Here is a 57278-nt window from a genome sequence, read left to right on the forward strand (position 1 = left end):
CGGGAAGACGTCGTTGTCGCCCCTCAAGGTATTATACAAGCAATGAAGAATCCGTTCAAAGACTGTCTCCTCAAACGCCTAATTCAATGATAAATCGTCCTAGGGATGCTTATTGAGTCGCCCGTTGAAGTTCCTCCGCGAGAATAATCGCATCGGCAATTTCTCTCATGGATTTTCGAAGATTCATGCTTTGTCGTTGCATAAGGCGAAATGCTTCAGGCTCTGACAATCCCCTAGACGCCATTAAAAACCCTTTAGCACGCTCTACCAATTTTCGCACTTCTAGAGCCTCTTGCATCTCAAACGACTTTTCCATAAGCCGAGTGTGCTCAATGGCGACGGCAGATTGATTCGCAATGGCTTGAAGCGTGGTAACCTCTTCATCTGAAAATGCATGATAACTGGAAGTGTATACATTAATTACCCCAATCGGATTCTCCTTCATGAGCATGGGAATGGACAATAAAGAATGCAATCCTTCCTGTTTCGCCAAATCCCGATAAAAATACCCATCTTCTGCCTTCACATCCGGGACATACACCGGATGGTGATCCTGCACCGCTCGTCCGCTCATGCTCTGCCCAACCTTCAACGGTGGCTTCCGCCGATACGCATCACTGAGGCTTTGAGTGGCTGCAATACGTAATTCCCCCGAATCCTGGTCGACAAGCATGATCGAGCAAATTTTTGAATTCATCAGCTGAGCCGTCATGGTAACAATTAATTGCAGTACATCCTCTATCAGTCGATTAGACGCCACCGTTTCCGATACTTGGGAAAGCGTTTCAAGTCGACGCGCTTTTTGTCGCATATCATCATACAATCTGGCATTGGCAATGGCGCCGCCGACCTGATTAGCAATGGTCAATAAGAGCGCGAGCGTCTCTTCAGCATACCGCTTTGACCGCTTATGCTGAACATTGATGACACCGACCATTTTCCCCTTACTCGTAATGGGAACTGACACAAACGCCTGATAGCGGTCTTCCGGCAGACGATGAAAAAACTTAAATCTGGCGTCATCACTTGCATTGCGAGGAATCACTACGGGAATTTTTTCTCGTGCTACCCACCCGGTAATCCCTTCTCCCAAACCGATGGATATCCGCCCGATAAGACGGGGATGAGGATTTTTCGATGCACGTAAAATAAGCTCGTCTGTTGTTTCAGAGATCAAATACAATAGACAGGCATCCCCCTTCGTCACTTCCACAACCACTTCCACGATTTGCTTTAATACCGTTTCCAGTTCCAAAGTACTACTGATGGATTCGCTGATTCGGTGAAGAATCTGCACTTCACGGGTCCGCTCCCGAACAAGGTGCTTGAGGTCTTCCATAGTCGAAGGACGGATCGGAGCCATGTTATTTTTTCTTGGATAGATGTGGACGGCTCACTGCCTGTGGAACAGGCTCCAATCGTTTCCCACGAGAGGACTGACTGGAAGTAAACCATTGGCGAATACGTTGTCGAACCAGGGGAACGATTTTGACCTTCCCGATTGTGGTGGGTACCACGCAATTGATTTGACCCTTTACAACCTTTTTGTCGTGTTGCATGGCTTCCCAGAGATCCATAAAAGTCATGGAAGGCATGGCAACGGGCAACCCAACATCCTGAATCAAGTCGCGTTGTCGCTCAACCAGCTCCTTCGTACACAACCCTAAAAAATGTGCCATGGCGGCTTCCTGCACCATGCCAATTCCCACCGCTTCTCCATGAATCCATGTTCTATAACGACCCCAGGTTTCCAGTGCATGGCCTACGGTGTGGCCATAATTCAAAATGCGTCTGCGTCCCGATTCCCGTTCATCTCCACCCACCACTTCGGCTTTAATTTCACAACACCGCCGAATGACGGTCGGGATGACATGCTCTGATTGTAAGCGTAGGTCATCAACGTGTTGTTCTAAATATTCAAAAAACTTTGGATCCGCAATCATGCCATACTTAATCACCTCCGCTAACCCTGCTATCCATTCACGTTTTGGAAGAGATTGCAATGTCTGCGGATCAATAACTACGACACGTGGCTGATAAAAGGCCCCAATCAAATTTTTCCCCATTGGATGGTTGACCCCTGTTTTCCCACCCACGCTTGAATCTACTTGAGCCACCAATGTCGTCGGCACTTGGACAAATGAAACGCCCCGCAGATAAACTGAGGCCGCAAACCCAGCCACATCTCCCACAACCCCTCCACCTAATGCTAACACCACTTCCTGCCGTTCTAGTCGTTGGGTTACCAGTTCATCCAGTATTTTTGACAACCAATACATGGATTTGGCCTTTTCTCCATCGGGTATCACCACAAGAAATGGAGAAAATCCACTCCGCTTTAAGGCACGGGAAACTACCCGCCCATAGAGTTCATTGACGACTGGATTGGTCACAATGGCAACTCGCCCTGACAATCCAACATCCTGAAGCACACGGCCTATTTGAGGCAGAATTTGAGGTTGAATAAGGACTTGATAACTCCGATCTCCCAATGAAACCGGAACATGTTTCGAGAATTCAGAGGTCTTCATCTAGCGGAGGTCACCACAAAGCAGGTTTATTCCAAGAAACGATAGAAACCTGCCACGAGAGGAGTTCAGGGCAAGAGGATTAAAACGTGCGGACATACTCTTGATAAGCCTCAAAGTTTCTTTTCATTTCATCCAACGTATCTCCACCAAATTTTTCAATCAGGGCATTGGCCATTTCATAGGCAATCACCGCTTCGCCCACGACGCCGGCAGCCGGAACAGTGCAAATATCTGAGCGCTCTACCGTGGCCTCAAACGGTTCCTTTGTTTCGATGTCCACGCTGTCTTTGGGAGTATAGAGAGTCGCGATGGGTTTCATAGCCACTCGGAGAACGATCGGTTGCCCATTCGTAATACCGCCTTCCAACCCACCGGCATTGTTCGATTTTCTGGTAAATTGTCCTGTGGCTTTGTCGAAATAAATATCGTCATGCACTTCAGATCCAAAACGGCGGGCCGACTCAAATCCCATCCCAATTTCTACGCCCTTCATCGCTTGAATACTCATCGCAGCAAATGCCAAGCGAGCACTGAGGCGCCGATCCCATTGAGCATAGGTTCCCAGACCGATCGGAACGTTCGTGACCACAACCTCAAAAATGCCGCCTAAGGAATCTCCTTTATGCTTGGCTGCCCGAATCTGTTCAACCATTTTTTTTGCCGTCTCAGGGTCATGGCATCGCACCTCAGATTGTTCTGCCTGTTCATACGCCATCAACGGATCATTCGGACTGGGAGCTGCAACCCCTCCAATGTCCATGGTGTAACTGACCACTCGCATGTCAAACTCGGCCAGCAATGATTTCGCCACGCCACCAATGGCAACCCTAATCGCTGTCTCCCTGGCACTGGCCTTTTCCAGCACATTGCGGATATCGCTATGCCCATATTTGATGGCTCCAACTAAATCTGCATGGCCCGGCCGTGGACGAGTCACCACTCGTTCAGTGGAGGGGGGACCAGGTTCGGACGCCATAATGTCTTTCCAGTTTTCCCAATCTTTATTCCAGATCAACAGTCCTAGCGGATTTCCCAACGTTTTCCCTTTTCGAACTCCACAAATAAATTCAATCCGGTCCTTTTCAATTCGCATTCGACCGCCACGCCCATATCCCCCCTGTCGGCGAATCAAATCCACATTAATCCCTTCGGCTGTGACCGGTAATCCAGATGGAACCCCTTCTACCACAGCCATTAGACCTTTTCCATGAGATTCCCCCGCATTTAAATATCGCAACATGGCATTCCTTTTTGGCTCATTAAATACTCATGCCGGTAGCATGTTCTCTCTTAAGAGGTTCCCACCCAACTGACCAGGACGATCTATCCAAGCCTTTAGCTGTAGCCTTGAGATACGGATAATGATCAATCACCAGCTCCCATTGCGGAACGAGTCCCCCGACGGACTTTTAGAGTACAGATTATGAAGGTTTTTTCAGGCTTTCTCAACCAGAATATTCATCATGATTATTTGATGGTGGGAAAGGAAAGAATGAAGGTTCTTGGCGAGGAAGCCTCCTTCAATGAGGGGGCTGAGGAGAGGTACTGAAGTAGCACCTCCTCCTCACTGATGGTCTTAATCGTCCATCCTGATCGAGCGAGTTCAGATCCCGTTTGGACCAACACTCGCTTCGATGGAGATACTTGAATGATCGCCTGGTGCCCATCTCGGCCATGAATCACACCGAGAAGTCTCCAATCCGGATTAGTCGGCAAGGGAACAATTTTCGAGTCCTTATCTGATGGCGCCGTAACTTTAGGAGTTGACAGACGCGGCTGAGGTATCCGCTTGAAAGGGTCTCGACGACTCCCGTCATTTCGTCGTGAATTGTCCTCAATAAGGCTGGAGGTAACTTGCCTGTTTAGGTAAGAAGTTGATGAGGAGGTGCCTTCCGCAACCGCCACTCCCATTACCCCCCCCCAATTAAGCACAATCCCAACACAGATCGAGTAGCACCCGAACCCTCTCAAGTAGGTAGACATTGTGGAGATCCTGCTTCGAATGTCTATGGCTCCAGAATTTCGCAATCCCGCCTGACATTGATCGGTTCGATTAAGTTTTAAGCATCTGCTGAACATGTTCAATACCTAAGGGAGTTAACCCGTGCATCACCAGATTCGTGCTGACGAGAGGTGAATGTTCGTTGTCTGGCCTTCCGGCCAGGGTAATGGAAGGAATACGTTCAACCCATGCAAGCTGTCGCAAGTCATCCAAAAATTGAACGGTCCCCTGGAAATTCCCTTCTACCCTGAGGACAATGGGTATCGAAAATTCAGAAAGCGGAAACTCGGTCAAAGGACGTTCAGGTTTCCAAACCCGAACGGTCACATTCCTTCGTTTCGCAATTTCGATGACATCCCTTCGAAAGTTCTTTGATTCTATATTTTCAGGAAATTGTTGAACTCGAGTGGCTAAATTATCACGCAAGCTGTTGACTTCCTTCTCTATGGAATTCAGGGATTCTGTTTTTTTCGTGAGTCCTCGACTCTCCTGAGCTAGGCGAGAAACTTCCTCTTGCAACTGCTTAATCGAGTTATTCATCGAATCCCACATCACGAAGTGAATACCCAATAGACAGACCAGCATCACTCCAACCAGGAAACCGAATCGACACCAAACGGGTAATGACTTCCACTGTGCCATCATGTAGTCGCCTGTTGATCCCATACAAAACGAATTAAAAAGGGAAAGACGTCTGATTCTCCTCCTGGGTGATCAAGAATTTCCACTACAGGTAAACGCACGATAATTCCATCATTCTCCAACCCCTCCATAAATTTACCGATGTCCTCTAGTGCCAATGATTGTCCCCGCAATTCCACCACCCGTGATTCAAGTTGTATCCGCTCCAACCAAATATCAAGTTTTTCGACATTTCGACTAACTCCATCCAGCAATTTCACCGGCCAAGCCTTTTCTCTCTCCTGATCACTGAGCTGCTCGATGGAGGTCGTAAGGAGGACTTTTTGTTCATTAAATCGCTGCAATTCATCGAGGCTTTCCTTTATCTGAGCAAGATCCTGCATTTTGATCGTTTTTTCTTGAAACAATGCATCAACTTGTTCTTGCAAAGATTGCGTCCACAACCAACTTACCACTCCAAATCCCACAAATACCGCTGCACCCACTAGCCAACAAAACAGGCTTGAATGCTCATGGGGATTAACTTGCCGCTGAAGTGAACGAGCCAAATTAATTTCAATCATGAGGGATTGCCCCACGCAACGCCGCGCCAACCGCAACACCAAATAACGGCAAAGCTTTCTGAAAGCGAGAATCCTGTTGTATCTCCTGCGGGACCTTGATTTTTTTAAACGGGTTAACCAAGGTTACAGAGACGTGCAATGAATCAGCGAGTCTCGATTGAAGTCCCTCCAGCATCGAATATCCTCCTGACAGGAACACGCCCTGCACCATTCCCATGTCAGTTCCTTCTGAAGCATACTTGATATTTTCGATAACCTGCTTAATCGTTTCGTTGAAAAATTGTTCGAGAAGTAGAGTTTCCGAGGCCCCTAACTTAAACCCGTCATCCGCCGATTCTAAAGCCGCTTGCACCCCGTCAAGCAGGTCTCCATACCACTCGACCTCGTAGGATACTTGATGCATATGCATAAGACGCCCTTCTTCCATCATCACCGAAAGAATGCCGGTTGGTCCGAGATGAATCATCATCCACCTTCCCTCATGTCCATAGTTGTAGGCAACCATATTCACAAGTGAAAAGGCATCCACATCGACAAAGCGGACGTGCATCCCTTGCCCTTCAAATTGTCGCACTCGCGCCTCGATGAATTCCTTCTTTGCTACAACGAGAACTGTCTGAATTTTTTCGTTGTCCAGGGCCTCAGAATCTTTGTGTCGATACACGTCCCACACGGCACCTTGAACATCAAGAGGGATATACCGGTCAAGCTCCAAAGCTAGGTGTTCTCGAAGATCCTTTTCCGACATGTAAGGAAATGTCAGTCTCTTCAACAAAACGTGGGGACTCGAAACCGTAATCCCCACCGCACGGGGAAAAGGGGATAACTGTCTTCGAAGAAATTGGACTAGACGTCGGTCATCCTCCAGATCAGTTGGAGAATTTTGATTAGGTGTAAAGGGAAGAGATTCAAGCACAATACCCTTTAGGATAGGGGATGCATGGCCCGGCTGTAGAGTCACCGCCTTCAACACTCGGGACCCTACATCCACGCCTGTAACATTCTGGCTTTTCCAGGAAAATCCTCTGACCTTTTCTTTAATGCCTCCCCAGGCTGTGTTCATCTTTTTCAGTCCAACAATAATGGGCAAGGGCTCTTGACCTCAATTGGGTTTTATCGGGATTTTCCCTGTAAATGCCATCCCCCAATATGATGTCATATTTTTACCTAGACTTGGTAATCGTTTTACCTGGAGGCACTCACAATATGTCAGCAGGACAACACGAGTTGCATTCCCCTTATATTAGGAATGGCTCGATGATTCAAGACTGCTTGATGAGGGGTCAGAATCTTTGTTTCAGAAAAAGACTACAAATAATAGATGTTAAATACAGAAAACTCTGAAATTGTAGAAATTGATTCTGGCGAAAAGTCTACTTAAGGAAGAAGAGAGACTACCCTGGTGTAGCCTCTTTTGAGATTTCTCGATGGTGAATCGTGACGTCATAGCCCAAGGTTTTCAAAGTATCTTTCATCCTTAAGACGATCGCCACCGAACGATGTCGCCCGCCCGTACACCCGAAAGCAACGGTGACATAACTTCGTTGTTCCCTTTCAAACATTGGCAACAAAAAAGTAAATAATTCCTTCAAGTGCTCGAGAAAGACCTTAGCCTCCCTCGTGTCCAAGACAAAGTGTTGAATATCGGCGTGTTCACCCGTTAATGGCTGAAGGTCAGGCACGAAATGAGGATTGCGAAGAAATCGAACATCAAATACCATGTCCACATCGAAGGGCACCCCGAATTTATAGCCAAAACTCATGAGACTAATTTTCAGGGCTTGCCCTTCACCCCGTTCTCGATAATGTTTAATGATCCAGGCTTTAAGGTCGTGGACGGAAAATTCTGACGTATCCAGGACGCGATGGGCTCTAGCCCGAAGACTTTGTAGCCGTTCACGCTCTAATTGAATGCCTTCAATAATTGGCCGATGAGGGAGTAAAGGATGCGGACGCCGTGATTCCGAAAAACGTCTGACTAATATATCATCCTGTGCCTCTAAAAAGAGCAATTCAACCTGACAGCCATCACTTTGCAAGGCTTCAAGATTGCTCAATAAATCTTCAAAAAAAGCCCGCTCACGAATATCAATCCCCAAGGCCACCTTCTTCACGTCTTTGTCTGGCTGGATACACAATTCAGTGAATTTTTGAAATAAGGCCGGCGGAAGATTATCCACACAGAAAAAACCTAAATCTTCCAAACACTTCAAGGCTTGGGTCTTGCCAGATCCCGATGTCCCCGTCACCATCATCAATTGAAGAGGCAACGGATCGCCTTTCGAAGAAGATTCAGGTATGTCCTTCGGCATCATGACGCTTTCACAATCATCGGGCATGGACCTACTCTTTGACCCTTCAGATTAGCAGGAAACAGAAACTCAATGAGAACAATGATCTGAAATATTCACAATTGGGTCTAAGGCCTGAAGTCCGCTGTATAAAATTATGTGGGAATTCGCTTTCGTTGGCTAGCAGAAGCAATATGTAATTCAGCTCGATATTTAGCTACAGTTCGACGAGCAATTAAGATATTTTTATGACGGAGCCTGGAGACGATTTCCTGATCTTTCAACGGATTGGCTGCATCTTCTTGTGCCACCATCTCCCGAATCATCTCACGAACAGTCACAGAGGACATATCCTCTCCACGGTTGTCAGCCCTTTGAATCCCTGCATTAAAAAAGAATTTCAGTTCAAGAATGCCCTGAGGGCAATGCAAATATTTATTGGTCGTCACCCGGCTTATTGTTGACTCATGCATACCCACATCTTCGGCCACCTGCTTCAAGACTAATGGCCGAAGATACTGAACCCCTTTTTCCAAAAACGCTTCTTGAAATTTCACAAGGCTCTTGACGACTTTCACAATTGTTTTGTTACGCTGATCAATGCTCCGAATAATCCATTGTGCGCCTTTCAATTTCTCCTCAAGATAGTTTTTCGTGTTCCCAGCATCTTCTCCTGAATGGGAAAGGAGTCTCCGATAATATGGACTAATCCTCAATCGAGGGAGACCATCATCATTTAACAGCACGACCCACTCCCCTTCATACTTGACGACGTAGACATCCGGAATAATAATCGAGTTGCTATCCGAAAAATAGGGGCGACCTGGCTTCGGTTCTAGACTCTCAATCACCCGAACAGCCTCATAAACTTCATCCAGAGTCACGTTCAAGGTTTTGGCCACAGACTGATATCGCTTTTTCTGAAGATCGACTAAATGATCTTTCAAAATAGCAGCCACCACATTCATCGGTACCGCAGTATGCAGATGAGAGGTAAATTCAGTCTCATCATGTTGTAGATGATCCAGTTGGATCAATAAACATTCTGCTAAATCCCGTGCCGCAACTCCTGGAGGATCAAATTGCTGAATCTGACGGAGCACCTCTTCAACATGTTCAACTGAGCATTTGGCGTCCTCAGCTAATTCGGGAAGAGGCACCCGCATATACCCGTCTTCATCCAAATTGCCAATGATCATTCTGCCAATGTCCCGGTCATCCCCTGCGAGAGAAGAGAGCCGGAGTTGCCAATCTAGATGCTCTTCAAGAGAAGTCGGTTTGGTGAGCGTTTGCTCATAAGAAGGAAATTCTTCATCTCCCGAGTAAGCTTCATCCCGCTGAGCCGGCCGCCAGTCATTCCCTAAAATATTGTCCCATTCTTCTGAGGACAATGGCTCACCTTCCTTGACGGTTGGTTGAATTTCTGCGCTCTCACCTGACGCCTCACTTTCGGCATCAGACTCTTTCGCAGGCTCTGAGTGCTCCTCCCCCACCGAAGCTTCTTCATCCAGGGATTCCAATGCCAAATCTTCCAAGAGAGGATTTTCTACTAAGTGTTGAGCCAACACCTGCTGAAGCTCTAACCGAGAGAGTTGCAACAGCTTAATCGCTTGTTGCAGTTGTGGGGTCATCACCAACTTTTGAGATAACCGGAGATCTAACCGAAGATCCATTGCAGAAACCCACTTCCTCTTTATTGGAACATTTTGAAGCGCTCGCCCAGGTAGACAGCCCTGGCTTTTGGACTATTTACAATGACATCAGGTGGACCACTTTCTAAAATGGTTCCTTCGCTTATTATATAGGCTCGGTCGGTAATGGAAAGCGTGTCTTGGACATTGTGGTCTGTAATCAGGATGCCAATATTTTTCTTTTTTAAATTGGTCAAAATATCTTGAATATCTCCCACCGCAATCGGATCAATACCGGCAAAAGGCTCATCTAGAAGTAAAAATTTTGGGTTCGTAGCTAACGCTCTCGTAATCTCCAAGCGTCGACGTTCTCCACCTGAGAGGGTAAAGGAACCATGCGTACGAAGCCGGGTCAGATCCAATTCCTCTAACAATTCATCTAATCTGGTTTTTCGGGTAGAGGTGGAAAGATCTAATGTCTCCAAGACAGCTAATACATTGTCCTCAACAGAAAGCCGCCGAAAAATTGAAGCTTCTTGTGGCAAATAACCAATTCCTCGCCTCGCCCGCTTATACATGGGCAGGGCAGTGATTTCATGGTTGTTGAGAAATATTTCACCATGATCTGGTTGACAGAGCCCTACGACCATATCGAAAATCGTAGTCTTACCAGCACCATTAGGTCCAAGAAGCCCAACAACTTCTCCTCCCAACAATTCCAAGCTGACGCCTCTAACGACTTGACGACCCTTGAAACTCTTTTTTAAATCTTTGGCGAAAATTTTGTGAAGTGACTTCGCCAGCGCTTCAGGCATTGGAGTTCCTTGATTAATCGTGCTTTTACTGATCATAGCGAATTCTGGTGCTCAATTTGATGATCAACCATCAGTCATCCTATCTGTTCGATTCCACCATGAATTGGTTGATTCATCCTTTTCAGTCATAATTTAAAAGACAATTTCTGTGAACTCTATGAAATATTCTGAACGACCCAATCAATCTAATTGGACACTCCTGCAATTTTCAATTTTGCTCTGATTCTTCAATAATCACTTGGGTTCCACCTTCCACCACGCTCCGGTTTTCTTTTAAAAACATTGTCATCTTTGGACCACTAATCCTAGTCCCGGCCTGCCAGGCCACTGGAGATCCAGTCAAAATAACCTTTTCCTCTGCTTTGTAATACAAAGCATGTTGACTAGTAGCCCGACTTTCCCCTTTTTCAATTCTAACCTTACCCTTCGCTTCAATATAACTAATTTCTTTCCCCGATTCTGATTTAGCTCCTGAAGGTGTGGACGAAGAGAGATCTGAGGCTGACTTTTCCTTAAAATACACGATCATCACATCAGAATGTACTACCAGTTCACCTTGAACCATTTTGACCGATCCCTTAAAAATAGCTTGGTTTTTTTCGCTACTGGCCGTCATCGTATGGGAAGTAATGACCGTAGAAGTTTTCGGCCCTTCTCCTCTTCCTACGATGGGACCAAGAACCAAAATTAGCCAGAATATCAACCACCCAAGTGAGATCGGCGACGAAAATCTTATGGCGACACCACCTCAGCACGCACATTCTTGAGCAAATGAAATTCATTCTTATCCACGTCTCCCTCTAATCCTGTTCCAGTAATGATTAACCCATCTCCCTTAATTGTCACTTGGTCGTTGGTGTAAATCTGTCGTTCTTGTTCGTTCCAGGTCAGTTTATCTGAAAATACTTGAAAACCAGACTCAAAGGTGATTACGGTTTTCTCGTTTTTGCTCAATAGCTCAAAGTCATTATTGGAAGTATTCATGACACCCTCTTCAGAGGTGATCCTCAATTGTTCCTTCTGAAATTCACTATCGAAAAGCCGCACCTGAACCGTCTCCAACTTAGCCACATGCTCTTTGTCAAACACCTTTGCCTGGTCCGCATTTACGACCCATTTTGTGGATCCAGATCGAGTTTGACGGTAAGTAAACCCATGAATCCATGCATCCGCGCCTTGCTGTTCCTCTAAAGGTACGGATGTGGTTTCTTGGCTTCGCGTTTGCATATGATTCACCACACGATATCCGATAAATACGGCCATACCTAAAACAAGCAGAGTTAAAATGGCCCTCGTACCATAAAATTGCATTAATACGTGCTCGGTCGAAAGACCACCCTTAGGGTAAAAAACCCATAAAAAAGAATAGCACAGGGTCCAGGCCAAGTAAATAAAAGACCTTAACCCTGTGAAGAATCGAATGCGGAGAGAAGAAACTATGTTGGAGAAACGGAAGCAGTGAGAGATTTAATTTTAAAAGACGAAGTTTTATTCCTAACTGGACGGAGAAGGAACTACCTCTTTTTCAGATTCATTCCCTTTTTCGACCAATTCAATAGCCACCAGTTTTGCAGCATCACCTGGTCGTTGGCGAGTTTTAATAATCCTCGTATACCCACCGTTCCGCTCAGGAAAACGCTTGGCAACATCATCAAAAAGTTTTTGAACAGTTTGCTTGGTCCGTAACACACGCAAGGCCCCCCTTCGGGCTTGAAGAGTTCCCTGCTTTCCCAGCGTAATTAATTTATCGGTGATACCACGTAGCTCTTTCGCTTTGGCCTCCGTGGTTTCAATTCGCTCATGCTCCATGAGTGATGTCACCAAGTTTCTGAATAATGCCAACCGATGCTTACTATTTCGTCCTAATTGTCTTCCGCGTTTTCGATGACGCACAATACACGTCCTTTGAAAAAAGTTAGATATGGGATTCTGTTACTTCGCTCACTTTGGTTCCTAAGGCCAACCCCATTTCCGCTAGGACCTCTTTAATTTCATTTAAGGATTTTTTACCAAAGTTTTTGGTCTTCAACATTTCATTTTCGCTTTTTTGAACTAAATCACCTATCGATTTAATGTTAGCATTTTTTAGGCAATTTGCCGCGCGAACCGAAAGTTCCAATTCATTCACACTTCGAAACAGATGTTGATTAATCAACATCTTGCTCTCATCTCCGCCCTCTTCTTGAGCTGGCTCACCCCTCTCCTCAGATGGGAGGCAAATATCCAAATGGTCCCGAAGAATTCCTGCTGCTGAAGTAACAGCTTCCTGTGGAGATATGCTTCCGTCAGTCCACACTTCCAAAATCAGTTTATCGTAATCCGTAATCCGACCAACCCGAGCACTTTCCACACTGAAATTAACGCGTTTAATGGGGGAAAAGACTGAGTCTACCGGAATGACTCCTATTGGCAATCCCTCTTCTTTATTTCGTTCTGCGGGGACATATCCACGCCCTGGCTTCACAATAAGTTCAATATCTAACATCCCATCTTTATCTAAAGTAGCAATATGAAAATCTGGATTCAGGATTACCACATCCGGGTCTACAGACAAATCTGCGGCTAACACTTCGCCAGGCCCCTTCTTTTTCAAACGGATAGCCTTCGCCTTATCGGAATGTAAACGCAACCGCAATGCTTTAATGTTTAAAATAAGAATTGTTACATCCTCGGTCACACCTGGTATGGTCGAAAACTCATGATATACCCCCTCAATTTTTACGGAGGTGACAGCCGCCCCAGGAAGCGAAGAAAGTAAAACCCGTCTGAGGGAATTCCCCATGGTGGTTCCAAAGCCTCGTTCAAATGGCTCAGCTGTAAACTTGCCATAAGTAGGTGAAGCACTGTCCTTTTCCAATTCCAGCTTCGTTGGTATTTGGAAATCCTTCATGCTATTTATCATAAGGATCGCGTCTCCCTTTCTTGGTCCCAAGGCCATGTAAGTGATCAATTCGCAACATCCGCTCTATCTCCGGCAGTACAATTACCGTGAGTACAGCTCCACTACAATTTGTTCATTGACCAATACATCAATGTCCTGCTTAGTGGGAATGGCTTGGACGGTACCCTTCAATATATTTCGCTCCATCTCTAACCAATTCGGCACTCCCCGGCCACTAGTAATTTCTAGAGCGGCTTGGACCGGTACAAGCTGACGACTCTTTTCCTTAATTTCGATAATATCCCCAATGTTCACAGTTACCGAAGCAATTGTGACTTTTCGGCCATTCAACATCACATGGCCGTGATTGACCAACTGTCTCGCTTGGCCACGTGATGAAGCAAAACCTAGGCGATAGACAACGTTATCAAGTCTGCGTTCGAGCAGGCTCAACAAATGTTCGCCCGTAATTCCTTTCCGGCGAACGGCTCGGTGGTAGGTATTGAGGAATTGTCGTTCCTGCATACCATACACACGTCGAAGCTTTTGTTTTTCCCTAAGCTGAGTGCCGTATTCCGTCGCACGCCCTCGGCGCGATTGCCCATGCTGTCCAGGTGGATAACTTCGGCGCTCAATTGCGCATTTTTCAGTCATACACCTGGTCCCTTTTAAAAATAGCTTTACCCCTTCACGCCGACATAACCGACATACAGGACCAGTATATTTGGCCATGGACTTTCTCCCCCTATCTCCAGTTCACGAAAAACCGATAATTTAAAAAGAACCCCCTAAGAAATTAGACCCGTCTTCGTTTTGGAGGCCGACACCCATTATGGGGTATCGGTGTCACATCACGAATAAGATTGACCCGCAAGCCAGCGGACTGAAGTGCCCTCACTGCCGCTTCTCGTCCAGATCCAGGGCCGTTCACATAGACATCCACTTGTCGAAGGCCAAACTCCATGGCCTTTTTTGCTGCCACTTCACCGGCACGCGTAGCGGCGAAAGGGGTACTCTTTCTGGATCCCTTAAATCCCTGGCTACCTGCACTAGCCCAGGTTACAGCCCCACCGGTCATATCCGTGATCGTCACGATAGTATTATTGAAAGAGGCCATGATATGCACGATCCCAACCTGTAAAACTTTTCTTTCCTTCTTTTTTCCCTTTTTAACACTCATGAAAGATCCCTTTCGGCAGCTTATTTCCTAACTTTTCCGCCAATCGCTCCACGTCGTCCTTTTCTCGTTCGTGAATTAGTTTTCGTCCTTTGGCCTCGTACGGGTAAACCCTTCCGATGTCGTAACCCTCGATAAGTGCCAATATCCATCAAACGCTTAATACTCATCGTGACCTCTTTTCTTAGGTCACCCTCTACGTCATAATCCTTATCAATTGTCTCACGTAAACGGACGACCTCATCTTCCTGCAAGTCCTTTACCCTTGTTTCAGGAGCCACTCCTGTCTTTCGTAATATATCTCGCGAACTGGCCGGCCCAATCCCAAAAATATAGGTTAATCCAACGTCAATCCGTTTTCCTACCGGCAACTCTACGCCTGCAATTCGAGCCATTGCTTACTTTCCTCTCTTCTTTGGGGATTAACTTAATCAATCCCTACCGAACATCAACGCCTCTTAGCCTTGTCGCTGCTTGTGTTTGGGGTTTGTGCAGAGCACCCTTACAACCCCTTTGCGGCGAATGACCTTACATTTAACACAAATAGGTTTTACTGATGATTTGACTTTCACGATAACAACCTCTATTTAAACCGATAGGTAATCCGTCCACGAGTCAGGTCATATGGAGATAGTTCCACTGTCACCTTATCTCCTGGCAAAATTCTTATAAAATGCATTCGCATCTTTCCCGAAATATGAGCTAATATTTTATGCCCATTTTCCAACTGAACCCGAAACATCGCGTTCGGCAAAGTTTCAGTAACCGACCCTTGAACTTCAATAATATCTTCTTTCCCCATGAGGAAATTTACTTAACCTCCACCTAGGACCATCCTGTTAAAATGCGAGGTGGACCACTTGTTTCAATTGTAATGGTATGCTCAAAGTGAGCAGAGAGTGATCTATCGCAAGTCACTGCCGTCCATCCGTCTTTAAGAACTTTGACTGCAACCCCCCCTACGTTTACCATTGGTTCTATAGCAAGAGCCATCCCAGGCTTTAAACGTGGCCCCTGTCCCGGTCTCCCATAATTTGGAACTTGCGGTTCTTCGTGCAACTGACGCCCAATACCATGGCCCACAAAATCACGGACAACCGAATACCCATGCCTTTCTACATGCGTTTGAATTGCAAATGATATGTCCGAAAGGCGATTACCCACAACAGCCTGTTCAATTCCTTTACGTAAAGCTTCTCGAGTGACCGCAATCAATGATTGAGTATTCTCAGGCACCGCCCCAACTGAAACCGTTACAGCTCCATCTCCGTAAAACCCTTCCACAATGGCGCCCACATCCAATCCAATAATGTCTCCGTCCTTCAATTCACGCTTTGAGGGTATTCCATGCACCACTTCTTCATTAATTGATGCACAGAGGCTATTGGGATAGTTCCTATACCCTTTAAATGCCGGAATTCCGCCCAAATCTAGAATACATTCCTCTGTAAGTCTATCTAATTCCAGTGTCGTTATACCGGGCTTTACTTCATGAACCAGCAATTGATGACATTGAGTAACAATTTTACCGGCACGAGCAATAAGTTCAATTTCCTCAGCCGTTTTTATGATGATCATTCTATCCGGGTTGCGTTAGGAGAGCTACCAATCGCTCCCGAACTTCAGACACTGCCCCTGATCCATCCAATTCGGAAAGAATTCCCCTTTCCTTATAATATTGGATTAAGGGCTCTGTTTGTTTTTGATATACCACCAATCGGGATTGAATGGTTTCCGGCTTATCATCATTTCGCTGAATAAGGGGTATTTCACATACATTGCACACCCCCTCTTTTTTTGGTGGGATGGACTTAAGATGGTATACGGCCTTACATTTTGGGCAACTTCGTCTCCCGCTTATTCGTTCAATTATATCCGCCTGGGGAAGGGAAAAATATACCACCCGATCAATGGCCTCCCCATTCTCTTCCAAAAACGAAGACAACTTATTGGCTTGGGCTACCGTTCGAGGAAATCCATCTAACAGAAAACCATTTCGACATTCAGGAGAATTTAATTTTTCTTCAACTAACCCAATCACGACATCATCAGGAACTAATTCACCACGCTCCATAAAAAGTTTTGCTTCATTTCCAAGCTTGGTACGCCTTTCAACGCTCTCTCTCAGCAAATCTCCTGTTGAAAGTTTTTGAATACTGAACTTTTTGGCCATAAAATCTGCCTGGGTCCCTTTTCCAACTCCAGGAGGGCCCAGAAAAATAACCCGCATTCTGTTACCCACTTCTCCCTTTTAAGGAACCTTTTCCAAGAAAACCTTCATAATTCCGCATCAGCATATGATTTTCTATTTGTTGTGCCGTATCTAACCCCACCCCAATGACAATCAGAAGTGATGTACCTCCAAAATAAAAAGGCATATTAAGTCGGTAAATTAATAATTCTGGAATAACGCATACGATTGCTAGATAAATAGCTCCAGCAAATGTAATTCTGGTCAATACCTTATAAATAAAGTCTGCAGTCTTTTGCCCAGGTCGTATCCCTGGGATAAATCCACCATATTTCTTCATGTTGTCAGCCATATCAACAGGATTTAGCACCACAGCTGTATAGAAGAAACAGAAAAAGATAATCATTCCCACATATAGCATTGTATAAAGTAAGGATCCTGGAGCTAACTGGGACCCGATGCTTTGAACCCACGGTACTTGTATAAAACTGGCTATCGTGGCTGGAAACGCAATAATTGAAGAGGCAAAAATGGGCGGAATAACACCAGCCGTATTAATTTTCAAAGGAATATGAGTATTTTGCCCCCCATATACCCGTCGCCCAACTATTCGCTTGGCATATTGCACCGCAATTTTTCTTCGTCCACTTTCTAAAAAAACAATAGCCCCCATAACTGCCAGCATAACGACACCAAGGACTAATAGTAAAAGGAGACTGATTTGACCAACCTGATATAGATCAAAGGTTTGAACCACTGCACTAGGAAGACTTGCAACTATGCCGGAAAAAATTATAAGAGAAATACCATTTCCAACACCCCGTTCAGTTATTTGCTCTCCTAACCACATCAGGAAGGCCGTACCAGCCACCAACGTAATCACTGTCATCAACCGGAAAGGCCAACCAGGGTCAAGAACAAATGCCCCATCATTCATTCCCTCCAAGCCGAGAGCAATACCAAATCCTTGAATCAAGGCAATTAGGATCGTTCCATACCTGGTGTATTGAATGATCGTCTTTCTTCCTCGCTCACCTTCTTTTGCTAATTTTGAAAGATGCGGAACAACGACTGTGAGAAGCTGTAATATAATCGAGGCACTAATATAGGGCATAATGCCCAAGGCGAAAATCGTGAGCCTCGATAAAGCACCTCCCGAAAAAATATCAAGAAAGCCCATGAGGGCCCCACCTCTTTCGGTGAGAAACTTGAAAAGCTCTTCATTATTGATTCCGGGTGTGGGGACATGGGCCCCAATCCGATAAACTGCAAGCATAGACAAGGTAAATATTACCCGGCTACGCAACTCCGGAATTTTGAAGATATTTTGAAGGCTCGTGATAAGCCGTTCAAGCACGGCCGATCACCTTTACTTGCCCACCGGCATTCTCAATTTTTTGTCTGGCAGTATCACTAAACTTATGTGCTTCAACAACAATCGGGCGATCAATTTCCCCAGTACCAAGTATTTTGACATGTGGGTTTCGCCCTTTAGTTAACCCAATTTCCCTAAAAACTGATGGGTTAAAATTCATGGTTTTTTCATGAGAAACTAGATCCTTAAGATTTACCACCGAATATTGTATCCGGAAAATATTTGTAAACCCACGTTTGGGCAATCTGCGGGCAAGTGGCATTTGCCCACCTTCAAACCCAGCCTGATTAGCTCGACCGGAACGGGCCAATAACCCTTTATGCCCTTTCCCGGCCGTCTTCCCTAACCCGGACCCAGGGCCACGGCCAAGGCGCTTTTTCTTGGTTTTTGAACCAGGAGACGGATGTAAATCGTGTAGTTTCATGAAACAGCAACCTCAATAAGATGCCTGACCTTATAAATTAATCCACGTACCTGTTCTGTATCCGGACGACTGACAGTCTGTCCGATTTTCCTAAGTCCGAGCCCCAATAAAACCACACGCATCTTATCTGGATGGCCTATTGTGCTCCGCTTCAATGTGATTGAGAGATTGGTTGGTGTCACCATGATTTCCAGGTTTCCTCACTGGTTATTTGAATATCAATTAATCTTCCATCCCGACGGCCGTTCGACGCATCTCTCTTACTTCATAGGGATCACGCAGTTGGCTCAAACCTTCAATAGTTGCCCTCACGGCGTTAAACGGATTCCCCCGACCTAGGGTTTTCGCAACGATATTCTGAGCACCAGCCACCTCCAGTAACGAACGTACTGCTCCTCCGGCGATGATACCCGTACCTTGTTTTGCCGGTTTCAAGACAATGTGCTCTCCCCCAAAATACCCATGCACCTCATGGGGGATAGTATTAGATTTAAGGGGAATCCTGATAAGGTTTTTTTTTGCATGAGCCACGGCCTTAGCAATGGCAGATGGAACTTCGGTCGCTTTACCTTTTCCTACACCCACCCAACCGTCGCCATCGCCAACGACAACCAAGGCGGAAAAGGAAAACCGTTTCCCCCCTTTCACCACTTTGGCTACACGGTTAATTACCACCGGCTTATCTTTTAAATTGAGCTCTTCAACATTAACCCTCACGAAAGTGAATCCTTCCCTTTAGCAAAATTTGTGGCTGGGCAAGATTAGAATTTTAACCCACCTGAACGAGCAGCATCCGCCAATGCCTTAACCCGACCATGATACAATCTGCCACCTCGATCAAATACCACTAGTTCAATTGGTATGGCCTTTGCCCGTTCAGCAATTGCCTGTCCCACCATCTTAGCTGCTTCAATATTCCCACCAGATTTTATTTTATCCTTTAAGCCAGGGTCACAGGATGAGGCCGAAACCAAGGTACGACCATCCGCATCATCAATAATTTGGGCATAAATATGAGAATTACTCCTAAACACACTTAATCGTGGACGAGAAGATAAACCTACAATGCGTAACCGCACCCGCCGACTCCGCTTATGCAACCTTTTTTGTTTTTCCAGTATATTCACAAGTTCAACCTACTTTTTGCCGGCTTTGCCAGCTTTTTTACGAAGGATTTCACCAACATACTTTATACCTTTTTGCTTGTACACATCCGGAACCTTCATACTTCTAATTTGGGCTGCCACCAGGCTGACAATTCTTTTATCAATTCCCTTAAGAGAAATTGATGTTTGCTTGTCAACAGACGCCTCGACTCCTTTTGGCAATTTTATTGACACCGGATGAGCATACCCGACAGAGAAGCTTAATTCACTCCCTTGAATTTGCGCTCGGTATCCAACCCCCATCACCTCAAGGTTTTCCTGAAAACCCTCTTTGACTCCCTTTAACTGATTAGCGAGTTCCGCCCGTGTTAGTCCATGTAGTGCCTTAAGTTTTGCTGAATCGTCTTTCCTGGACAACGAAACTTCTTCCTTTTCTACACTGGCTTCTATTCCCGGGTTCAGACCCCATTGGAGTTGCCCCAACGGCCCCTTCACTAAAACGTTCCTATCAATGACCCGCACTTCGACGCCTTTGGGAATTGATATCGGCTTTCGTCCAATCCTCGACATGGTTAACCTATTAATTAAAAATTCAAGTAAAAAAGGTATCCAAAATCACCACACATGGCATAAAACTTCACCGCCAACCTGGGAACTCCTGCATTGCTCATCAGTTAATAATCCACGATCAGTGGTCAGAATAGCCATTCCCAATCCCCGCATCACTCGTGGAAGATCTTCCTTCCCGGCATATACTCTACACCCCGGTTTACTGATCCGTTTTATCCCAGTTATGAATGATTTTTTTTGGCGACCAGGAGCATATCGAAGCGAAACTTCAATAACTGGGTGCCCATTGGCACCCGTAGCCGCTTTGTAGTCACGAATGAATCCCTCTTCCTTAAAAATTCGCAGAATATCATTTTTAACCCGAGAAGATGGGATTTTAACCAAATCGTGGCCACGGCGTCCCGCATTTTGAATTCGCACGAATAAATCTGCGAGAGGATCAGTCATCGACATGCTAAAAACCTCGTATTGAATTATTTGCCAATTACTACCTAAAACTGTTTAACAAGTACGCTACCAACTGGATTTGGTTACGCCAGGGATATCACCCCGCAAACTCAGGAAACGAAAACATATTCGACACATAAGGAAGCGACGCAAAAATCCTCTCACACGCCCACAAAGGGGACAACGGTTATAGTGGCGACATGTGAATTTTGGCTTTCGCTTAGCCTTATTTTTTAGTGCTAACCTTGACACGTTCGCTCCTTTCCCTCCTTAGGGTTTCCGAAAAGGCATTCCCAAGTGGGCCAATAAAGATTTGGCTTCATCATTCCGTTGAGCGGTAGTAACAAACGTAATATCCATCCCATGAATTGATGCAACATCATCATATTTTATTTCAGGAAACGCCAGCTGTTCTTTTAAGCCGAGTGTATAGTTTCCTCGTCCGTCGAAAGCTTTCGGGGAGATCCCACGGAAATCACGAATTCTGGGTAAAGCCACCGATACCAACCGGTCCAAAAACTCATGCATCCTTGCGCCCCTTAAAGTAACCTTCGCTCCTATGGGAATTCCTTCACGCAATTTGAATCCCGCAATGGCTTTTTTTGATCGAGTCAAGACAGGCTTTTGCCCGGTTATTTGTTCAAGTTCGGCCGCGGCACTTTCCAATAATTTTACATTTTGAACGGCTTCCCCCATACCAATATTTAGGACGATCCTTTCCACTCGAGGCACCTGCATTGGGTTTTTATACCCAAATTCCTTCATCATGGCAGGGATAACCTTTTCATGGTACATCGCCTTAATCCGTGGACTATAATCCTTCGGTTTAACCGCGGTGGAACCTACCGCCTTCTCTTTTGCTTTGACTGATTGCTTGGTTACAGATTTTGATTTCATCAGCTTTTATCCAAAACTTCAGTTGTAGCTTTTTGATAAACACGGACTTTCCGTCCATCATCGAAAGTTTTCATTTTAATTCTTGAAGGTTTTTTAACAGATTCACAATACGCCATTACATTGGAAATCGCCATAAAGCCTTCCCGCTCAAGGATTCCACCCTGTTTATTTTTAGCGTTTGGTTTTGTATGTCGCTTTATTATATTTAGCTTTTCAACTGTGATCCTGCCATCTTTTGTTTGCACCTGGAGAACTTTCCCCGTCTTACCACGCTCCTTGCCAGCGATGACCATCACCATATCGCCTTTTTTTATCCGAAATTTTTCAGCCATATTAACCTACCCTAAATGACTTCTGGAGCCAGAGATATAATTTTCATATACTTTTTCTTTCTTAATTCTCTTGCAACGGGCCCAAAGATACGGGTCCCAACAGGATCACCCTGAGCATTAACTAAAACACAAGCATTCCGGTCAAATTTAATATGAGAACCATCTTCCCTTCGACGGCCTTTCTTAGTTCGCACAATAACGGCCTTCATAACGTCACCTTTTTTAACCGATGCCTTTGGGATGGCCTCTTTAACGGCCACCACAATGATGTCACCTAAAGATCCATACCGCCGCTTTGTTCCGCCCAGCACATGAAAACACATCACATTTTTTGCGCCTGAATTATCCGCCACGTCAAGATAAGTATAATTTTGTATCATTAGGGATCTCTATTTCTTATGAACCGGAGAAATATTTAAACCACATATCCAGAATTCTAGGAAGCCACTCGTTTATTTAAAACCTCAGAAACTCGCCAATGCTTGGTCTTACTTAAAGGTCGCGCATAAACAATATGAACCTGATCTCCTACCTGGCATTGATTCACTTCATCGTGAGCCTTTAACTTTGTTTTTCTTCTCAACACTTTTCCATACAGAGAATGACGCTCTATGCGAATAACTTCAACCACAACGGTTTTTTGCATTTTATTACTAACTACTTTTCCCGTAAGTGATCGGGGCAGAGCCCGGTTCTGTGTCATAATTAAATAACTTTCCTTCAAAGTCTTGGTTGACTAATTAGCCTTTTGGCGAAGAACAGTTTTAACCCTGGCGATATCTTTTCTTGTCTCACGTATTCGCATTGGATTTTCCATGCGTCCTAATGCCAATTGACTCCTAAAATGAAACAATTCCTGCTTCAATTTATTTATTTTTTCAAACAATTCACTTTTTTCTAAATTTTTTATTTCGTCCATTTCCATATCCAATACCTACAAAACCGGAATTTCTCCACGAACAACGAATTTTGTGGCCACCGGTAATTTATGCCCTGCCAAACGCAATGCCTCTTCTGCAACGGTTTGCGTAACATCATCCATTTCAAACAAAATCCTTCCGGACTTTACCGGGGCAACCCAATATTCAGGGTTCCCCTTTCCTTTTCCCATTCGAACTTCCGCAGGCTTTTTGGTAATAGGCTTATCAGGGAAAATTCTGGTCCAAATTCTACCACCCCTTTTGACATGTCTGGTCATCGCAATACGAGCAGCTTCGATTTGCCTGGCCGTAATTCTTCCCGGCTCCATGGCTTTAAGGCCAAATACTCCATAGGCGATTTCCCCACCACGGTAGGCCTTTCCACGCATCCGGCCTTTTTGAACCTTTCTGAATTTAACCCTTTTCGGAGCTAACATCTTTCAAATACTCCAATCACTTAAATCATTACTATCTTTTATAAAAACCCTAGTGAAGGCTCCGACTTTTCCAAAGAAGGAATTTGAGCATCACCTTTAAATATCCAAGCCTTAACCCCAATTTGGCCCATGGCGGTTTTGGCCTCGGCAAATCCATATTCAACATCCGCCCTCAGAGTATGAAGGGGAACACGACCCTCTCGATACCACTCAGTTCTGGCAATTTCATGTCCTCCCAGCCGACCAGCGCAATACACCTTAATCCCCAAAGCTCCAAGTCTCAGAGCGGAAGCAACGCTTCGCTTCAACGCACGACGAAATGAGACCCGCTTTTCCAATTGGGTGGCAATATTCTCTGCAACCAGCTGAGCATCCAGCTCTGGCTTCTTAATTTCTTTCACCGTTACAAAAACTTCATTGCCATACTCTTTTTCCAGCGTGGCTTTTAATTTATCAACCTCAGCGCCCTTTCTCCCTATGATAATTCCGGGACGAGCAGTATGAATGATCAATTTAAGTTGGTTACCAGACCGCTCTATTTCCACGCTGGATATGCCAGCATGATACAAGCGTTTTTTAACCACGTCCCTGATGGACAAATCTTGGTGAAGCAACTTCGCAAAGTCTTTTTTTGCATACCATCGCGAATGCCATGTTCTGGTATAACCCAATCTGAAACCATACGGGTGCGTCTTTTGACCCATCTATTCTTTCTCCCCCTTAACTCCCAAGTTTTGAAAATTAGGCAACACTAACCAGCCGGACTCACAACGATTGTTATATGACTCGTTCTTTTATGAATAGGGTTAGCCCTTCCCATTGATCGAGGGCGAAAGCGCTTATATATTGCACCACCATCCACATACGCTCTGGCGACTCTAAGATTTTCAGGGTCACCCAAATCCTTCTGACCGGCATTGGATACTGCCGAAAAGAGTAGCTGTTCAACCACCCTGGCCGCTGACCTTGGGGTATATTTCAATATGGCTAATGCTTCAGCCGCATTCCTTCCCCTAACCATATCAACAATCAACCTGGCCTTACGTGGGGCCAATCTTACATGTCGAAGAATTGCTTTAGCTTCCGCCATATTTTTCTACCTTGCTCAATTACCTATGACTTATGAAAACCCAAAATTAATTACTTTAATGCAACTGCCTTTTCACTCCTAGCATGACCATGTCCTTTAAAAAACCTAGTTGGAGCGAATTCACCTAATTTATGACCCACCATATTGTCCGTAATGAAAACCGGGATAAATTTCTTCCCGTTATGGACCGCAAAAGTCAAACCGATCATATCTGGAATGATTGTCGACCGTCTCGACCAGGTTTTTATAACCTTGGACTCTCTTCCCTCCCTGGCCTTTTCAACTTTTTTTGCAATATGGTCATCGACAAATGGACCTTTATGGACTGACCTTGGCATCGATTCCCCCTTAAATTAACGGGACTTTTTCTTTCGACCTGCAATTATAAAACGCGAGCTTTGATTTCGCGGCTTTCTTGTTTTAAACCCCTTTGTGGGTTGACCCCATGGTGAAACAGGATGCGGATTCCCTTGACCGGACTTTCCCTCACCACCGCCATGGGGATGGTCAACCGGATTCATCACGACTCCGCGTTGATGGGGCTTACGCCCTAACCATCGAGACCGACCAGCCTTCCCAATGGTGACGTTATTATGATCTGCGTTCCCGACCTGACCGATCGTGGCCATACACGTTCCAAGTATTTTTCTCATTTCACCAGACGTTAAACGAATCTGGACATAACCCTCATCCCGGCCCATCACCTGAGCTGAAGCCCCTGCACTCCGAACTAATTGAGCCCCCTTACCCGGCTTTAACTCTACATTGTGCACCACTATACCAAGAGGCATTTCCATAAGGGGCAAAGCATTTCCCACTCTCACGTCTACCCCAGTACCAGCTTGAACTGAATCCCCGACCTTCAAACCCAAAGGAGCCAAGATATAGCGTTTTTCCCCATCCGCATAATGCAAAAGTGCAATACGAGCCGATCGATTAGGGTCATATTCAATTCCGAAGACCTTGCCTACAATGTTTAATTTATCCCGCTTAAAATCAATCTTCCTATAGAGGCGCTTATGCCCACCACCCTTAAATCGGGAAGTAATTCTTCCAGAGTTATTCCTCCCACCAGACTTAGATTTAAAACTGGTAAGGGCTTTTTCCGGCCTTTTACGCGATAACCCCTCACCGGTGACAGCCGACATTCCTCTTCGGCCAGGTGAGGTTGGATTATATTCTTTTATTGGCATAAACTAACTCTCTTTATTCTTGATTTCAGGGATTGACAACAAATAGACCCACTAGGCACTTTCATATAATTCTATTTTTTCGCCCTCTTTTAAGGTAATGAATGCCTTCCTCCAATCCGATCTCTTTCCAGTAAAACGACCTTGTCGCTTTTTTTTACCTCTAACATTCATCACGTTCACCGAGGCCACCTTAACGCTAAACACCTTCTCCACGGCTCTACGAATATCAATCCGAGTCGCCTGACGATGCACGGAGAACGCAATACCATTCTTGGTCTCGCGTATTGCGGTAATTTTTTCTGTTAACAAAGGACGAATTAAAACATCATGTGGATTCACGTTACACCCAAATTTCCTGAATTCGTTCTAGCTCTGCCTTGGTTACAACCAACTTTTCACACCAAAGCACGTCATATACATTAAGTTCCTTACCATGAAGAATTTTAAGATTCTTAACATTTTTTCCAATACGAATAATATCAGCCAATCCCTCCTGAATGACTAAAAGGACTTTCCCACTCGCCCCGACCTTGGACAAGAACTTAACCAATTCACGAGTTTTCAATTCAGGAAGTACCAAGTCGTCCAATACCACCAGTCCATCTCCAGCCTTGGCTGCCAAAGCTCCTCTTAAGGCGGCCCTATACATTTTCTTTGGCAAGGTGGAGGAATACGATCTAGGCTTTGGCCCGAAAACCGTACCGCCGCCCCTCCAAATCGGGGAACGACTTGATCCGGATCTTGCCCGACCCGTATGCTTTTGCTTCCATGGCTTCTTTCCGCCGCCCCTTACCTCCCCACGACCAAGCGTAGACGCTGTACCCTGCCGGGCACTTGACCGCTGCATAACAACCGCGCGGTGAACCAACGAGGGATTAACCGACGAACTAAAAACCCCATCCGTCAAATCAACTTTATCTACAGGCCGAGAGTCTGGGCCAATTACCGGAAAAGCATCAATAGATTGCATCAGCTGACCTTCCTTACAATGACCACCCCTCCAACCGGACCAGGGACAGAACCTGTAACTAAGAGTAAGTTTTCCTCGGCCTTTATTCCAAAAACCGTTAACCCTCTTACAGTGATTTGTTTGTTTCCCATGTGACCGGGGAGTTTTTTATTCTTTAACACCCTTGAAGGAAAAGAGCTCGACCCTATGGAACCAGGGGCTCGATGAAACATCGAACCATGGGATGCTGGGCCACCGGCATAATTATGCCGCTTCATAACCCCCTGAAATCCTTTTCCCTTAGAAACTCCCTGAACATGAATCGATTCACCTTCAGAAAATAAATTTACGTCAACCTGGGAACCCACCTGCACTTCACCGTCGGATCCAAACTCCCTCAAATGACCCCAAACTTTATTTCCTGCCTTTTTTAAATGCCCTAACTGAGGCTTAGTCTGTTTTCGTTCCGGCACTTCACCGAACCCAATCTGCACGGCATCATAACCATCAGAACCCTTTTTCTTGACCTGCACAATTCCACAGGGGCCAGCTTCAATAACCGTCACAGGAATAAGGCGTCTTTCCTTATCAAAAACCTGGATCATACCTAATTTTTTACCTATCAACCCTTTAACCATAATTCAATAATTACCTAAATTAAGTTGACTGTAACTAAGGGAAGCCTTGACCACAAACCTATAGTTTAATTTCTACATCCACACCGGCCGCCAGATTAAGTTTCATCAAAGCGTCCATAGTCTCGGGAGTTGGCTCCATAATATCCAGCAATCGCTTATGAGTACGAATCTCAAACTGCTCCCGTGACTTTTTATCAACGTGAGTCGATCTCTGGACCGTCCACTTCTCAATTCTCGTAGGCAGAGGCACAGGACCAGCAATGCGTGCGCCACTCCGACGAACGGTATCCACAATCTCACGAAGAGATTGATCTAATACCCTATAATCAAACCCTTTTAGTCGAATTCGTATTCTGCGGTCTCGATCCACAAAAACCTACCCTTTCCACTTCACCAGTATTTCTTACGCGACGATTTCCGTGACCACCCCGGCTCCGACCGTTCGGCCCCCTTCTCGCACTGCAAATCGCACCCCTTGCTCCATCGCAATCGGGGAGATCAGTTCACCCTCAAACGACACATTATCCCCCGGCATCACCATCTCGACTCCCGGGTTTAATTGCACCACGCCCGTGACATCTGTCGTCCGGAAGTAAAACTGCGGACGATAGCCATTAAAAAACGGCGTATGCCGTCCGCCCTCTTCCTTCGTCAAAATATACACTTCCGCCTTGAATTTCGTATGCGGCGTAATGCTCTTCGGCTTGGCCAACACCATGCCCCGCTCCACATCCTCTTTCTTCGTGCCCCGCAACAGCGCCCCAATATTGTCACCCGCCTGTCCCTCATCCAACACCTTCCGGAACATTTCCACGCCCGTGACAATCGTCGTCTGCGTCGGCTTCAGCCCCACAATCTCAATTTCATCCCCCACCTTGACCACGCCGCGCTCTACCCGGCCCGTCACTACCGTCCCCCGCCCGCTGATGGTAAAGACATCTTCAATCGGCATCAGAAACGGCTTCTCAATGGCTCGCTGCGGAGTCGGGATGTAACTATCGACCGCCTCCAATAAGCGCATAATCGACGGCACCCCCACCTCACTCTGATCCCCTTCAATAGCCTTGATCGCTGACCCGATGACCACCGGCACATCATCGCCCGGAAAGCCATACTTCGTGAGCAACTCCCGCACTTCCAATTCCACCAACTCCAGCAATTCCTTGTCTTCCACTTTATCCGCTTTATTCAAAAAGACCACGATAAACGGGACCCCCACCTGCCGCGCTAACAAAATATGTTCCCGCGTTTGCGGCATCGGCCCATCGGCGGCACTGACCACCAAAATCGCGCCATCCATTTGCGCCGCCCCGGTAATCATGTTCTTCACATAATCCGCATGCCCCGGGCAGTCGACGTGCGCATAATGGCGATTGTCTGTTTCATATTCCACATGGGAGATCGCAATGGTGAGAATTTTGGTCGGATCCCGTCGCCCCTGACTCTCACTCGCCTTGGCGACTTCATCATAGGGAACAAACTTCGCCTTCCCCGTATCGCCCATCACTTTCGTCAAGGCCGACGTCAGGGTCGTCTTCCCATGGTCAACGTGCCCAATCGTCCCCACATTGACATGCGGCTTCTTCCGCTCAAATTTCGCCTTCGCCATGCCCTACCTCCTCTTAAATTCCTTGCCTTACCGAATTGAAAAATATACCAGAGGAAAACTATTCCCCTTGATTCTTTTTTATAATTTGCTGAGCCATGAGCTTTGGTACCACCTCATAGGACTCAAATTCCATACTATAAGTGGCACGCCCCTGGGTCTTGGATCTTAAATCCGTGGAATATCCAAACATTTCACTCAATGGGACCGCAGCATCAACAATTTGAGAAGTTCCCCTCGCACGCATTCCGTGGATTTTCCCGCGCCGACTATTTAAATCACCTATCACATCACCCATAAAATCCTGAGGAACAAGGACTTCAACCTTCATTACGGGCTCCAACAAAACCAAATCCGCTTTTTGACAGGCACTTACTAATGCCATTGACCCAGCAATCTTAAAGGCCATCTCACTCGAATCCACTTCATGAAAAGAACCATCAAACAAAGTGACACGCAGATCACGCAATGGGTACCCAGCAAGGATCCCACTCTCCATTCGCTCTCGGACTCCCTTTTCCACTGGAGCAATATATTCCCTGGGAACCGTTCCCCCAACAATTTTATTTACGAACTCTAAACCGACGCCAGACTCTGCCGGCTCCACCCTCAGCCACACATGGCCGTACTGACCACGACCACCTGTCTGTTTCACGTACTTCCCCTCAGCTTCCGCTTTTCCCTTGATGGTTTCACGATAAGCTACCTGAGGCTTCCCAACATTTGCCTGAACTTTAAATTCACGAAGAAGACGATCAACAATGATCTCAAGATGCAATTCCCCCATACCAGAAATGATCGTTTGCCCCGTCTCATCATCTGATTTCACCTGAAAGGAAGGATCCTCCTGAGCAAGCTTTTCCAAGGAATACCCCAACTTATCCATGTCTTGCTTGGTCTTTGGCTCAACAGCCAAGGAAATAACGGGCTCAGGGAATTTTATTACTTCCAACAAGATTTGATGTTTCTCATCACATAGAGTGTCACCCGTTCGAGTATCTTTGAGACCTACGGCTGCCGCAATATCACCAGCAGAGACCTCATCAATCTCTTCTCGTTTATTGGCATGCATTTTCAATAAACGCCCTATTCGCTCTTTTTTCCCCTTTGCGACGTTATATACGTAGGATCCGGCTGATAATTTCCCTGAATACACCCTAAAATACGTCAATTGACCTGAAAAAGGATCAGACATTATCTTGAAAGCCAAAGCAGCAAACGGCTCGCTATCTTCAGGCTTTCTGGTTATCTCCCCTTCGGAATGAGGATCAACACCAACAACGGGAGGAAGGTCTACCGGAGAAGGGAGATAATCAACCACACCATCAAGCAACGGCTGAACACCTTTATTCTTAAATGCCGATCCACAAAAGACTGGATTAATCTTTAATCCTATAGTCCCTGCCCGTATTGCCCGCTTTACCTCGTCTACAGCTAGAACCTCCCCGGCCAAATAGCGCTCCATCACCACTTCGTCGAACTCAACAACTGAATCCAACAATTTCTCGCGATATTCTTTCGCCAACTCTAAATAGTCATCAGGAATTTCCTGGACAGAATAAGCCGCACCAAGAGTCTCATCATCAAAAACCAGGGCTTTCATAAGCAGAAGGTCAATTACCCCTCGCAACCCATCCTCTTTTCCTAATGGCAATTGCACGGGAATCGGCTTGGCACCAAGCCGGTCAATTAAAGACTGAACGCTTGCAAAAAAATCAGCGCCCACTCGATCCATTTTATTCATAAATACGATTCGAGGAACTTGATACTTATCTGCCTGTCGCCATACCGTCTCCGACTGGGGCTCAACTCCCTGAACCGAATCGAATACAGCTATAGCTCCATCAAGCACTCGAAGCGACCGCTCTACCTCAATAGTGAAATCAACATGACCAGGAGTATCGATTATGTTAATCCGATTGTCCTTCCAGAAACAGGTTGTGGCGGCGGAAGTAATCGTGATCCCTCGCTCCCGCTCCTGCTCCATCCAATCCATCGTGGCCGCGCCTTCATGGACCTCACCAATTTTATGCGAAACCCCCGTATAATAGAGGACACGTTCGGTGGTCGTAGTCTTGCCGGCATCAATATGGGCCATAATGCCGATATTCCGAGTCCGACTTAAAATGAAATCTGTTGACACAAATTCCTCACACAACAATGCCGGCAAGGGAAAGGCTCATTATCGATAAACAGAGAAAAAACATCTCCATTTAGGGAATGACAAGCTCCCCACGCAGCACCAATATTCAACCCCTACCACCGGTAATGAGCGAAAGCTCTATTGGCTTCAGCCATCCGGTGCGTCTCATCCCTCTTCTTTACCGCCGAACCGTTATTATTAGCAGCATCCATTAATTCCGCCGCCAATTTCTCCCTCATACTCTTACCACTTCGAGCCAACGCACTTTGCTTAATCCACCTCAAGGCCAAAGCCACCTGGCGCACAGGACGAATTTCTACAGGCACCTGGTAAGACGCTCCTCCGACCCTTCTTGACTTTACTTCTACCATTGGTTTGACGTTTCCCAAGGCAGCATGGAAGACCTTAAGCGGCTCATCCCCCGTCTTATCCCTGACAATGTCAAATGCCCCGTAACAAACCCTCTCAGCCGTACTCTTTTTTCCGTCCTGCAGAAGAATATTCAAAAACCTGCCAACAATTTGATCCTTATACCTGGCATCCTGAACAACCTTTTGACGAAGAACGAGTGGCCTACGTGGCATTTTTTCCCCTAAAGAATTAACGAATTTTAAATTAAATAAGCGAAGGTAAAAGCGCGGGACCTACTACTTGGGGCGCTTTGCACCATACTTTGATCGCCCCTGCTTCCGGTTAGCTACCCCAACGGCATCCAATGCCCCACGAATCATATGATATCTGACACCAGGAAGGTCCTTCACCCTACCACCACGCACCAGAACAATTGAATGCTCCTGCAGGTTATGACCCATACCTGGTATGTAAGCAGTTACCTCAAGACCCGTCGTCAATCGAACCCTTGCTACTTTTCTTAATGCCGAGTTTGGCTTCTTAGGAGTCGTAGTATATACCCGAAGACAGACCCCCCTTCGCTGAGGACACTGATTTAAAGCCGAACTCTTGCTTTTTGCTTTAATGGCTTTACGGCCGACACGTATTAATTGGTTGACTGTAGGCATATTATTTCCAATTTCAATTTCTTTTTAATGAATTTAAAAATTCGAAAATTAATTGTGGCGAACCGGGTGATCTTATAGATTCATTTCCGTTATGTCAAGATGCCATTTCATCTTAAACGTCGCATATAATATTATTTTTCACTTGACGAATGAACTTTATTTAAACTTGACTGATCCTCGGAAGACAGAACTACATCGTCCTCTGTCCGCTTCGGCACAAAAGTTTCGCGATACTCCCCCCAACCTGTTCCAGCCGGAATCAACCTTCCGACAATTACATTCTCTTTTAAGCCACGTAAATCATCCGTACGTCCATTAATAGCCGCTTCCGTAAGAACTCTGGTTGTTTCCTGGAAGGAGGCCCCGGAAATAAAGCTGTCAGTACTCAGCGAGGCCTTTGTGATTCCCAATAAGACAGGCTTACCTAGCGCTGGCTGCCCGCCCTCGGAAATGACCCTTTCATTTTCATCATCAAACACAGATTTATTGACCTGAGTGCCAGGCAAGAACGCACTATCGCCAGCATCTTCAATTCTCACCTTTTTAAGCATTTGGCGGGTGATGACCTCGATGTGTTTATCGTTAATCACAACTCCCTGAAGGCGGTAAACCTCTTGCACCTCATCAACCAAATACTTTTGCAACTCCCTTGGCCCCAAGACGCTTAAAATATCATGTGGATTAGCGGACCCATCCATTAATGGTTCACCAGCTCTTACCCAATCACCTTCATGAACATTTACATGACGGCCACGAGGGATAAAATATTCCTTCACATCACCAATCTTGTTATCCACGACGACCTTTCGTAAGCCTTTCACAAAACCACCAAAAGACACCTCTCCATCAATTTCGGTGACAACCGCATGCTCCTTAGGCTTTCTCGCCTCAAACAATTCAGCTACCCGAGGCAAGCCTCCCGTAATATCTTTTGTCTTAGTCGTTTCTCTGGGTATTTTTGCCAGCACATCTCCAGGATAGACAGTTGATCCTTTTTCCACAAAAATATGAGCTCCTACTGGCAGGAGGTATCGTGCGGGAGATCCAGAGGAAAGCTTTGCGGTTTTTCCTGACTCGTCCTTAACGGACAGCCGCGGACGCAAATTGGTTCCTGCCTGCTCGATGACGACCCGGCGCGATAAACCAGTGACTTCATCCACCTCTTCTTTCATGGTGACTCCTTCGGCAATATCACCGAAAGCCACCTTCCCCCCTACTTCAGTCAAGATGGTAAGTGAATACGGATCCCATTCCACAAACTTCTGTCCTACTTCGACTTTTCCGCCATCTGAGACTTTTATCTTTCCTCCATACACCACCGGATATTTTTCCCGTTCACGGCCAGTCTCATCAATTACGGCAACTTTGCCATTGCGCACCATGACAACCCAATCCCCTTGTCGAGTCTTTACGGCCATACTGGGATTGTAAAAATCTGCATTTTTCTTTGCGTCAAAACTTAAAAATTTAATCGTACCATCATGCTTGGATGCCAGAACCGTTTGTTCCACAACCTTACTGGCCGTGCCTCCAATATGGAATGTCCGCATGGTCAACTGGGTCCCTGGCTCACCGATAGACTGCGCCGCAATGACTCCAACAGGCTCTCCCTTTTCTACAAGGCGGCCGCGTGCTAAATCTCTGCCGTAGCATTTGGCACAAACCCCCCATCGAGATTGGCATGTGAGAACAGAACGAATTTTCACGTGGTCGATTCCCGCCTCAACGATGGTCTTACAAAGCTCTTCCTCTAATTCTTCATGAGCTTTAACAATGACTTCCTGCGTGACAGGATCGAGCACATCCTCTGCGGTTAACCGCCCAAGAATGCGTTCATCCAGGGGTTGAATCACTTCTCCACCCTCTACTAACGCCGAAACAATAATTCCGTCCGTTGTGAAGCAATCAGGTTCACTGATAATCACATCCTGAGCCGCATCTACAAGACGCCTAGTGAGGTACCCTGAATTTGCCGTCTTGAGTGCTGTATCAGCCAACCCCTTCCGGGCTCCATGAGTTGAAATAAAATACTGTAAAACCGTGAGCCCCTCTCGGAAATTAGCGGTAATAGGAGTTTCAATAATTTCTCCTGAAGGCTTGGCCATAAGACCGCGCATTCCTCCCAATTGCCGAATCTGCTGCGAACTTCCCCTCGCACCTGAATCCGCCATCATAAATATAGGATTGAGACCTTCTGCTGCACCGCGCCCGCCTCCCTCTTTAATTTCCTTCATCATTTCAATGGCAACTTCTTCGCCCACATGGGCCCAAATATCGATAACCTTGTTGTATCGCTCCCCGTTAGTAATCAAGCCTTCACTGTATTGCTCCTGAACCTGGGAAACATCTCCTTTGGCGCGCTCGATTAATTCCTTTTTGCGAGACGGAATATGCATGTTATCGATACAAATGGAAACGCCGGCTTTGGTGGCATAGGAGAACCCCAAATCTTTCAATTGATCAAGCATGACGACTACTTCATGCAGACCGGCTTGACGATACACACGATCAATCAGTTTCGTCAGCTCCTTTTTCGTCATAAGCTGATTTACATGTGAAAAAGGCATGCTTCCTGGCAAAACTTCCGAAAGAATTACTCGTCCAACCGTCGTATCAATCATATCTCCATCAATTCGTACTTTTATCCTCGCCTGCTCTTCCACTTCCTGCGAATCATAGGCAATCCGAACTTCATCTGTAGACGAAAAGATCTTCCCTTCCCCGCGGGCCCCGTCACGATCCTTGGTCAACCAATAACATCCTAAGACCATATCCTGAGAGGGAATAGATAGGGGTCGGCCATTGGCTGGTGAAAGAACATTATTGGCCGCCATCATTAATACCCGAGCCTCAATTTGGGCTTCCACTGAAAGCGGAACATGCACAGCCATTTGATCCCCATCAAAGTCGGCATTAAAAGCCGCACAGACTAAAGGATGGAGACGAATAGCCTTTCCTTCTACCAAAATAGGATCAAAAGCCTGAATGCCAAGACGATGAAGAGTTGGAGCACGATTCAACATAACCGGATGCTCTCGAATCACTTCATCAAGGACATCCCAGACTTCAGGACGCTCCTTCTCAACCAAACGCTTAGCGCTTTTGATTGTCGTTGCCGCTCCACGCTCTTCCAGTTTATGAAAGATGAACGGTTTAAATAATTCCAAAGCCATTTTCTTGGGGAGTCCACATTGGTTAAGCCGTAATTCTGGCCCGACCACAATCACCGACCGCCCGGAGTAATCAACCCGTTTTCCGAGGAGATTCTGCCTAAATCGCCCTTGCTTTCCTTTGAGCATATCGCTCAAGGACTTGAGAGGACGTTTATTGGCGCCACGGATGACCCGGCCCCGACGCCCATTATCAAACAACGCGTCGACCGCTTCCTGCAGCATTCGCATTTCATTGCGGATAATGACACCGGGAGCCTTCAATTCCACTAATCGCTTGAGACGGTTATTGCGATTAATCACTCGACGATAAAGATCATTAAGATCCGAAGTAGCGAACCGTCCTCCATCCAAAGGCACCAGTGGGCGAAGCTCAGGGGGCAACACCGGAATGGCATCCATAATCATCCACTCTGGATTATTTCCTGATTTATGAAATGCCTCAATGACCTTCAATCGTTTCGTAAGTTTTTTCCCCACCGCCGCGGACGTCGTACTCTTAATCTTGACATGCCGTTCATCCCACAAAGCATTAATATCCACTTTGCGCAATAATTCCCGAATAGCTTCGGCACCAATACCCACTTTAAAAGAATTGGCCCCATACTCCTCGACGCACTCACGATATCTTTCCTCAGTCAAGAGCTCTCTTTCTTTCAAATTCGTATTGCCGGTATCCAGGACCACATACGCCTCAAAATACAGGATCTTCTCCAACTGCTTTAAACTCATATCCAAAAGAATGCCAATCCGGCTGGGCACACCCTTGAGAAACCAGATGTGAGCAACAGGAGCAGCCAGTTCGATATGGCCCATTCTCTCGCGTCGAACTTTTGACTGGATGACTTCCACGCCACACTTATCACACACAATTCCACGGTGCTTCATCCGCTTGTATTTACCGCAATTACATTCCCAATCTTTGGTTGGCCCGAATATTTTTGCGCAAAACAGCCCATCCCGTTCAGGCTTAAAGGACCGATAGTTGATCGTCTCTGGCTTTTTTACCTCGCCATAAGACCACGAGCGAATCTTCTCAGGCGAAGCGATACGAATTCGCATGGCATCAAATGAAACGGCATCACGAGGTTTTTCAAAAAGCGAATAGATACTATCCAAGTTCGTTCCTCCGATTATGTTGAATGATGAGACTGGACAACCACGCTAATTCTCTAATCAGCAGATTTGATCAACTCCACATCCAACCCTAAACTTTGCAATTCCTTCACCAAGACATTAAAGGACTCCGGAAGACCAGGTTCCAGAAAGTTCTCACCTTTTACGATTGCTTCATACATTCGAGACCGTCCGGGCACATCATCTGATTTCACGGTCAGAAATTCCTGCAAGGTGGAAGCCGCCCCATAGGCCTGCAGAGCCCAGACCTCCATCTCTCCTAGACGTTGACCGCCAAATTGAGCCTTTCCTCCAAGGGGTTGCTGCGTTACCAAAGAATATGGTCCGATTGAGCGAGCGTGAATTTTATCGTCTACCAAATGGTGAAGTTTCAGCATATACATGTATCCCACCGTGACCGGACTCTTAAACGGTTCGCCTGTCCGCCCATCATAGACCACCGATTGTCCTGACTCAGGGAGATTCGCCTTCTTCAATAATTCTTTGATTTCCTTTTCCGATGCTCCATCGAATACAGGGGTTTCTACCTGAATTCCTAATGCTTTTGCCGCCCACCCCAAATGCGTCTCAAGAATTTGCCCTACATTCATTCGGGAGGGAACTCCCAACGGGTTCAGGACAATCTGAACGGGCGTCCCATCTGGAAGATACGGCATATCTTCTTCAGCCATGATTCGAGAAACGACACCCTTGTTTCCATGACGACCAGCCATTTTGTCGCCCACCGCAATTTTTCTTTTAATTGCCAAATACACCTTGACCAGCTTAATTACACCGGGAGGTAATTCATCTCCACGTCGAAGACGACCAACCTTCTCATCGTATTGTGTCTGCAAGATTTCAATTTGGTCTTTCGCTTCCCGCTCAATTTCATCCAGTTTTTTTTGTTCTTCAGCGTCAGCCAGAATCACCCGACGCGCATCATCATCAGATAACTTGCGAAGAACTTCCGCGGTAATACGACCCTTTTTCTTTAGAATCACTTCCCCACTATCAGGGTCCATTAAATCCCGTCCGACAAATTGCCCAAGCAATAGCTTCCGAATCTTACGATTCCGTTCTTCTTCGATAATCCGCAATTCTTCCTGGTAGTCCCGCTCGACTTTGACGCGATCATCCGTCTCGATTGTCCGAGACCGCTCATCTTTATCTACGCCTTTTCTGGAGAAAATCTTGACGTCCACGACAATACCTTCAATGCCTGGAGGAACCTGAAGCGAGGTATCCTTCACATCTCCAGCCTTTTCTCCAAAGATCGCACGCAATAATTTTTCCTCTGGTGTCAGCTGGGTCTCTCCCTTAGGCGTAACTTTTCCCACAAGAATATCGCCTGGCTTGACTTCCGCACCGATTCGTACGATGCCACTTTCATCCAAATTTCGAAGAGCCTCTTCACCAAGGTTAGGAATATCGCGAGTGATTTCTTCTTTTCCTAACTTTGTATCACGCGCTTCCACTTCGAACTCTTCGATATGGATAGAAGTAAACACGTCTTCTTTAACCATTTTCTCACTTAAAAGAATGGCATCTTCATAGTTGTATCCACCCCATGGCATAAAGGCGACGAGCACATTTTTTCCCAACGCCAATTCTCCGCGATCCATAGCCGGACCATCCGCTAGCACTTGCCCCTGCTTAACCGGTTGCCCAATTCGAACAATAGGAGTTTGGGTAATACACGTATTTTGATTCGTTCGCTGAAATTTGATCAAATCATACGTATCCAGGATTCGAGAACCTTTTTTCTTATCATCTTTTTCCTTAAGTCCGGTTCTGACTACGATTCTCCTCGCATCTACCGATTCAACAATCCCATCTCGTTGAGCGATAGCCAAATATCCAGAATCTCTCGCTACAACAGCTTCCATTCCCGTCCCGACCAAAGGTGACTCACTTTTAATTGTTGGCACTGCTTGGCGTTGCATATTCGAACCCATAAGGGCCCGGTTTGCGTCATCATGCTCCAGAAATGGAATTAACGCAGTTGCCACGCTAACCACCTGTTTAGGAGAAACATCCAGATAGTCCACTTTATCGGGAGTAGTCGTCACAAATTCCCCTGCTTCTCTGGCGGTTATCGTTTCCGAGGTGAGCATCCCCTCCTTATTCATTGCTGAATTAGCCTGAGCGATAACAACCTGATCTCCATCCAATGGCGAAAGGAATTCAACGTCGTCTGTGACACGCCCTTTTCTTACTTTCCGAAAAGGAGCCTCTATAAACCCAAACTCATTGATCCGAGCATAAGTAGCCAACGACGTAATCAACCCAATATTGGGTCCTTCCGGCGTTTCAATAGGACATATACGACTATAATGAGAGGGATGAACGTCCCGGACCTCAAAACCTGCACGCTCCCTGGTCAAACCACCTGGCCCTAAGGCAGACAGCCTACGTTTATGGGTGATCTCTGCCAACGGGTTAGTTTGATCCATAAACTGCGAGAGTTGACTTCCAGCGAAAAACTCCTTGATGGCACCAACGATAGGCTTGGCATTGATCAGGTCATGAGGCAACACGGTTTCCATATCGAGCAGATTCATCCGCTCCTTAATGCTTCGCTCCATTCTAGCCAGACCGATACGGATTTGATTTTCCAATAACTCACCAACTGATCGGACACGACGATTGCCTAAATGGTCGATATCATCAACCGCACCTTTTCCGGCCTTAAGATCCACCAAGCATCTTACCACCTCGACAATATCTTGAGCGGATAACGTCCGCTGCTCTAATGACAAATCAAGGTTGAATCGCTTGTTCATCTTCAGCCGACCAACAGGGGAAAGGTCATACCGCTTGGGATTCAGAAAGAGATTTTCGAACAACAATTTTGCTGATTCAATGGATGGCATTTCCCCAGGCCGGAGGCGTTTGTAAATTTCCACCCAGGCCTCTTCCTTTGAATTAGTCCGCTCGGCTTCCAATGTGTCAAGAATCACAGGACTGGTCGTAGGGCTATCCAGGTAAATAATTTTAAATCCTTCGACTCCGCTCTCCAGAATTCGCTCCATCACCGGTGCCGTGAGTCGTTGATTTTTTTCAAGGATTACTTCCTGAGTTCCAGGATCTACAAGTTCGGTTAACACAGCTCGACCAATCAAATCTTCCTGCTTGATAGGAATTTCTTTAATTCCAGCTGCACGAATACGCCCCATGAGCGTTTTATTGAGCTTGGTACCTTCTTTTACCAACGGCTCATTAGATCCCTTCTCAAAGAGGTCTGCCGGAGATCGCAACCCTGCATGAATGTCAGGATCAAGCTTGCGAAGCAATCCCCCATTCACGACACGCACTTCCTCAACAGGATAATACATTTTGAGAAGGTCATCAGTGCTAAAACCAAAACCTTTTAATAAAATTGTGGCAGGCATTTTCCTGCGGCGATCAATTCGTACATACAAAATATCTTTGGCATCATATTCAAAGTCGAGCCATGACCCTCGATAAGGGATGATCCGACCTGAAAATAAGACTTTCCCGCTTGAATGAGTCCGGCCCTTGTCATGACCAAATGAAGGCCCAGGAGATCGATGCAACTGACTGACAGCCACCCGCTCAGTCCCATTCACCATAAAGGTGCCACGCTCGGTCATCAATGGCAGTTCACCGACATAGACTTCTTGCTCCCTGACATCAAGGACCCTGTTTTTTACACTTTTATCTTGTTGATCGAAAACGACCAATCGCACACGAAGCTTTAAAGGTGCAGCAAAGGTCATTCCCTGCTCTATACATTCCCTCGTGTCATACTTGGGCGTTCCCAGGGAATAGCTGGAAAATTCTAAAATGGCCGAATTATTATAATCCATAATGGGAAACACACTTTTAAACGCTGCATGCAATCCCTTGTCCTCACGACGATCCGGCAATGTCTCCGCCTGCAAAAATTCCTCATAAGAACGGCGTTGCACTTCAACTAAATCCGGAATTTCAATATGTGAGCGAATTTTTGAAAAGCTATGTCGCTGAACACTGCCTTCAAAGGCTGGTTGTCCCATTCCTGTCTCCTTAAGGATTAACGGCCACCTCAGCTTCCTGCTGGCCCTCGAACCTTCCTAAGTCACAACTCCGAGTCCTCAAAATGAGGCAAGTACTACTTCACTTCTACGGTCGCACCAACATCTTGAAGTTTTTTCTTAATAGTTTCCGATTCTTCTTTGGACACGCCCTCCTTTACCGCCTTCGGGGCCGCCTCAACGAGATCCTTTGCTTCTTTCAAACCCAACCCAGTAATCTCTCGCACCACCTTGATGACCTGAATCTTTTTATCCGCTGGGGCACTTCCCAATACTACCGTAAACTCGGTCTGTTCTTCAGCGGCAGGAGCCGCAGCGCCCGCTGCAGCAGCCATAACCCCAACAGGCGCCGCTGCCGTCACACCGAACCGATCCTCCAGACCCTTCACAAGATCAGACAATTCCAGGACACTCATGCCCTCTATAACTTTAATGAAATCTTCCTTTGACATTTTTGCCTCTGTTGCACTCATCTCCCCTTCTCCTTTCTGCGTTTTGTTTTCTTGAATTGCGGCTAATACCGCAACAATACTTCTTACAATTTGACCTAAAACCCCGACAAACCCTCGAATTGGCCCTTGGAAAGCCGACAACAACATTGACAGCAATTCTGCCTTTGACGGCAAATCCGCCACAGAAGTGAGGCGAGCTGGATCTAACTCGACCCCGTCCAAAATTGCCCCTTTGAGCTGCAATTTCTCTTCGCATTTTTCACTTTTAATAAAATCACGAATAACTTTCGCAGGCAACACCGGATCATCGTATCCAATAACCAATGCCGATTGACCCCTAAAAAATGGTTGCAAAGGAACAAGGGCCGTTCCTCCGATAGCTCTCACGGCAAGAGTGTTCTTGACCACATGAAAGTTTGACTTCGCCTGCCGAAGTTTTTTTCGCAAATCATTAATTTGATTCACGGGCATACCCGCGCATTCCGTGACAATGGCTATCCGCGCTCGAGCGAATTGTTCATGCATGACTGCCACAGCTTCATTTTTATCGGTTTTTTTCATACCTCGAACTCACCTGCTGAGATTAAAGTTTCAACTGACCTGCTTTGCAATCGCGGCTCCGTCCAGATGGATACCTGGTCCCATCGTGCTGGACAATGTCGCACTTTTCACATACTTTCCTTTACTGGAAGAGGGCTTAGCCTTCATGATGGAATCAAAAACCGACTGGGCGTTTTCTCTAATTTGTTGTCCCTGAAAAGACACCTTTCCAACAGGAACATGAATGTTCCCTGCCTTATCAACCTTATACTCAACTCTCCCCCTTCTGATTTCCTGAATGGCTTTCCCGACCTCAAAGGTCACCGTTCCAGTTTTAGGATTTGGCATTAATCCTCGTGGCCCCAATACCTTCCCCATTCTTCCGACAGCACCCATCATGTCCGGGGTCGCAATCATGGAGTCAAAGTCCAGCCATCCATCTTGGATTTTCTGCAAAAGGTCATCGCTCCCCACAAAATCGGCCCCAGCTTCTCTGGCCTCCTGCTCCTTCTCTCCTTTTGCAATCACTAAAATCCTGACCTTTTTCCCCGTTCCGTGAGGAAGGACCGTAGTCCCGCGAACCATCTGATCCGCACGCTTGGGATCTACCCCAAGGCAAAGTGACAGCTCTACCGTCTCATCGAATTTGGCAAAAGCAGCCTGCTTTACCAGGTCACTGGCCTCCTCCAATGAATATAGGGCCTTTGTTACCTTCGCTAAAGCCGATTCAAATTTCTTTCCCACGGCGCATACCCTCTGTTAAAAGCCTCACAATATAATTTACCCTTCAACCGTAATGCCCATACTTCTCGCGGTTCCTGCAATCACATTCATCGCAGCTGGGATATCACTGGCATTCAAATCTTCTACCTTCAACTTAGCTATGTCCTCTAGCTGTGCCATGGTGATTGTTCCAACTTTATTTTTATGGGGAATCCCTGAACCCTTTATGATACCTGCAGCCTTCTTCAGTAAATCTGATGCCGGAGGAGTCTTGGTCACGAAGCTGAAGCTTCTATCCTTATAAACAGAAATGACCACTGGGATAATGCTACCCTCTTGCTTCTGAGTTCTAGCATTAAACTGTTTACAAAACTCCATAATGTTCACTCCATGTTGCCCCAGGGAAGGCCCAACAGGAGGAGCAGGATTGGCTTTTCCAGCCGGAATCTGCAATTTAATTTGACTAGTTACTTCTTTGGCCATGCCTTCACCTACCTTACATCGACTTGCGTATTGCTTAAATTAAAAAGGAATACTCCACTTGTCTTTAAACACGCTCAACCTGAGAAAACGCCAATTCCACAGGGGTTGAACGACCAAAAATACTGACTAGCGCCTTGACCCGACCATGATCCTGATCCACTTCATCCACCAATCCATTGAAGCCCAAAAATGGGCCATCCACAATTCGGACATTGTCCCCTTTTGAAAAATTGGCCAACTCTCTTGGAGCCGTTACGCCGGATTCCAACTGCTTCAATAGCGTGGCCACCTCCTCAGGATCAAGCGGGATTGGCCTGGTTCCGCCTCCAATAAAACCAGTCACCTTGGGGGTCTCCTTGATCATAGCAACGACTTCATCCCCAAGCGGGCCATTCGCTTCAAGCAGAACATACCCGGGAAAGAATTTTCGTTTAGAGGCCCGGCGTTTTCCTTCTTTAAATTCCACTACATCCTCAGTAGGAACAAGGACTTGCGCCACAGAATCCGCCATTCCTAATTGATTCGCCCGCTCGACAATTCCGGCCCGAACCCGCCCCTCATATCCCGCATAGGTGTGAATGACATACCAATGACTCGACATGAATTCCCTTCTACTAATAGATGCTAAATAATCCTGCTAATTAACCAAACAAGAATTGAATCCACCACAGAGAGGTACAAGGACATGATTACGCAAAACAAGAGAACCACCGTGGTCGACCCGATCGTCTCAGACTTTGTAGGATAAGAAATTTTTTTAAGTTCCCCACGCACGTCAGACAAAAATTCGGTAATGGAAAACCATAGCTTTTTAAACACGGCTTACCCCCTCAGCCTTTTTCGAAATCACGTCACTACGCTAAAAAACGTCTCTTACTCGGTGCACATTCCATCAACAGCCAAGTATGGCAGGGGCACAGGGATTCGAACCCGGACTTTCGGTTTTGGAGACCGACGTGCTAGCCGTTGACACCATGCCCCTCCAACCTGCACGAAACCTAAATGACCCATACCATCAATCACTTTACCTCTTTGTGAGGGCTATGCTTTCGACAAAATCGGCAATATTTTTTCACTTCCAGCCGATCTGGATCGTTTTTCTTGTTTTTCATTGTCGAATAATTTCGGCGCTTGCAATCTCCGCACGCTAGAGAAATAATGACTCTCATCGATACACCCCTATGTTCTTACGCGACGATTTCCGTGACCACCCCGGCTCCGACCGTTCGGCCCCCTTCTCGCACTGCAAATCGCACCCCTTGCTCCATCGCAATCGGGGAGATCAGTTCACCCTCAAACGACACATTATCCCCCGGCATCACCATCTCGACTCCCGGGTTTAATTGCACCACGCCCGTGACATCTGTCGTCCGGAAGTAAAACTGCGGACGATAGCCATTAAAAAACGGCGTATGCCGTCCGCCCTCTTCCTTCGTCAAAATATACACTTCCGCCTTGAATTTCGTATGCGGCGTAATGCTCTTCGGCTTGGCCAACACCATGCCCCGCTCCACATCCTCTTTCTTCGTGCCCCGCAACAGCGCCCCAATATTGTCACCCGCCTGTCCCTCATCCAACACCTTCCGGAACATTTCCACGCCCGTGACAATCGTCGTCTGCGTCGGCTTCAGCCCCACAATCTCAATTTCATCCCCCACCTTGACCACGCCGCGCTCTACCCGGCCCGTCACTACCGTCCCCCGCCCGCTGATGGTAAAGACATCTTCAATCGGCATCAGAAACGGCTTCTCAATGGCTCGCTGCGGAGTCGGGATGTAACTATCGACCGCCTCCAATAAGCGCATAATCGACGGCACCCCCACCTCACTCTGATCCCCTTCAATAGCCTTGATCGCTGACCCGATGACCACCGGCACATCATCGCCCGGAAAGCCATACTTCGTGAGCAACTCCCGCACTTCCAATTCCACCAACTCCAGCAATTCCTTGTCTTCCACTTTATCCGCTTTATTCAAAAAGACCACGATAAACGGGACCCCCACCTGCCGCGCTAACAAAATATGTTCCCGCGTTTGCGGCATCGGCCCATCGGCGGCACTGACCACCAAAATCGCGCCATCCATTTGCGCCGCCCCGGTAATCATGTTCTTCACATAATCCGCATGCCCCGGGCAGTCGACGTGCGCATAATGGCGATTGTCTGTTTCATATTCCACATGGGAGATCGCAATGGTGAGAATTTTGGTCGGATCCCGTCGCCCCTGACTCTCACTCGCCTTGGCGACTTCATCATAGGGAACAAACTTCGCCTTCCCCGTATCGCCCATCACTTTCGTCAAGGCCGACGTCAGGGTCGTCTTCCCATGGTCAACGTGCCCAATCGTCCCCACATTGACATGCGGCTTCTTCCGCTCAAATTTCGCCTTCGCCATGCCCTACCTCTTCCTTAAAATGCTACGCAAAAATGCTAAAGTGTATCGTTGCTGGAGCCCACGACGCGGATCGAACGCGTGACCTCGTCCTTACCAAGGACGTGCTCTACCAACTGAGCTACATGGGCTCTATCACTTTCTCGAGAAGATCTTTGCCTTCATGAGGCACGCAAATCTAAGCCCACCCAAAAAAATGGAGCGGGCGACGGGATTTGAACCCGCGACAGCCAGCTTGGAAGGCTGGAACTCTACCACTGAGCTACGCCCGCAGCTTGGTTTAAACCCTATATGCTGAGAAAATTTTCCTTCAATAGCACATCTTGTCGTATTCACTAGATCCCGTCCTTTTCAGTCAGTCATGGTGGGCAGGCAAGGGTTCGAACCTTGGAAGCCGATGGCAGCAGATTTACAGTCTGCCCCCGTTGACCGCTTGGGTACCTGCCCTTTGAATGAGTAGGACCGTCTTCTACTTAAACCGCTTTGGAATTACATCATGGAAATTATTAAGATGAAGATCTTTTTGAAGTGAAGACAAACAAGGCAGAAATAAGCCCCTGCATGTACAGATCATCAACAAAAACATTCGTATTTTGTTCTAGAAACAGGAGCAGAACAAATTCACTCTTCTTGTAAACGAATCATTATAATTTCCAAAGATGGTCTGGTCAAGACCCTCGCCTGGACTTTAGGTGCTTAAGACATGAGAAAATCTTATTTGACAAACCCGCTCTCCCCACGCCACATTCTTAGCAATGGATTCCCTCATGCAGTACCCCCGCCTACCTTTGGCATGTCAGCAGAGAAGCCGGGTGAAATTTCATTGCTGGACCTGGATAGTCATCGTGCCATTTTGTTTAAACCTGGGCTTAATCATTGGATCTCCCGTAAACGCTTTTGGCGAAATAAATGACCGACAGGATAACGGGCTCGCCAGCATCACAACGCCTAAGGGAGCAATGATCTACGCAGAGGTGGCTGATACCTCAAATAAAAGAGCTCAAGGCCTGATGTACCGTACGGCCATGGAGGAGGATCATGGTATGCTCTTTATCTTTCCAGAATTGGGGTATTGGACTTTTTGGATGAAGAATACCAAGATCCCACTTGATATATTATGGTTGGACAAGAAGGGAACCATCATCCACATTGAAGCAAACGTCCCTATTTGCACCAGAACAGATGATCACTGCCCACGGCATTATTCATATAAACAATCATGGCAAGTCCTTGAACTTAATGCCGGAATCGCAGAAAAACTTCAACTCCTCCCTGGAAGCCGATTAACCATCTCATTGCCTCCCCAGAACCATAACCCCTCTTAGTTGCCCCTAACATTCCCGTTATTACCATCCTCGCACTCGCTTAGCAGAAAGAATGCCTTCAACTCGTTGAATTTCCTGCAGTATTAGTTCAAGGTGGGCAGTATTTTTTACTTCGATAACAAAGTCCAATACGGCCTTTCGATCCTCTCTGGTAGAAATCTCTGCCCTTGTAATATTAGCTTGACATTGAGAAATTCCAGCGGACACTTTAGCCAACACACCAGTTCGATCCAAGGTCAAAACTGACACTTCAACTGAATGCGTGCCGTCTAGCTCCGAATCCCATTCCACCTCCACTAAGCGATTGTGATCCCATTCTAATGATTGAAAGTTCGGACAATCGATCGCATGAATGGTCAACCCTCTCCCTCGAGTAATATATCCACGAATCGGCTCACCAGGAACAGGCTTGCAACACTTGGAGAGTTGCATCAACACATCTTTGGTTCCCCCAAACTTCACAGATCCCTCCCGAAGGAGTCCAGGGAGCTTTTGCTGGGGAGTGTGAGGGACGACCTTCGTGGGAGACGAAGGCCCTTGTTCGGCACCTTCGTGAAAGTGACTGACAATTTGATCCGGAGACATACGACCGAATCCAACCTGCCGAATCAATTCATCCACCGTTTCACTGCCCTTGGCTTTAGCCATTGATGAAAGGCGATCAGATTTCAAAGATTGTGCGACAGGAAGATTATGTCTCCGAAATTCTTGTTCCAACAGCCGTCGCCCAAGTTCCAGTGCCCGCTTTTGCTCTTCAACTTTAAACCAATGCTTGATTTTCGTTTTGGCCCGGGAAGTTCGGACAAATTTCAACCAACCTCGATGAGGTACCTGCGAGGGGGAGGTCAGAATCTCTACCATATCCCCACTGCTTAATTGATAACGGAGAGGAACTAATTTCCCATTAATCTTTGCCCCGACACAATGATCTCCGATTTCCGTATGAATCGCATAGGCAAAGTCTAATGGTGTGGCCCCGACAGGGATCTCCCGCACTTCCCCCGTTGGCGTAAACACAAACACAACATCATGGAATAAATCCAATTTAACCGAATCCATAAACTGGCGGTTATCGGCAAGATCCTTGTGCCATTCCACAAACTGCCTGAGCCAGCTGAAGACCTGTTCATCCCGTTCGCCAACTTTTCCAGGCTCCTTATAGAGCCAATGGGCTGCCACACCGTATTCATTTATTCGATGCATATCCGCCGTCCGGATTTGGAATTCCACATACTCTCCTTGTGGGCCAACAACGGTCGTGTGTAACGATTGGTACAAGTTCGAACGTGGAGTCGCAATGTAGTCCTTAAAGCGTCCAGGGACGGGAGGCCAAATGGAATGCAGCAATCCCAAAATGGCGTAACAATTCATTTTGGTATCCGTTACAATACGAACCGCTGTCAAATCAAAGATTTCGTCAAAAGATACGGACCGGCGCTCCATTTTTTGATAGATGCTAAAGAGATGCTTAGGACGTCCATCGATCTGTCCTGGCAACCCTGCGTCCAAAAGAGCCTGCTGAGCCAGGTGAATCAGGGATTGAATATATTCCTGACGCTCCTCATCCTTTTTAGCCAGCCGTAGCTTTAAATGAGACCAGGCATCCGGTTCCAAATATTGGAAGCACAAATCCTCTAGCTGCTGCTTAATCCAACTCATACCAAGCCGGTTGGCTAACGGTGCATAAATCTCCATTGTTTCTTGTGCAATTTTTTTTCGCTTTTCGTCCGACAACGCCTCAAGTGTCTGCATGTTATGCAATCGATCCGCTAACTTGATAAACACTACTCGAATATCATCAGCCATAGAGAGAACCATCTTGCGGAAATTTTCCGCCTGCTTCTCTTCATCAGTTTTAAAAGGAATTTGACCAATTTTTGTGACGCCCTCCACTAAACGAGCCACGTCACTTCCAAATTCTTTTTCTAACTCGGCTCTTGTCGCTACGGTATCTTCGAGAGTGTCATGTAAAAGTCCGGCCACAATCGCGGGAACGTCCAATTTCAAAAAAGTTAAAATCCCAGCGACCGCTAAAGGATGCTGGACATAGGGTTCGCCCGTCCGTCGAGTTTGACCTTCATGAGCTTTTGCGGAATAGTCATACGCTCGTTTGATGAAGTCGGTATCAGCCTCAGGGTAATAGGCTTTTACCTGATCCATAAGTTGTACAATATCGGTCAAATGCGTCACATTCATTTTTTAGTCTTTCATCCAATTGCCTTGGGGCAGTGCCGACGAATCATAACAAAAAACGGAGAAAAATGCTTCGCCTTTCACTATCAGAATCGGTAATTGGCGCCCCACATCCCGAGGGACACAATAAGAAAGAGGCTCAATTTCCCCGTGAAGGGACAGGTCACTCAAAAGGCGCATCCATCGGACTGAACGGGAAAAAATGCGATGCGAAATTTTTGAGGCCGGAAGACCTTTACTGAAAAGGACCTTTAGAAGAACAGAGAATGCCAAGAAAGTTAATATATCTGGCGAGTGAAAGAGGGAAGGAGAGAATTTTTAAAAATCAACGAACCTAACGCATTTATTCTCCACCTTTTTGTACATAATTTTTGACAAATTCAGCCGCATTTTCTTCTAAAACTTTATCAATTTCATCAACCAGTTCATCCATTTCTTCTTTGAGACGTTGACCGGTCTCCGCAACATTCGGATCAGCCTGAACGTCCTCTGTTTCTTTGGGAGAGCTTGGTTTTCGAGATTCGTATTTACGGTCTTGCTTGTCCATGGTGCACCTCCTTGGTCAAGTCGATGAAACACCTATTAATTCAGGGTACTCCACACTTTCTCCTACCGTCAAGAAAACTAATGTCATCCTCGGGGACTTCATTGCTCCACTCCCACCATTATGATAAATTGCCTCCCGCGGGCGATTAGCTCAGTGGAAGAGCGCTTCCTTCACACGGAAGAGGCCACTGGTTCGATCCCAGTATCGCCCACCATGATACATCCTTTCTGGATCAATTTCTTCCCGGCACCATCGTTGTTCACTTTATCAGCAGATAACAGCGAGGCCTTCTTGATCGTTCATTTTTCACCCACTACTTAATTCAGACCCCAATACCCGAGTCGCAGTTATTCTACGACAGCGCGATCATTTACTCTCAAGAGCCGGTAGTAATGTTAGAACCGATCACCCATCAAAATCGACCCTACGCAAAGCCGACAAATGTCCTGAATGTGTTTTTGCTTTTCTTCTTACTTCCACATTGTGCCAGCACTCCCCCTGCCTCCAACCTTCCACCCTCTGAAAGCGACCTCAACCTCTTAGGAAAGGCCACCTTGTGCCAAACCAAAACAGAGGTTCAAACGGATTGGCTGCAATCCGTGGGACAGGAATCTCCCTGGGGAGGAGGCACCGAAGTCTTTCGTGAAACCGCATCACCCAAGAAACATGCACAATGGTTCATGTTTAATGAAGATCAGACTCTTGTGGGCGTCATCACCGTATTCCCACGCGGTCTGGATTTAGAAGACTATCCGAAACTTCGACATACCCTGCGTCAATTACCACCGGCTCGTGAATTCTTTTTTCATTCTTCCCAGCTTCTGAAAGAACAAACCCCTGACTCTGGTACTCTGCATCGGACCGGAGAAGCCACGACCACGCATCAATATTTCATGCGACACACTCAAGGGGAACAAGACCAACTGGTCATGGCCGTTTTCGTCCTTGATCCGTATGAAACACTTTTAGATGGCAGCCATTCAAAATTTCTTTCTTATATTGAAGGTCCAGATCTCCCGGAGAAAGACCTCCCGGGTACAAAAGGACAATTGGGATCCGAAAAGGAATTTTTAGGACTTCAGCAATTTGCCAGAGGAGAGATAGCCTTATTTGCGTCATGTGGCAACAAGCAGCCGGAACTCGCCGTTGACGCCTATCAGAAAGCCATTCAATATGGCTTATCTGATCCGAAACAGTTGGCGGAAGCCCACCATCGTCTTGGATTGGCCTTACGAAGCATGGGCAGACTCCCAGCAGCCGCAACTGCCCTGGAACAGGCCCTGACCATCCAGCCATACTCAGCAGTCATCCTCAATAGTTATGGCTCAGTCCAAGCGCAACTTGGAAAAGTGCCAAAGGCTATCGAAACCTATGAGCGGGCTTTGTCCTTGCAGCCAAACTATGCTCAGGCCCGATTCAATCTAGCTGAAGCTTATGAAGCACATAACCCCAAACGCGCCATTCAAGAATACGAAACATTTCTGATATTGGTAGGGAACAATCCTGAGGAAATGACAAAAATTGACCTGGCCAAAGGTAGAATTAAGACCCTACAAGGCGGATCGAGACAGTAATCAAAATAGAATTAATTCTTATGGGACATACCCGGTTCAAGCACTGGTCATATCAAAAGACCGTTGTAGTAAATAACCCACGCGTTAAACCTTCATGAAATTCTATGCCGTTCGCCGCGGCCGCACCATTGGCATCTTTGAGAGTTGGGATGCCTGCCGTGCCCAAGTACATCATTTTCCCGGAGCCGAATATAAAGCCTTCCCCAACCGAGAAGACGCGGAAGCTTTTCTGTTATCTCGTCCAATCAGTCAACCAATCAAACAGAAGCGAACGGCCACACCAACATCATCCTCGATGATCGAAGTTTGGGTCGATGGATCCTGCTTCCCCAAGGACGATGGCACTCTTCGACTGGGATGGGGGGTACTGGTCAAAAAAAATGGTAGAGAAATTCACAGGGACAAGGGGAATGACATTCCGCAGGAAGCTATGAATCACCGAAATGTCGCCGGGGAAATTCTTGCCATCCTCAAAGCCATCAAATGGTGCCAATCTCAGGGGATAACCGCAATGACAATTTACTTTGACTACCAAGGACTAGAGAGTTGGGCAACCGGAGCATGGCGCACCAAGCTACCCTTTACCCAAGCCTATGCACAGGCGGTCAACGAATCAGGCATCACGATTAACTGGGTCAAAGTGAAAGCTCATTCCGGCAATCCAGAAAATGACCTTGTCGATCAACTTGCGAAAGAAGGGGCAAGGGGGAAGTAAGAAAGGGAGAATTTTAAGCGGGTTTACAACCTCAAAACCAGGAAGACTCCTGTATCAATTACAGCTTTCCTTCTCCTTTTAAATAATTCCTGAAACGGGTCATGAGTTCATCACCCAATAAACCAACATCAGGCTTTTTCTTCATGTAATCCCTGATCTCATCCAAGCGATGTTCCGCCTGCTCATTCCCCTTTAATCGTTTAACTTTTTGCATAGCATCGCCAAACGCATCAAAGGTCAGTTCCTGATAGCCAAAACTTCGAATCCGCTTAACGGCTTTCATCATCGCCTCATTTCGGAAGGTGGTGAGGTGTTCGGAGTCGATGGTGGTTAGCCCGAGTTTTCTCGCACGTCGTTCTGCAGCTTTTCGGATGCCGCTTCGAACAAAATCCGGCGAAGTATGAAGACGTTTCCAGGCCTCATCCGTCCATGCCACCTGTGTGGGCGGATCCTCCCAGAGACGGATCAAGGTTTCAGCATCAATTTTCTCGATCCCTTGTTCCCTGGCTAGATCCTCGGCATCACGCTTTAACATATCCGTCACAAATTCCATAGCAATCGGAGGTGAATCCTGAATACGCTTATTCAACAAAGCCAAAGCTTCATCGGTCCATTCCATGGGCACGCTTTTCTCGATCGGAATATCCCCTAAGGCTTCAACCTTTTCAAATAATTCCACATTCACTTCCATATGGCCGCGTTCTTTAGCCACATCTTCAGCGATCTTGCCAATCATGCTTCGCATGAACTCCGGAACGGCCTCTAGGCGCTTTCGTGCCTCGGCGGTCCAGGGGAGTTTGCCTTGAGCCATGTCCTCGGCAGCTTGAGTCATGCCGGCCGCGCCCCCCATCGAGCCCATCATTTGCTGCTTAAATTGGTCTAAAGTTTCAGCCGTAATTTCTGTATATCCCAATTCTTTGGCTTTTCTTTCTGCAAGACGGCGAACCATACCTCTCAGGAACAAAGGAGCGCGTTCCAGTCGAGACGAAGCCTCTTCCGTCCAGGGGATCTCGTGTTCTGTTTGAGATGGCTCGGTAGTAGACATGGTTTAGACAGGTGGTAACTCAGGGTTTAACAATTCTTTGATCTCTTTACCGGCTTTAAAAAACGGCATGCGCTTTTCAGGGACCGACACCGATTCTCCAGTTTTGGGGTTACGCCCCTCTTTAGTCTGACGGTGTCGAAGACGAAAACTTCCAAAACCACGGATTTCTGTTTTTTCTCCACGCTTTAAAGAATCACGGATGGAATCAAAAATGGTGTTGACTACTAACTCGGCTTGCCTTCGACTCAATTGGGGAGCCTTTTCCGCCAACTTTTCGATGAGATCCGCTTTTGTCATCCGATCCTCCTTCTCACAGAGACTCGCTTTTTGAACCTTGAGTTATGCCAATGAGCATCGCTTCTAAAAAGACGTAATTGATCCATTTTTGCTCGTCCGGATCAAGCCACCCAAAGGTACAGCAACGGGGTGGGAAAATGAGTCGTGGCAAAGGTGCGAACGCTTCCAAGAAATGTGTTTTCAAGTATATCCCTGAATGAAAACGGCTTGCTCACCTCCATGACACGTGGCTCCCCCTCAATCCCGCCTAATTCGCCGGCTAGTTTAATGGCATCGTGCAAATCACCGATATCATCAACTAACAAAATTGACTTGGCTTGCTGCCCTGTAAAGACACGCCCATCGGCTAGCTGCTCGACCTCCGCCACATCCAGGGATCGCCCATCGGCCACCGCATCGATAAATTGACGATGGACATCATTCATCACCAACTCTAAGACCTTGCGATCTTCCTCATTCATGGGACGAAAAGGAGAGCCGATATCTTTATATTTTCCACTTTTCACTACAAGGTTCTTGACCCCGATTTTTTCCAGTAACTCGTGAAAATTTGCCAATTGCATAATGACGCCGATACTCCCCGTTAAAGTACCCGCATTAGCGAGAATGCGATCGGTGCCCACGGCAATATAATAGCCTCCCGAAGCCGCCACCGTACCCATGGATGCGATCACCGTTTTATTCTTTTCTTTTCTCACTCTCTTAACGGCATTATAAATTTCTTGAGAAGGCGCCACGCCCCCACCTGGGCTATCAATTCTCACCACAATCGCTTTGACCAAAGGATCGTCAGCAAAGTTTTTCAGTTCCTCGACAGTCTGATACGAATCAAGAATGGGACCCTCAACCCGAACGATGGCCACACCATCCTTACCTGCTAACAATAATTCCGGAATCAGGCTTTTCCCAACACTAAACAGGACAAGGCCTCCGAGAATCATCCACAGCACGCGCTTCCATCGAGGATACCCATTACTCATAATATTCGGGATTGGCCATAAGTCCTGCGCTCATCCAATCCATCCTGCCCATGAAGCCTATTCGCCTTCATCCCCTTGATCTTTCTTTTGGACAACTCGCCCACCAAGGCTTTGATCAACGCTGCCTTGAGAGCTATTAAATTCTTCCACCTCGGTTTGTTCTAGGTCCTTCAAATGCTCCCAAAGACTTAAGGCAATTTTCCGATCGTCACAATCAACCTTAACGATTTTCGCTGCTACTTCCTGACCAACAGCAAATTTTTCCTCAAGGCGCTCCTGCACATCCGGCCCGATCTCACTGATGTGAATCAACCCTTCTACGCCCCCTTCCAATTCCACAAAGACCCCAAAGTCGGCGATTTTGGAAACTTTGCCGGTGGTAACTTCGCCAACATGATATTGCTGGGGAATTTCAGAGACCCATGGATCCGAGATCAACTGCTTATACCCCAAAGATAAACGTTCCTTTTCCTTATCAATTTTTAAAATAACGGCTTTGACCGATTGCCCCTTCTTAAACAGCTCGGAAGGATGCTTAATATGCTTGGTCCACGACATATCAGAAATATGGATCAACCCATCGACACCTTCATCTAAACCGACAAAAGCGCCAAAATCGGTGACACTTTTTACTTTACCCTCAATTTCCGTTCCTTCAGGGTACTTGTCTTCAATAATATCCCATGGGTTAGGCGCAGTTTGTTTCATCCCAAGGGAAATCTTCCGGCTATGCTGGTCAACATGGAGCACCTGAGCTTCTATGGTATCGCCCACAGACACGACCTTTGATGGGTGGCGAACCTCATGGGTCCAAGACATTTCCGACACATGGACCAAACCCTCGACGCCTGGCTCCAATTCCACAAACGCACCATAATCGGTCAGGCTCACTACTCTCCCATTCACGCGACTTCTTGCCGGATATTTTTCTTCAACTTTTGTCCAGGGATCTGGAGATTTTTGCTTAACGCCCAAGGATATACGACCCGTTTCCCGGTCATATTTCAATACTAAGACTTCAACTCGATCCCCAATGGAGAACATATCGGATGGATGTCCCACACGGCCCCAGGAAATATCGGTAATGTGTAACAGGCCATCAATACCTCCTAAATCCAAGAACGCCCCATAATCCGTAATGTTCTTTACAGTGCCTTCAATCAATTGCCCTTCAGACAATGTCGACAATGTCGACTGTCTTCGTTTATCCCGAGTTTCTTCGAGCAGCGCGCGTCTGGAGACTACGACATTGCCCCGACGATGGTTAATTTTAATAATTTTAAAGTTATAGGTTTTCCCGACCAGACCATCCAGATCTCTGACCGGCGTCAAATCAATTTGCGATCCTGGCAAAAAGGCCTTCACACCGATATCAACGATCATGCCGCCCTTTATACGAGAAATGACTTTCCCTTGCACTTGTTTTTCATCTTTGTGAGCAACTTCCAAATCCTCCCACACCTTCATCTTGTCGGCTTTTTCTTTGGAGAGGAGCAAATTGCCATCCGCATCTTCACATTGCTCGATATACACTTGAACCGGGTCATTCACCGCCAGCTGTTCCAACTCTTCCGGAGAAAATTGGTCGGCAGGGATCATGCCTTCGGACTTATAGCCAATATCCACCACCACACGATCTCGCTGGATATCAATGACTCTGCCCTCGGTAATTGTTCCTTCTTCAATATTTTTAAACGTTTCGTCGTATAATGCGGCAAGAGTTTCGCGATCAATTTTTTCAGGTTGTTGAGTAAGAGTATTCATCCGACTTTTGATACCTCCAGGAGAGTTTGGCGGGTTAAATGGTGATTGCCATGATTATTCACACAACTTGCTTTTTGAATCTGTTTCATATGCATCCTGGGTCGGAGAGGGAACGCCACCCAATTGAGCAATATGATCCATGACCGTTATCGATACGTCCTCATAAAATGACTTGACACTCTTCCCCTCATCTTTACAAAATTTCAGCGGTTTTCCAAAGCTGACCTTTAACGGAAACAGCCGCGGCCATCGAGCCTGAATGGGAAGAACTGTAAAGGTACCAGAAATATACACAGGAATCACCTGGCATTGTGATTCAGCTACCAAATAACCCAAGCCAGGCTTCCCGATCTGCAAGGACCCGTCCTCCGTTCTTGTCCCCTCGGGGAAAATAACTACGGGTTCACCTGCTTTCAAGTGAGAGAGTGCCTGCCCAAAGGCTTTCCTGTCCAGTCTGTGCGTTTTTAAAGGGATCCAGCCGAGCTTTTGCAAAGCCCAATTCAGATACCGATTGGGAAATAAACTCGCTCTCCCTAAAAAAAAAACCCGCCGCGGAATCGCGCACCCTAACAAGGGAATATCAAAGTAACTGGCATGATTAGCCGCAACGATAATCCCTCCTGTCTTGGGAAAGTGTTGAGAACCTTCTGTCCGAAATCGAAACAGGAGGCGCGCCAACCCATTAAACAGGATCCATAACAGCCCGTAGGCCACTCCACTCACAAACGATCCGCTATGAATTGCATCATGTGGCCGACAACTTCTTCAACAGAGAGTTGAGAGGTATCAATCATGATCGCCTCAGGCGCCGGACGTAAAGGGTCGACCATTCTTGTCCGGTCACGATCATCTCGGACGGCCATGTCGTTACGCACGGTCTTCAGATCAATAACTTTCCCTTGTTGACCTAATTCTCGTTGCCGTCGATTCGCTCGAATCTCCAATTCCGCATCGAGGAAAAACTTTACATCAGCACTAGGGAACACTCGTGTCCCCATATCCCTTCCTTCAGCAATAACTCCCACTTCACCAACAACTTTTCGCTGAATCGGGAGTAACCAGTCCCTGACGGACTGAATAGCTGCAATGCAGGAAGCCAAATGGCTAATGTCTGGCGTTCTGATGACCTCCTGATCAATTGCCTGCCCATCGACCCAAATGGAAAGGACATCCCCACTCAGCATCAGTCGCAGATCGGTCCGAGCTAGAAGTGCTTGGATGTAAGCAAGATTATTCGGGTCAAGCTGTTCTTGGTGAACTTTCCAGGCAATCGCGCGATACAAAGCCCCCGTATCCAGATAAACACATCCAAGACGGGTAGCCAGACACTTGGCCACAGTGCTCTTCCCGACTCCAGCTGGACCGTCAATAGTGATCACGAACCGACGACGTTGAACGGCCCTGTTCTCCTCTTACGAACTAATTTCTGGAGCATTATAATGGTCATTCAGAATTTGTCAATAAATCCAACAGCTTATCTTTGAAACCCGGGAAGGAGGTCTCAACGCATGCCACATCCTCAATGGTAATCGGAGATTGCGCCACTAATCCACAGATGGCCAGCGACATCACAACCCGATGATCGCCATAACTCTGACAAACCGCACCATTAATCAGGGAACCGCCATTGATGACTAAACCATCCGGCTGTTCCTCAACTTCAACGTGAAGACGGGATAATTCTGTCGCCATAGCTCGAATGCGATCGGTCTCTTTTACGCGAAGTTCGTGTGCTCCGGTAATGCGTGTCTGTCCATGGGCCAAAGCGGCAGCCACACACAATATAGGCAATTCATCAATCGTTTTGGGAATGAGTTCAGGCCCAATGGTCATTCCCCTCAACGGAGCAGACCGCACACGGATATCACCTACCGGTTCCCCCGATTTTTCTCGTTGGTTGATGATGGTGATATCAGCTCCCATCTCGAGGAGAATATCCAGAATGCCCGTTCGCTCCGGATTCAATCCTATACCAGTGAGCAGGATATCCGAATCGGGAACGATCGATGCCGCAACCATAAAAAACGCCGCAGCCGAGATATCTCCAGGGACCT

The 57278-nt window shown here is 46.6% G+C and carries 67 protein-coding genes, 5 tRNA genes and 2 pseudogenes (1 of these 74 only partly in view); 4 read left to right on the forward strand and 70 right to left on the reverse strand.

The genetic code is table 11. From position 1 onward, the window contains the following. Positions 1-109 precede the first annotated feature (109 nt). From LX98_RS16285 to LX98_RS16585, 61 genes and pseudogenes are all read right to left on the reverse strand, one after another. Positions 110-1363: a GAF domain-containing protein gene (locus tag LX98_RS16285; protein WP_312646300.1), complete on the reverse strand. Its 1254-nt coding sequence runs from the start codon at positions 1361-1363 to the stop codon at positions 110-112. Between the two features lies 1 nt (position 1364). Beyond that, positions 1365-2531: a 3-dehydroquinate synthase gene (gene aroB, locus LX98_RS16290; RefSeq protein ID WP_496429901.1), complete on the reverse strand. Its 1167-nt coding sequence runs from the start codon at positions 2529-2531 to the stop codon at positions 1365-1367. A gap of 79 nt (positions 2532-2610) precedes the next feature. Further along, positions 2611-3771 carry a chorismate synthase gene (aroC, locus tag LX98_RS16295; RefSeq protein WP_496429902.1) on the reverse strand — a complete coding sequence of 387 codons (1161 nt, stop codon included), beginning with the start codon at positions 3769-3771 and terminating at the stop codon, positions 2611-2613. A gap of 227 nt (positions 3772-3998) precedes the next feature. Further along, positions 3999-4514, reverse strand: a complete 516-nt coding sequence (locus LX98_RS16300; RefSeq protein WP_496429903.1) for a hypothetical protein — start codon at positions 4512-4514, stop codon at positions 3999-4001. Positions 4515-4584: 70 nt separating this feature from the next. After that, the gene (locus LX98_RS16305) at positions 4585-5178 is read right to left on the reverse strand and encodes a hypothetical protein (RefSeq protein WP_496429904.1); all 594 of its coding nucleotides are present in this window, start codon (positions 5176-5178) and stop codon (positions 4585-4587) included. Continuing rightward, the gene (locus LX98_RS16310; RefSeq protein ID WP_496429905.1) at positions 5175-5738 is read right to left on the reverse strand and encodes a PilN domain-containing protein; all 564 of its coding nucleotides are present in this window, start codon (positions 5736-5738) and stop codon (positions 5175-5177) included. The genes LX98_RS16305 and LX98_RS16310 overlap by 4 nt, the downstream gene beginning before the upstream one ends. Beyond that, a complete protein-coding gene (gene pilM / locus LX98_RS16315) occupies positions 5731-6801 on the reverse strand; it encodes a pilus assembly protein PilM (RefSeq protein WP_496429906.1) in 1071 nt (356 codons plus the stop codon). Before pilM ends, LX98_RS16310 begins: the two co-directional genes overlap by 8 nt. A gap of 331 nt (positions 6802-7132) precedes the next feature. Then, positions 7133-8077 (reverse strand): RNase adapter RapZ, encoded by a 945-nt coding sequence (gene rapZ, locus LX98_RS16320; protein WP_496429907.1) that lies wholly within the window; start codon positions 8075-8077, stop codon positions 7133-7135. A gap of 107 nt (positions 8078-8184) precedes the next feature. Further along, on the reverse strand, positions 8185-9702 hold the full coding sequence (gene rpoN / locus LX98_RS16325; RefSeq protein ID WP_496429908.1) for an RNA polymerase factor sigma-54: 1518 nt from the start codon (positions 9700-9702) through the stop codon (positions 8185-8187). A gap of 20 nt (positions 9703-9722) precedes the next feature. Beyond that, positions 9723-10475 carry an LPS export ABC transporter ATP-binding protein gene (lptB, locus tag LX98_RS16330; RefSeq protein WP_496429909.1) on the reverse strand — a complete coding sequence of 251 codons (753 nt, stop codon included), beginning with the start codon at positions 10473-10475 and terminating at the stop codon, positions 9723-9725. A 208-nt stretch (positions 10476-10683) separates the two neighbouring features. Beyond that, positions 10684-11178: an LptA/OstA family protein gene (locus tag LX98_RS16335; RefSeq protein WP_496429910.1), complete on the reverse strand. Its 495-nt coding sequence runs from the start codon at positions 11176-11178 to the stop codon at positions 10684-10686. A 29-nt stretch (positions 11179-11207) separates the two neighbouring features. Beyond that, the gene (gene lptC / locus LX98_RS16340; RefSeq protein ID WP_496429911.1) at positions 11208-11861 is read right to left on the reverse strand and encodes an LPS export ABC transporter periplasmic protein LptC; all 654 of its coding nucleotides are present in this window, start codon (positions 11859-11861) and stop codon (positions 11208-11210) included. A 120-nt stretch (positions 11862-11981) separates the two neighbouring features. After that, a pseudogene (gene rplQ / locus LX98_RS16345) lies at positions 11982-12368 on the reverse strand (50S ribosomal protein L17); the annotation flags it as partial. 22 nt (positions 12369-12390) lie between these two features. Then, positions 12391-13377: a DNA-directed RNA polymerase subunit alpha gene (locus tag LX98_RS16350; RefSeq protein ID WP_376753402.1), complete on the reverse strand. Its 987-nt coding sequence runs from the start codon at positions 13375-13377 to the stop codon at positions 12391-12393. A gap of 81 nt (positions 13378-13458) precedes the next feature. Beyond that, positions 13459-14088 carry a 30S ribosomal protein S4 gene (gene rpsD, locus LX98_RS16355; RefSeq protein ID WP_312744125.1) on the reverse strand — a complete coding sequence of 210 codons (630 nt, stop codon included), beginning with the start codon at positions 14086-14088 and terminating at the stop codon, positions 13459-13461. A 64-nt stretch (positions 14089-14152) separates the two neighbouring features. After that, entirely contained in the window at positions 14153-14536 is a 384-nt protein-coding gene (rpsK, locus tag LX98_RS16360) for a 30S ribosomal protein S11 (protein ID WP_312646282.1), read from the reverse strand. A 20-nt stretch (positions 14537-14556) separates the two neighbouring features. Further along, positions 14557-14928 carry a 30S ribosomal protein S13 gene (rpsM, locus tag LX98_RS16365; RefSeq protein ID WP_496429912.1) on the reverse strand — a complete coding sequence of 124 codons (372 nt, stop codon included), beginning with the start codon at positions 14926-14928 and terminating at the stop codon, positions 14557-14559. Between the two features lie 63 nt (positions 14929-14991). Next, positions 14992-15105 carry a 50S ribosomal protein L36 gene (gene rpmJ, locus LX98_RS16370; RefSeq protein ID WP_312646280.1) on the reverse strand — a complete coding sequence of 38 codons (114 nt, stop codon included), beginning with the start codon at positions 15103-15105 and terminating at the stop codon, positions 14992-14994. An 11-nt stretch (positions 15106-15116) separates the two neighbouring features. Continuing rightward, positions 15117-15335: a translation initiation factor IF-1 gene (gene infA, locus LX98_RS16375; RefSeq protein WP_312646279.1), complete on the reverse strand. Its 219-nt coding sequence runs from the start codon at positions 15333-15335 to the stop codon at positions 15117-15119. A gap of 23 nt (positions 15336-15358) precedes the next feature. Then, positions 15359-16111, reverse strand: a complete 753-nt coding sequence (gene map, locus LX98_RS16380; protein ID WP_496429913.1) for a type I methionyl aminopeptidase — start codon at positions 16109-16111, stop codon at positions 15359-15361. A gap of 1 nt (position 16112) precedes the next feature. Further along, on the reverse strand, positions 16113-16763 hold the full coding sequence (locus LX98_RS16385) for an adenylate kinase (RefSeq protein ID WP_496429914.1): 651 nt from the start codon (positions 16761-16763) through the stop codon (positions 16113-16115). A gap of 4 nt (positions 16764-16767) precedes the next feature. After that, positions 16768-18081: a preprotein translocase subunit SecY gene (gene secY / locus LX98_RS16390; protein WP_312744118.1), complete on the reverse strand. Its 1314-nt coding sequence runs from the start codon at positions 18079-18081 to the stop codon at positions 16768-16770. Next, on the reverse strand, positions 18074-18523 hold the full coding sequence (rplO, locus tag LX98_RS16395) for a 50S ribosomal protein L15 (protein ID WP_496429915.1): 450 nt from the start codon (positions 18521-18523) through the stop codon (positions 18074-18076). The genes secY and rplO overlap by 8 nt, the downstream gene beginning before the upstream one ends. Further along, positions 18520-18708 carry a 50S ribosomal protein L30 gene (gene rpmD, locus LX98_RS16400; protein ID WP_496429916.1) on the reverse strand — a complete coding sequence of 63 codons (189 nt, stop codon included), beginning with the start codon at positions 18706-18708 and terminating at the stop codon, positions 18520-18522. The genes rplO and rpmD overlap by 4 nt, the downstream gene beginning before the upstream one ends. 37 nt (positions 18709-18745) lie before the next feature. Then, a complete protein-coding gene (rpsE, locus tag LX98_RS16405) occupies positions 18746-19240 on the reverse strand; it encodes a 30S ribosomal protein S5 (RefSeq protein WP_312646272.1) in 495 nt (164 codons plus the stop codon). Positions 19241-19284: 44 nt separating this feature from the next. Continuing rightward, the gene (gene rplR / locus LX98_RS16410; RefSeq protein WP_376753610.1) at positions 19285-19641 is read right to left on the reverse strand and encodes a 50S ribosomal protein L18; all 357 of its coding nucleotides are present in this window, start codon (positions 19639-19641) and stop codon (positions 19285-19287) included. Between the two features lie 18 nt (positions 19642-19659). Next, on the reverse strand, positions 19660-20199 hold the full coding sequence (gene rplF, locus LX98_RS16415) for a 50S ribosomal protein L6 (RefSeq protein ID WP_496429917.1): 540 nt from the start codon (positions 20197-20199) through the stop codon (positions 19660-19662). A 45-nt stretch (positions 20200-20244) separates the two neighbouring features. Further along, positions 20245-20652, reverse strand: coding sequence for a 30S ribosomal protein S8 (rpsH, locus tag LX98_RS16420; protein WP_442430152.1), 408 nt, complete (start codon positions 20650-20652; stop codon positions 20245-20247). A gap of 60 nt (positions 20653-20712) precedes the next feature. After that, complete coding sequence (locus LX98_RS16425; protein WP_312646269.1) at positions 20713-20898, reverse strand: type Z 30S ribosomal protein S14; 186 nt, start codon at positions 20896-20898, stop codon at positions 20713-20715. A gap of 18 nt (positions 20899-20916) precedes the next feature. Then, a complete protein-coding gene (gene rplE, locus LX98_RS16430) occupies positions 20917-21546 on the reverse strand; it encodes a 50S ribosomal protein L5 (RefSeq protein WP_496430621.1) in 630 nt (209 codons plus the stop codon). Further along, complete coding sequence (rplX, locus tag LX98_RS16435) at positions 21543-21875, reverse strand: 50S ribosomal protein L24 (RefSeq protein ID WP_496429918.1); 333 nt, start codon at positions 21873-21875, stop codon at positions 21543-21545. Before rplX ends, rplE begins: the two co-directional genes overlap by 4 nt. A gap of 11 nt (positions 21876-21886) precedes the next feature. Continuing rightward, a complete protein-coding gene (rplN, locus tag LX98_RS16440) occupies positions 21887-22255 on the reverse strand; it encodes a 50S ribosomal protein L14 (RefSeq protein ID WP_312646266.1) in 369 nt (122 codons plus the stop codon). A 56-nt stretch (positions 22256-22311) separates the two neighbouring features. After that, positions 22312-22578 (reverse strand): 30S ribosomal protein S17, encoded by a 267-nt coding sequence (gene rpsQ, locus LX98_RS16445; RefSeq protein ID WP_496429919.1) that lies wholly within the window; start codon positions 22576-22578, stop codon positions 22312-22314. A gap of 33 nt (positions 22579-22611) precedes the next feature. Continuing rightward, entirely contained in the window at positions 22612-22800 is a 189-nt protein-coding gene (rpmC, locus tag LX98_RS16450) for a 50S ribosomal protein L29 (RefSeq protein WP_312646264.1), read from the reverse strand. 9 nt (positions 22801-22809) lie between these two features. Then, a complete protein-coding gene (gene rplP, locus LX98_RS16455; RefSeq protein WP_496429920.1) occupies positions 22810-23232 on the reverse strand; it encodes a 50S ribosomal protein L16 in 423 nt (140 codons plus the stop codon). Positions 23233-23270: 38 nt separating this feature from the next. Next, positions 23271-23936, reverse strand: coding sequence for a 30S ribosomal protein S3 (gene rpsC / locus LX98_RS16460; protein WP_312646262.1), 666 nt, complete (start codon positions 23934-23936; stop codon positions 23271-23273). A gap of 47 nt (positions 23937-23983) precedes the next feature. Then, positions 23984-24322 carry a 50S ribosomal protein L22 gene (gene rplV, locus LX98_RS16465; protein WP_496429921.1) on the reverse strand — a complete coding sequence of 113 codons (339 nt, stop codon included), beginning with the start codon at positions 24320-24322 and terminating at the stop codon, positions 23984-23986. A gap of 50 nt (positions 24323-24372) precedes the next feature. After that, complete coding sequence (gene rpsS, locus LX98_RS16470) at positions 24373-24660, reverse strand: 30S ribosomal protein S19 (protein ID WP_312646260.1); 288 nt, start codon at positions 24658-24660, stop codon at positions 24373-24375. Positions 24661-24675: 15 nt separating this feature from the next. Next, positions 24676-25515, reverse strand: a complete 840-nt coding sequence (gene rplB, locus LX98_RS16475; RefSeq protein ID WP_496429922.1) for a 50S ribosomal protein L2 — start codon at positions 25513-25515, stop codon at positions 24676-24678. 51 nt (positions 25516-25566) lie between these two features. After that, positions 25567-25854 (reverse strand): 50S ribosomal protein L23, encoded by a 288-nt coding sequence (locus LX98_RS16480; RefSeq protein WP_496429923.1) that lies wholly within the window; start codon positions 25852-25854, stop codon positions 25567-25569. Between the two features lies 1 nt (position 25855). Next, complete coding sequence (gene rplD, locus LX98_RS16485) at positions 25856-26485, reverse strand: 50S ribosomal protein L4 (protein WP_496429924.1); 630 nt, start codon at positions 26483-26485, stop codon at positions 25856-25858. Further along, a complete protein-coding gene (gene rplC / locus LX98_RS16490) occupies positions 26485-27102 on the reverse strand; it encodes a 50S ribosomal protein L3 (protein ID WP_312646255.1) in 618 nt (205 codons plus the stop codon). Before rplC ends, rplD begins: the two co-directional genes overlap by 1 nt. Positions 27103-27160: 58 nt before the next feature. Beyond that, positions 27161-27472 (reverse strand): 30S ribosomal protein S10, encoded by a 312-nt coding sequence (gene rpsJ, locus LX98_RS16495; protein ID WP_312646254.1) that lies wholly within the window; start codon positions 27470-27472, stop codon positions 27161-27163. A 33-nt stretch (positions 27473-27505) separates the two neighbouring features. Continuing rightward, the gene (gene tuf, locus LX98_RS16500; RefSeq protein ID WP_496429925.1) at positions 27506-28711 is read right to left on the reverse strand and encodes an elongation factor Tu; all 1206 of its coding nucleotides are present in this window, start codon (positions 28709-28711) and stop codon (positions 27506-27508) included. Between the two features lie 58 nt (positions 28712-28769). Continuing rightward, positions 28770-30851 (reverse strand): elongation factor G, encoded by a 2082-nt coding sequence (fusA, locus tag LX98_RS16505; RefSeq protein ID WP_496429926.1) that lies wholly within the window; start codon positions 30849-30851, stop codon positions 28770-28772. 113 nt (positions 30852-30964) lie between these two features. Continuing rightward, positions 30965-31435, reverse strand: coding sequence for a 30S ribosomal protein S7 (gene rpsG / locus LX98_RS16510; protein WP_496429927.1), 471 nt, complete (start codon positions 31433-31435; stop codon positions 30965-30967). 63 nt (positions 31436-31498) lie between these two features. Further along, positions 31499-31870 carry a 30S ribosomal protein S12 gene (gene rpsL, locus LX98_RS16515; protein WP_312646250.1) on the reverse strand — a complete coding sequence of 124 codons (372 nt, stop codon included), beginning with the start codon at positions 31868-31870 and terminating at the stop codon, positions 31499-31501. Between the two features lie 131 nt (positions 31871-32001). After that, the gene (gene rpoC, locus LX98_RS16520) at positions 32002-36159 is read right to left on the reverse strand and encodes a DNA-directed RNA polymerase subunit beta' (protein ID WP_496429928.1); all 4158 of its coding nucleotides are present in this window, start codon (positions 36157-36159) and stop codon (positions 32002-32004) included. 53 nt (positions 36160-36212) lie between these two features. Further along, on the reverse strand, positions 36213-40178 hold the full coding sequence (gene rpoB / locus LX98_RS16525) for a DNA-directed RNA polymerase subunit beta (protein ID WP_496429929.1): 3966 nt from the start codon (positions 40176-40178) through the stop codon (positions 36213-36215). A gap of 95 nt (positions 40179-40273) precedes the next feature. Then, positions 40274-40648, reverse strand: a complete 375-nt coding sequence (gene rplL / locus LX98_RS16530; protein WP_496430622.1) for a 50S ribosomal protein L7/L12 — start codon at positions 40646-40648, stop codon at positions 40274-40276. A gap of 54 nt (positions 40649-40702) precedes the next feature. Then, positions 40703-41209 (reverse strand): annotated as a pseudogene (rplJ, locus tag LX98_RS16535) (50S ribosomal protein L10); the annotation flags it as partial. 30 nt (positions 41210-41239) lie between these two features. Further along, the gene (gene rplA, locus LX98_RS16540) at positions 41240-41932 is read right to left on the reverse strand and encodes a 50S ribosomal protein L1 (RefSeq protein WP_312646248.1); all 693 of its coding nucleotides are present in this window, start codon (positions 41930-41932) and stop codon (positions 41240-41242) included. A 36-nt stretch (positions 41933-41968) separates the two neighbouring features. Next, a complete protein-coding gene (gene rplK, locus LX98_RS16545; RefSeq protein ID WP_312646247.1) occupies positions 41969-42394 on the reverse strand; it encodes a 50S ribosomal protein L11 in 426 nt (141 codons plus the stop codon). Between the two features lie 64 nt (positions 42395-42458). Next, positions 42459-42995 carry a transcription termination/antitermination protein NusG gene (gene nusG, locus LX98_RS16550; RefSeq protein ID WP_312646246.1) on the reverse strand — a complete coding sequence of 179 codons (537 nt, stop codon included), beginning with the start codon at positions 42993-42995 and terminating at the stop codon, positions 42459-42461. 23 nt (positions 42996-43018) lie between these two features. After that, entirely contained in the window at positions 43019-43213 is a 195-nt protein-coding gene (secE, locus tag LX98_RS16555) for a preprotein translocase subunit SecE (RefSeq protein WP_312744072.1), read from the reverse strand. Positions 43214-43300: 87 nt separating this feature from the next. Further along, positions 43301-43376 (reverse strand) — tRNA-Trp (locus LX98_RS16560). A 37-nt stretch (positions 43377-43413) separates the two neighbouring features. Beyond that, positions 43414-43563 (reverse strand): 50S ribosomal protein L33, encoded by a 150-nt coding sequence (rpmG, locus tag LX98_RS16565; RefSeq protein ID WP_342346608.1) that lies wholly within the window; start codon positions 43561-43563, stop codon positions 43414-43416. Positions 43564-43581: 18 nt separating this feature from the next. Then, on the reverse strand, positions 43582-44787 hold the full coding sequence (tuf, locus tag LX98_RS16570) for an elongation factor Tu (protein WP_496429925.1): 1206 nt from the start codon (positions 44785-44787) through the stop codon (positions 43582-43584). Positions 44788-44839: 52 nt separating this feature from the next. Next, positions 44840-44915: transfer RNA gene (locus LX98_RS16575), tRNA-Thr, on the reverse strand. A 66-nt stretch (positions 44916-44981) separates the two neighbouring features. Beyond that, a tRNA-Gly gene (locus LX98_RS16580) sits at positions 44982-45056 on the reverse strand. 90 nt (positions 45057-45146) lie between these two features. Then, positions 45147-45231 (reverse strand) — tRNA-Tyr (locus tag LX98_RS16585). Between the two features lie 320 nt (positions 45232-45551). On the opposite strand from LX98_RS16585, the gene LX98_RS16590 reads away from it, so the two are divergent. After that, entirely contained in the window at positions 45552-46109 is a 558-nt protein-coding gene (locus LX98_RS16590; protein ID WP_496429930.1) for a DUF192 domain-containing protein, read from the forward strand. Positions 46110-46130: 21 nt separating this feature from the next. Here the strand turns inward: LX98_RS16590 and LX98_RS16595 are convergent, their stop codons facing one another. Next, positions 46131-48305 (reverse strand): RelA/SpoT family protein, encoded by a 2175-nt coding sequence (locus LX98_RS16595; RefSeq protein WP_496429931.1) that lies wholly within the window; start codon positions 48303-48305, stop codon positions 46131-46133. A 340-nt stretch (positions 48306-48645) separates the two neighbouring features. Continuing rightward, entirely contained in the window at positions 48646-48849 is a 204-nt protein-coding gene (locus tag LX98_RS16600; RefSeq protein ID WP_496429932.1) for a ubiquitin-like protein Pup, read from the reverse strand. A gap of 139 nt (positions 48850-48988) precedes the next feature. Here LX98_RS16600 and LX98_RS16605 point away from each other — a divergent pair. The 3 genes from LX98_RS16605 (at position 48989) to LX98_RS16615 (ending at position 51138) form a co-directional block, all read left to right on the forward strand. Beyond that, a tRNA-Val gene (locus LX98_RS16605) sits at positions 48989-49063 on the forward strand. A gap of 178 nt (positions 49064-49241) precedes the next feature. Further along, on the forward strand, positions 49242-50423 hold the full coding sequence (locus LX98_RS16610) for a tetratricopeptide repeat protein (protein WP_496429933.1): 1182 nt from the start codon (positions 49242-49244) through the stop codon (positions 50421-50423). 94 nt (positions 50424-50517) lie between these two features. Beyond that, positions 50518-51138: a ribonuclease H1 domain-containing protein gene (locus tag LX98_RS16615; RefSeq protein WP_496429934.1), complete on the forward strand. Its 621-nt coding sequence runs from the start codon at positions 50518-50520 to the stop codon at positions 51136-51138. 58 nt (positions 51139-51196) lie between these two features. Here LX98_RS16615 and LX98_RS16620 read toward each other — a convergent pair whose 3' ends face one another. The 7 genes from LX98_RS16620 to aroA form a co-directional block, all read right to left on the reverse strand. Next, positions 51197-52183, reverse strand: coding sequence for a PCP reductase family protein (locus tag LX98_RS16620; RefSeq protein ID WP_496429935.1), 987 nt, complete (start codon positions 52181-52183; stop codon positions 51197-51199). A gap of 3 nt (positions 52184-52186) precedes the next feature. Beyond that, entirely contained in the window at positions 52187-52480 is a 294-nt protein-coding gene (locus tag LX98_RS16625; RefSeq protein ID WP_312646236.1) for an integration host factor subunit beta, read from the reverse strand. A 101-nt stretch (positions 52481-52581) separates the two neighbouring features. After that, positions 52582-53421, reverse strand: a complete 840-nt coding sequence (gene sppA / locus LX98_RS16630) for a signal peptide peptidase SppA (RefSeq protein ID WP_496430623.1) — start codon at positions 53419-53421, stop codon at positions 52582-52584. A 96-nt stretch (positions 53422-53517) separates the two neighbouring features. Beyond that, entirely contained in the window at positions 53518-55224 is a 1707-nt protein-coding gene (locus tag LX98_RS16635; protein WP_312646232.1) for a 30S ribosomal protein S1, read from the reverse strand. Between the two features lie 54 nt (positions 55225-55278). Then, positions 55279-55947 carry a 1-acyl-sn-glycerol-3-phosphate acyltransferase gene (locus tag LX98_RS16640; RefSeq protein ID WP_496429936.1) on the reverse strand — a complete coding sequence of 223 codons (669 nt, stop codon included), beginning with the start codon at positions 55945-55947 and terminating at the stop codon, positions 55279-55281. Further along, a complete protein-coding gene (gene cmk, locus LX98_RS16645) occupies positions 55944-56603 on the reverse strand; it encodes a (d)CMP kinase (RefSeq protein WP_496429937.1) in 660 nt (219 codons plus the stop codon). Before cmk ends, LX98_RS16640 begins: the two co-directional genes overlap by 4 nt. A 64-nt stretch (positions 56604-56667) precedes the next feature. Beyond that, a protein-coding gene (gene aroA / locus LX98_RS16650; protein ID WP_496429938.1) for a 3-phosphoshikimate 1-carboxyvinyltransferase crosses the window boundary here: on the reverse strand, positions 56668-57278 show its 3' portion. The gene runs 688 nt beyond the window's last position; only the last 611 of its 1299 coding nucleotides appear in the window; its start codon lies off the right edge, out of view — the gene reads right to left on this strand; the stop codon is at positions 56668-56670.

This window comes from Nitrospira marina (assembly GCF_059568365.1).

Bases quoted from the DNA above. Each gene is read 5' to 3' on its own strand.
- LX98_RS16285 (WP_312646300.1), bottom strand. From the start codon at position 1,363: ATGGCTCCGATCCGTCCTTCGACTATGGAAGACCTCAAGCACCTTGTT.
- aroB (WP_496429901.1), bottom strand. From the start codon at position 2,531: ATGAAGACCTCTGAATTCTCGAAACATGTTCCGGTTTCATTGGGAGAT.
- aroC (WP_496429902.1), bottom strand. From the start codon at position 3,771: ATGTTGCGATATTTAAATGCGGGGGAATCTCATGGAAAAGGTCTAATG.
- LX98_RS16300 (WP_496429903.1), bottom strand. From the start codon at position 4,514: ATGTCTACCTACTTGAGAGGGTTCGGGTGCTACTCGATCTGTGTTGGG.
- LX98_RS16305 (WP_496429904.1), bottom strand. From the start codon at position 5,178: ATGATGGCACAGTGGAAGTCATTACCCGTTTGGTGTCGATTCGGTTTC.
- LX98_RS16310 (WP_496429905.1), bottom strand. From the start codon at position 5,738: ATGATTGAAATTAATTTGGCTCGTTCACTTCAGCGGCAAGTTAATCCC.
- pilM (WP_496429906.1), bottom strand. From the start codon at position 6,801: ATGAACACAGCCTGGGGAGGCATTAAAGAAAAGGTCAGAGGATTTTCC.
- rapZ (WP_496429907.1), bottom strand. From the start codon at position 8,077: ATGCCCGATGATTGTGAAAGCGTCATGATGCCGAAGGACATACCTGAA.
- rpoN (WP_496429908.1), bottom strand. From the start codon at position 9,702: ATGGATCTTCGGTTAGATCTCCGGTTATCTCAAAAGTTGGTGATGACC.
- lptB (WP_496429909.1), bottom strand. From the start codon at position 10,475: ATGCCTGAAGCGCTGGCGAAGTCACTTCACAAAATTTTCGCCAAAGAT.
- LX98_RS16350 (WP_376753402.1), bottom strand. From the start codon at position 13,377: ATGATAAATAGCATGAAGGATTTCCAAATACCAACGAAGCTGGAATTG.
- rpsD (WP_312744125.1), bottom strand. From the start codon at position 14,088: ATGGCCAAATATACTGGTCCTGTATGTCGGTTATGTCGGCGTGAAGGG.
- rpsK (WP_312646282.1), bottom strand. From the start codon at position 14,536: ATGAGTGTTAAAAAGGGAAAAAAGAAGGAAAGAAAAGTTTTACAGGTT.
- rpsM (WP_496429912.1), bottom strand. From the start codon at position 14,928: ATGGCTCGAATTGCAGGCGTAGAGTTGCCGGTAGGAAAACGGATTGAC.
- infA (WP_312646279.1), bottom strand. From the start codon at position 15,335: ATGGGGAAAGAAGATATTATTGAAGTTCAAGGGTCGGTTACTGAAACT.
- map (WP_496429913.1), bottom strand. From the start codon at position 16,111: ATGATCATCATAAAAACGGCTGAGGAAATTGAACTTATTGCTCGTGCC.
- LX98_RS16385 (WP_496429914.1), bottom strand. From the start codon at position 16,763: ATGCGGGTTATTTTTCTGGGCCCTCCTGGAGTTGGAAAAGGGACCCAG.
- rplO (WP_496429915.1), bottom strand. From the start codon at position 18,523: ATGAAACTACACGATTTACATCCGTCTCCTGGTTCAAAAACCAAGAAA.
- rpmD (WP_496429916.1), bottom strand. From the start codon at position 18,708: ATGGTGACACCAACCAATCTCTCAATCACATTGAAGCGGAGCACAATA.
- rplF (WP_496429917.1), bottom strand. From the start codon at position 20,199: ATGTCGAGGATTGGACGAAAGCCGATATCAATTCCCAAAGGCGTCGAA.
- rpsH (WP_442430152.1), bottom strand. From the start codon at position 20,652: ATGTCGATGACTGATCCTCTCGCAGATTTATTCGTGCGAATTCAAAAT.
- rplX (WP_496429918.1), bottom strand. From the start codon at position 21,875: ATGGCTGAAAAATTTCGGATAAAAAAAGGCGATATGGTGATGGTCATC.
- rplN (WP_312646266.1), bottom strand. From the start codon at position 22,255: ATGATACAAAATTATACTTATCTTGACGTGGCGGATAATTCAGGCGCA.
- rpsQ (WP_496429919.1), bottom strand. From the start codon at position 22,578: ATGACACAGAACCGGGCTCTGCCCCGATCACTTACGGGAAAAGTAGTT.
- rpmC (WP_312646264.1), bottom strand. From the start codon at position 22,800: ATGGAAATGGACGAAATAAAAAATTTAGAAAAAAGTGAATTGTTTGAA.
- rplP (WP_496429920.1), bottom strand. From the start codon at position 23,232: ATGTTAGCTCCGAAAAGGGTTAAATTCAGAAAGGTTCAAAAAGGCCGG.
- rpsC (WP_312646262.1), bottom strand. From the start codon at position 23,936: ATGGGTCAAAAGACGCACCCGTATGGTTTCAGATTGGGTTATACCAGA.
- rplV (WP_496429921.1), bottom strand. From the start codon at position 24,322: ATGGCGGAAGCTAAAGCAATTCTTCGACATGTAAGATTGGCCCCACGT.
- rpsS (WP_312646260.1), bottom strand. From the start codon at position 24,660: ATGCCAAGGTCAGTCCATAAAGGTCCATTTGTCGATGACCATATTGCA.
- rplB (WP_496429922.1), bottom strand. From the start codon at position 25,515: ATGCCAATAAAAGAATATAATCCAACCTCACCTGGCCGAAGAGGAATG.
- rplD (WP_496429924.1), bottom strand. From the start codon at position 26,485: ATGCAATCTATTGATGCTTTTCCGGTAATTGGCCCAGACTCTCGGCCT.
- rplC (WP_312646255.1), bottom strand. From the start codon at position 27,102: ATGGTTAAAGGGTTGATAGGTAAAAAATTAGGTATGATCCAGGTTTTT.
- tuf (WP_496429925.1), bottom strand. From the start codon at position 28,711: ATGGCGAAGGCGAAATTTGAGCGGAAGAAGCCGCATGTCAATGTGGGG.
- rpsG (WP_496429927.1), bottom strand. From the start codon at position 31,435: ATGCCACGTAGGCCACTCGTTCTTCGTCAAAAGGTTGTTCAGGATGCC.
- rpsL (WP_312646250.1), bottom strand. From the start codon at position 31,870: ATGCCTACAGTCAACCAATTAATACGTGTCGGCCGTAAAGCCATTAAA.
- rpoB (WP_496429929.1), bottom strand. From the start codon at position 40,178: ATGGGACAACCAGCCTTTGAAGGCAGTGTTCAGCGACATAGCTTTTCA.
- rplL (WP_496430622.1), bottom strand. From the start codon at position 40,648: ATGTCAAAGGAAGATTTCATTAAAGTTATAGAGGGCATGAGTGTCCTG.
- rplK (WP_312646247.1), bottom strand. From the start codon at position 42,394: ATGGCCAAAGAAGTAACTAGTCAAATTAAATTGCAGATTCCGGCTGGA.
- nusG (WP_312646246.1), bottom strand. From the start codon at position 42,995: ATGTCGAGTCATTGGTATGTCATTCACACCTATGCGGGATATGAGGGG.
- rpmG (WP_342346608.1), bottom strand. From the start codon at position 43,563: ATGAGAGTCATTATTTCTCTAGCGTGCGGAGATTGCAAGCGCCGAAAT.
- tuf (WP_496429925.1), bottom strand. From the start codon at position 44,787: ATGGCGAAGGCGAAATTTGAGCGGAAGAAGCCGCATGTCAATGTGGGG.
- LX98_RS16590 (WP_496429930.1), top strand. From the start codon at position 45,552: ATGCAGTACCCCCGCCTACCTTTGGCATGTCAGCAGAGAAGCCGGGTG.
- LX98_RS16595 (WP_496429931.1), bottom strand. From the start codon at position 48,305: ATGAATGTGACGCATTTGACCGATATTGTACAACTTATGGATCAGGTA.
- LX98_RS16600 (WP_496429932.1), bottom strand. From the start codon at position 48,849: ATGGACAAGCAAGACCGTAAATACGAATCTCGAAAACCAAGCTCTCCC.
- LX98_RS16610 (WP_496429933.1), top strand. From the start codon at position 49,242: ATGTTAGAACCGATCACCCATCAAAATCGACCCTACGCAAAGCCGACA.
- LX98_RS16615 (WP_496429934.1), top strand. From the start codon at position 50,518: ATGAAATTCTATGCCGTTCGCCGCGGCCGCACCATTGGCATCTTTGAG.
- LX98_RS16620 (WP_496429935.1), bottom strand. From the start codon at position 52,183: ATGTCTACTACCGAGCCATCTCAAACAGAACACGAGATCCCCTGGACG.
- LX98_RS16625 (WP_312646236.1), bottom strand. From the start codon at position 52,480: ATGACAAAAGCGGATCTCATCGAAAAGTTGGCGGAAAAGGCTCCCCAA.
- sppA (WP_496430623.1), bottom strand. From the start codon at position 53,421: ATGATTCTCGGAGGCCTTGTCCTGTTTAGTGTTGGGAAAAGCCTGATT.
- LX98_RS16635 (WP_312646232.1), bottom strand. From the start codon at position 55,224: ATGAATACTCTTACTCAACAACCTGAAAAAATTGATCGCGAAACTCTT.